The sequence below is a fragment of the Simplicispira metamorpha genome (genome assembly GCF_004341365.1).
GTDB lineage: Bacteria > Pseudomonadota > Gammaproteobacteria > Burkholderiales > Burkholderiaceae_C > Simplicispira > Simplicispira metamorpha.
In genome coordinates, this window is sequence record NZ_SLXH01000024.1 from 1 (window position 1) to 55,900 (window position 55,900).

55 protein-coding genes (1 of these 55 cut by a window edge) are annotated in these 55,900 nt (G+C 66.6%); 27 read left to right on the top strand and 28 right to left on the bottom strand.

Going from position 1 to position 55,900, the window contains the following annotated elements; translation table 11 throughout:
- The first annotated feature begins 106 nt into the window (after positions 1-106).
- Complete coding sequence (locus EV674_RS12655; RefSeq protein WP_119013739.1) at positions 107-616, top strand: hypothetical protein; 510 nt, start codon at positions 107-109, stop codon at positions 614-616.
- A gap of 15 nt (positions 617-631) precedes the next feature.
- Here EV674_RS12655 and EV674_RS12660 read toward each other — a convergent pair whose 3' ends face one another.
- Positions 632-1,453 (bottom strand): M48 family metallopeptidase, encoded by an 822-nt coding sequence (locus tag EV674_RS12660; protein WP_119013748.1) that lies wholly within the window; start codon positions 1,451-1,453, stop codon positions 632-634.
- 124 nt (positions 1,454-1,577) lie between these two features.
- Between EV674_RS12660 and EV674_RS12665 the strand changes: the two genes are divergently transcribed.
- From EV674_RS12665 to EV674_RS12675, 4 genes are all read left to right on the top strand, one after another.
- Positions 1,578-2,984: an AmpG family muropeptide MFS transporter gene (locus EV674_RS12665; protein ID WP_374761687.1), complete on the top strand. Its 1,407-nt coding sequence runs from the start codon at positions 1,578-1,580 to the stop codon at positions 2,982-2,984.
- Positions 2,985-3,170: 186 nt separating this feature from the next.
- Entirely contained in the window at positions 3,171-3,887 is a 717-nt protein-coding gene (locus tag EV674_RS12670; RefSeq protein WP_119013737.1) for a response regulator transcription factor, read from the top strand.
- Position 3,888: 1 nt separating this feature from the next.
- Positions 3,889-4,023, top strand: coding sequence for a hypothetical protein (locus EV674_RS17925; RefSeq protein WP_279389238.1), 135 nt, complete (start codon positions 3,889-3,891; stop codon positions 4,021-4,023).
- Entirely contained in the window at positions 4,010-5,269 is a 1,260-nt protein-coding gene (locus EV674_RS12675) for an ATP-binding protein (RefSeq protein ID WP_119013736.1), read from the top strand. The genes EV674_RS17925 and EV674_RS12675 overlap by 14 nt, the downstream gene beginning before the upstream one ends.
- A gap of 50 nt (positions 5,270-5,319) precedes the next feature.
- Here EV674_RS12675 and EV674_RS12680 read toward each other — a convergent pair whose 3' ends face one another.
- Complete coding sequence (locus tag EV674_RS12680; protein ID WP_165887100.1) at positions 5,320-6,180, bottom strand: LysR family transcriptional regulator; 861 nt, start codon at positions 6,178-6,180, stop codon at positions 5,320-5,322.
- Positions 6,181-6,270: 90 nt separating this feature from the next.
- On the opposite strand from EV674_RS12680, the gene EV674_RS12685 reads away from it, so the two are divergent.
- Positions 6,271-7,272: an NAD(P)H-dependent flavin oxidoreductase gene (locus EV674_RS12685; RefSeq protein ID WP_119013747.1), complete on the top strand. Its 1,002-nt coding sequence runs from the start codon at positions 6,271-6,273 to the stop codon at positions 7,270-7,272.
- A 3-nt stretch (positions 7,273-7,275) separates the two neighbouring features.
- On the opposite strand, the gene EV674_RS12690 is transcribed toward EV674_RS12685, so the two are convergent.
- From EV674_RS12690 to EV674_RS12730, 10 genes are all read right to left on the bottom strand, one after another.
- On the bottom strand, positions 7,276-8,514 hold the full coding sequence (locus tag EV674_RS12690; protein WP_241524967.1) for an O-antigen ligase family protein: 1,239 nt from the start codon (positions 8,512-8,514) through the stop codon (positions 7,276-7,278).
- Positions 8,515-8,549: 35 nt separating this feature from the next.
- A complete protein-coding gene (locus EV674_RS12695; protein WP_119013734.1) occupies positions 8,550-9,353 on the bottom strand; it encodes a glycosyltransferase family 2 protein in 804 nt (267 codons plus the stop codon).
- Entirely contained in the window at positions 9,353-9,559 is a 207-nt protein-coding gene (locus EV674_RS12700; protein ID WP_119013733.1) for a zinc-finger domain-containing protein, read from the bottom strand. The genes EV674_RS12695 and EV674_RS12700 overlap by 1 nt, the downstream gene beginning before the upstream one ends.
- Positions 9,560-9,561: 2 nt before the next feature.
- On the bottom strand, positions 9,562-10,500 hold the full coding sequence (locus EV674_RS12705; RefSeq protein WP_119013732.1) for a branched-chain amino acid transaminase: 939 nt from the start codon (positions 10,498-10,500) through the stop codon (positions 9,562-9,564).
- 40 nt (positions 10,501-10,540) lie between these two features.
- On the bottom strand, positions 10,541-10,945 hold the full coding sequence (locus EV674_RS12710) for a glycerate kinase (protein WP_119013731.1): 405 nt from the start codon (positions 10,943-10,945) through the stop codon (positions 10,541-10,543).
- Positions 10,946-11,032: 87 nt separating this feature from the next.
- Positions 11,033-12,415, bottom strand: a complete 1,383-nt coding sequence (gene radA, locus EV674_RS12715; protein WP_119013745.1) for a DNA repair protein RadA — start codon at positions 12,413-12,415, stop codon at positions 11,033-11,035.
- A 55-nt stretch (positions 12,416-12,470) separates the two neighbouring features.
- Positions 12,471-12,599 carry a hypothetical protein gene (locus EV674_RS17930; protein WP_277749425.1) on the bottom strand — a complete coding sequence of 43 codons (129 nt, stop codon included), beginning with the start codon at positions 12,597-12,599 and terminating at the stop codon, positions 12,471-12,473.
- Positions 12,600-12,661: 62 nt separating this feature from the next.
- On the bottom strand, positions 12,662-13,087 hold the full coding sequence (locus EV674_RS12720) for a barstar family protein (RefSeq protein WP_119013730.1): 426 nt from the start codon (positions 13,085-13,087) through the stop codon (positions 12,662-12,664).
- A 114-nt stretch (positions 13,088-13,201) separates the two neighbouring features.
- Positions 13,202-13,606: a guanyl-specific ribonuclease gene (locus EV674_RS12725; RefSeq protein WP_119013729.1), complete on the bottom strand. Its 405-nt coding sequence runs from the start codon at positions 13,604-13,606 to the stop codon at positions 13,202-13,204.
- Between the two features lie 164 nt (positions 13,607-13,770).
- Positions 13,771-16,089, bottom strand: a complete 2,319-nt coding sequence (locus EV674_RS12730) for an NADP-dependent malic enzyme (RefSeq protein WP_119013728.1) — start codon at positions 16,087-16,089, stop codon at positions 13,771-13,773.
- 303 nt (positions 16,090-16,392) lie between these two features.
- Between EV674_RS12730 and EV674_RS12735 the strand changes: the two genes are divergently transcribed.
- Positions 16,393-18,384 carry a sensor histidine kinase gene (locus tag EV674_RS12735; RefSeq protein ID WP_241524966.1) on the top strand — a complete coding sequence of 664 codons (1,992 nt, stop codon included), beginning with the start codon at positions 16,393-16,395 and terminating at the stop codon, positions 18,382-18,384.
- Complete coding sequence (locus EV674_RS12740) at positions 18,381-19,037, top strand: response regulator transcription factor (RefSeq protein ID WP_119013727.1); 657 nt, start codon at positions 18,381-18,383, stop codon at positions 19,035-19,037. The genes EV674_RS12735 and EV674_RS12740 overlap by 4 nt, the downstream gene beginning before the upstream one ends.
- Positions 19,038-19,233: 196 nt before the next feature.
- Here EV674_RS12740 and EV674_RS12745 read toward each other — a convergent pair whose 3' ends face one another.
- Complete coding sequence (locus EV674_RS12745) at positions 19,234-20,256, bottom strand: c-type cytochrome (RefSeq protein WP_119013726.1); 1,023 nt, start codon at positions 20,254-20,256, stop codon at positions 19,234-19,236.
- Positions 20,257-20,476: 220 nt separating this feature from the next.
- Between EV674_RS12745 and EV674_RS12750 the strand changes: the two genes are divergently transcribed.
- Entirely contained in the window at positions 20,477-20,782 is a 306-nt protein-coding gene (locus EV674_RS12750; protein WP_119013725.1) for a flagellar basal body protein, read from the top strand.
- Here the strand turns inward: EV674_RS12750 and EV674_RS12755 are convergent, their stop codons facing one another.
- The 9 genes from EV674_RS12755 to EV674_RS12795 form a co-directional block, all read right to left on the bottom strand.
- Complete coding sequence (locus EV674_RS12755) at positions 20,783-22,147, bottom strand: ABC transporter ATP-binding protein (protein ID WP_119013724.1); 1,365 nt, start codon at positions 22,145-22,147, stop codon at positions 20,783-20,785. It abuts the gene before it with no gap.
- A complete protein-coding gene (locus tag EV674_RS12760; RefSeq protein WP_119013723.1) occupies positions 22,137-22,964 on the bottom strand; it encodes an ABC transporter permease in 828 nt (275 codons plus the stop codon). Before EV674_RS12760 ends, EV674_RS12755 begins: the two co-directional genes overlap by 11 nt.
- Entirely contained in the window at positions 22,961-23,893 is a 933-nt protein-coding gene (locus tag EV674_RS12765; RefSeq protein ID WP_119013722.1) for a sulfotransferase domain-containing protein, read from the bottom strand. The genes EV674_RS12760 and EV674_RS12765 overlap by 4 nt, the downstream gene beginning before the upstream one ends.
- Positions 23,890-24,450 (bottom strand): adenylyl-sulfate kinase, encoded by a 561-nt coding sequence (locus tag EV674_RS12770; protein WP_157983692.1) that lies wholly within the window; start codon positions 24,448-24,450, stop codon positions 23,890-23,892. The genes EV674_RS12765 and EV674_RS12770 overlap by 4 nt, the downstream gene beginning before the upstream one ends.
- Positions 24,434-25,210: a phosphocholine cytidylyltransferase family protein gene (locus tag EV674_RS12775; protein ID WP_157983691.1), complete on the bottom strand. Its 777-nt coding sequence runs from the start codon at positions 25,208-25,210 to the stop codon at positions 24,434-24,436. Before EV674_RS12775 ends, EV674_RS12770 begins: the two co-directional genes overlap by 17 nt.
- Positions 25,210-25,968 carry a class I SAM-dependent methyltransferase gene (locus EV674_RS12780; protein ID WP_119013719.1) on the bottom strand — a complete coding sequence of 253 codons (759 nt, stop codon included), beginning with the start codon at positions 25,966-25,968 and terminating at the stop codon, positions 25,210-25,212. Before EV674_RS12780 ends, EV674_RS12775 begins: the two co-directional genes overlap by 1 nt.
- Positions 25,969-26,601 (bottom strand): gamma-glutamyl-gamma-aminobutyrate hydrolase family protein, encoded by a 633-nt coding sequence (locus EV674_RS12785; protein WP_119013718.1) that lies wholly within the window; start codon positions 26,599-26,601, stop codon positions 25,969-25,971.
- On the bottom strand, positions 26,589-28,898 hold the full coding sequence (locus EV674_RS12790; RefSeq protein ID WP_119013717.1) for a PEP-utilizing enzyme: 2,310 nt from the start codon (positions 28,896-28,898) through the stop codon (positions 26,589-26,591). Before EV674_RS12790 ends, EV674_RS12785 begins: the two co-directional genes overlap by 13 nt.
- Positions 28,899-29,082: 184 nt before the next feature.
- The gene (locus EV674_RS12795; RefSeq protein WP_119013716.1) at positions 29,083-29,334 is read right to left on the bottom strand and encodes a DUF2061 domain-containing protein; all 252 of its coding nucleotides are present in this window, start codon (positions 29,332-29,334) and stop codon (positions 29,083-29,085) included.
- A 47-nt stretch (positions 29,335-29,381) separates the two neighbouring features.
- On the opposite strand from EV674_RS12795, the gene EV674_RS17425 reads away from it, so the two are divergent.
- From EV674_RS17425 to EV674_RS12850, 13 genes are all read left to right on the top strand, one after another.
- The gene (locus EV674_RS17425) at positions 29,382-29,558 is read left to right on the top strand and encodes a hypothetical protein (RefSeq protein ID WP_157983690.1); all 177 of its coding nucleotides are present in this window, start codon (positions 29,382-29,384) and stop codon (positions 29,556-29,558) included.
- 12 nt (positions 29,559-29,570) lie between these two features.
- Positions 29,571-30,644: an SPFH domain-containing protein gene (locus tag EV674_RS12800; protein WP_119013715.1), complete on the top strand. Its 1,074-nt coding sequence runs from the start codon at positions 29,571-29,573 to the stop codon at positions 30,642-30,644.
- A gap of 176 nt (positions 30,645-30,820) precedes the next feature.
- Positions 30,821-32,344 carry a DUF4178 domain-containing protein gene (locus EV674_RS12805; RefSeq protein ID WP_119013714.1) on the top strand — a complete coding sequence of 508 codons (1,524 nt, stop codon included), beginning with the start codon at positions 30,821-30,823 and terminating at the stop codon, positions 32,342-32,344.
- Between the two features lie 19 nt (positions 32,345-32,363).
- Positions 32,364-32,591: a DUF350 domain-containing protein gene (locus EV674_RS12810; protein WP_119013713.1), complete on the top strand. Its 228-nt coding sequence runs from the start codon at positions 32,364-32,366 to the stop codon at positions 32,589-32,591.
- Between the two features lie 236 nt (positions 32,592-32,827).
- The gene (locus tag EV674_RS17935; protein ID WP_277749424.1) at positions 32,828-32,959 is read left to right on the top strand and encodes a hypothetical protein; all 132 of its coding nucleotides are present in this window, start codon (positions 32,828-32,830) and stop codon (positions 32,957-32,959) included.
- Complete coding sequence (locus tag EV674_RS12815) at positions 32,956-34,515, top strand: polyamine aminopropyltransferase (RefSeq protein ID WP_119013712.1); 1,560 nt, start codon at positions 32,956-32,958, stop codon at positions 34,513-34,515. The genes EV674_RS17935 and EV674_RS12815 overlap by 4 nt, the downstream gene beginning before the upstream one ends.
- Before the next feature lie 99 nt (positions 34,516-34,614).
- Entirely contained in the window at positions 34,615-38,331 is a 3,717-nt protein-coding gene (locus tag EV674_RS12820) for a PAS domain S-box protein (protein ID WP_119013711.1), read from the top strand.
- Positions 38,328-39,320, top strand: a complete 993-nt coding sequence (locus EV674_RS12825; protein WP_119013710.1) for a response regulator — start codon at positions 38,328-38,330, stop codon at positions 39,318-39,320. Before EV674_RS12820 ends, EV674_RS12825 begins: the two co-directional genes overlap by 4 nt.
- Before the next feature lie 29 nt (positions 39,321-39,349).
- On the top strand, positions 39,350-40,213 hold the full coding sequence (locus EV674_RS12830; protein ID WP_119013709.1) for a hypothetical protein: 864 nt from the start codon (positions 39,350-39,352) through the stop codon (positions 40,211-40,213).
- Between the two features lie 48 nt (positions 40,214-40,261).
- Complete coding sequence (locus tag EV674_RS12835; protein WP_119013708.1) at positions 40,262-41,965, top strand: NAD(P)-binding protein; 1,704 nt, start codon at positions 40,262-40,264, stop codon at positions 41,963-41,965.
- A gap of 80 nt (positions 41,966-42,045) precedes the next feature.
- A complete protein-coding gene (locus EV674_RS12840; protein WP_119013707.1) occupies positions 42,046-43,896 on the top strand; it encodes a DUF4153 domain-containing protein in 1,851 nt (616 codons plus the stop codon).
- A 311-nt stretch (positions 43,897-44,207) separates the two neighbouring features.
- Positions 44,208-44,810 (top strand): GNAT family N-acetyltransferase, encoded by a 603-nt coding sequence (locus EV674_RS12845; protein ID WP_193552696.1) that lies wholly within the window; start codon positions 44,208-44,210, stop codon positions 44,808-44,810.
- Between the two features lie 139 nt (positions 44,811-44,949).
- A complete protein-coding gene (locus tag EV674_RS12850; protein ID WP_119013706.1) occupies positions 44,950-45,561 on the top strand; it encodes a hypothetical protein in 612 nt (203 codons plus the stop codon).
- A 67-nt stretch (positions 45,562-45,628) separates the two neighbouring features.
- On the opposite strand, the gene EV674_RS12855 is transcribed toward EV674_RS12850, so the two are convergent.
- Positions 45,629-46,762, bottom strand: coding sequence for a DUF533 domain-containing protein (locus EV674_RS12855; protein WP_119013705.1), 1,134 nt, complete (start codon positions 46,760-46,762; stop codon positions 45,629-45,631).
- Between the two features lie 140 nt (positions 46,763-46,902).
- Between EV674_RS12855 and EV674_RS12860 the strand changes: the two genes are divergently transcribed.
- Both EV674_RS12860 and EV674_RS12865 read left to right on the top strand, forming a co-directional pair.
- Positions 46,903-47,388 (top strand): NUDIX hydrolase, encoded by a 486-nt coding sequence (locus EV674_RS12860; protein WP_119013742.1) that lies wholly within the window; start codon positions 46,903-46,905, stop codon positions 47,386-47,388.
- 76 nt (positions 47,389-47,464) lie between these two features.
- Complete coding sequence (locus EV674_RS12865; protein ID WP_119013704.1) at positions 47,465-48,169, top strand: riboflavin synthase subunit alpha; 705 nt, start codon at positions 47,465-47,467, stop codon at positions 48,167-48,169.
- Between the two features lie 24 nt (positions 48,170-48,193).
- Here the strand turns inward: EV674_RS12865 and EV674_RS12870 are convergent, their stop codons facing one another.
- The 5 genes from EV674_RS12870 to EV674_RS12890 form a co-directional block, all read right to left on the bottom strand.
- Positions 48,194-48,850: an FMN-binding negative transcriptional regulator gene (locus tag EV674_RS12870; RefSeq protein WP_119013703.1), complete on the bottom strand. Its 657-nt coding sequence runs from the start codon at positions 48,848-48,850 to the stop codon at positions 48,194-48,196.
- 74 nt (positions 48,851-48,924) lie between these two features.
- On the bottom strand, positions 48,925-49,902 hold the full coding sequence (locus EV674_RS12875) for a Bug family tripartite tricarboxylate transporter substrate binding protein (protein ID WP_119013702.1): 978 nt from the start codon (positions 49,900-49,902) through the stop codon (positions 48,925-48,927).
- A gap of 63 nt (positions 49,903-49,965) precedes the next feature.
- Positions 49,966-51,150: a tricarballylate utilization 4Fe-4S protein TcuB gene (gene tcuB, locus EV674_RS12880; RefSeq protein ID WP_119013701.1), complete on the bottom strand. Its 1,185-nt coding sequence runs from the start codon at positions 51,148-51,150 to the stop codon at positions 49,966-49,968.
- Positions 51,137-52,588, bottom strand: a complete 1,452-nt coding sequence (tcuA, locus tag EV674_RS12885) for an FAD-dependent tricarballylate dehydrogenase TcuA (RefSeq protein ID WP_119013700.1) — start codon at positions 52,586-52,588, stop codon at positions 51,137-51,139. Before tcuA ends, tcuB begins: the two co-directional genes overlap by 14 nt.
- Positions 52,589-52,692: 104 nt before the next feature.
- Positions 52,693-53,637, bottom strand: a complete 945-nt coding sequence (locus EV674_RS12890) for a LysR family transcriptional regulator (protein WP_119013699.1) — start codon at positions 53,635-53,637, stop codon at positions 52,693-52,695.
- A 356-nt stretch (positions 53,638-53,993) separates the two neighbouring features.
- Here EV674_RS12890 and EV674_RS12895 point away from each other — a divergent pair, with 356 nt between their 5' ends.
- The 3 genes from EV674_RS12895 to mnmA all read left to right on the top strand — a co-directional run.
- Positions 53,994-54,206 carry a ParD-like family protein gene (locus tag EV674_RS12895; RefSeq protein WP_119013741.1) on the top strand — a complete coding sequence of 71 codons (213 nt, stop codon included), beginning with the start codon at positions 53,994-53,996 and terminating at the stop codon, positions 54,204-54,206.
- Positions 54,203-54,970: a type I methionyl aminopeptidase gene (map, locus tag EV674_RS12900; protein ID WP_119013698.1), complete on the top strand. Its 768-nt coding sequence runs from the start codon at positions 54,203-54,205 to the stop codon at positions 54,968-54,970. The genes EV674_RS12895 and map overlap by 4 nt, the downstream gene beginning before the upstream one ends.
- Positions 54,971-55,182: 212 nt before the next feature.
- Positions 55,183-55,900, top strand: the 5' portion of a protein-coding gene (gene mnmA, locus EV674_RS12905; RefSeq protein ID WP_119013697.1) for a tRNA 2-thiouridine(34) synthase MnmA. 461 nt of this gene lie beyond the right edge of the window; only the first 718 of its 1,179 coding nucleotides appear in the window; its start codon is at positions 55,183-55,185; the stop codon falls past the right edge of the window.

The window sequence follows — 55,900 nt, forward strand, 5'->3', positions numbered from 1 at the left end:
TGATGACTTCGAATTGTGTATGGCTGATGTCGCTTGGATAGCTCTTTCTCATTTCCCGAGCTTCTCATGATCCCGGAAGACTTTGAACACGTTCTAAGGCCAGCACATGGCCAAACGACCGCTGCGCAAGACCAACCGCACCGTGCTCGTCGTGGTGGAAGGGGAGACGGAAGAAGCTTTTGTCGGCCATCTCAAAAGCCTCTACTACCGCCGAGGGATGCAACTGTCCGTCAGCATCCGCAATGCCCACGGGCATGGCCCGCAAGGGGTGATTGACAAGCTGAAGTCGGTGGCGCAGACAGCCGACTTTGACCATCGGATTGCCGTGCTGGACGCCGATATTCCGCTCACGGCGGCAGAACAACAGTGGTTACAAAGCGCACAGGTCGAAACCATCGTTTCTGTGCCCGCCATTGAGGCGACCTTGCTGGCGATTCTTGGCAAGCGCGCACCAACTGCCACCAACTTGTGCAAGAACGCGCTGCAAAAGCAGGCGCCGGGAGATACGACAGAGGCCCGCTATTACGAGAAGCACTTCCAGCTCAGTTCCCTGGAGAAGGCGCGCAGCAAGGTACAGGTTCTTGACGCATTGATAGTGGCAGTCAGTACAGAGTAGGTCAGAACCGCCCCACTACCCCCGCGCCCGCGCCGCGTCATACAAGCCCTGCACCTTGGGCACGTTCTGCTCCAGCTCGCGGATGCGCTGGGGACCACTGGGGTGGGTCGATAAAAACGCCAGCCCGCTTTTGCCGCCGCTGGCCTCGCCCATCTTGCGCCACAGGCTCACGGCGGCGGCGGGGTGGTACCCGGCGCGCGCAGCCAGCTCCAGGCCCACCAGATCGGCATCGCTCTCGTCGCTGCGGCTGAATTGCAGCGTCAAAAGTTGTCCGCCCAGGTTGGCCGCCAGGTGGCCCAGGTCGCCCAGCCCCAGCAGCTGTGCGCCCAGGCGCAGGCCCAGGTTGGTGGCCTGGGTTTTGGCGATGCGCTCGCGGGCGTGCTCGCGCAGGGCGTGGGCCATTTCGTGGCCCATGACCATGGCGGCTTCGTCATCGGTCAGGCGCAGTTTGTCGAGGATGCCGGTGTAGAACACGATCTTGCCGCCGGGCATGCAAAAGGCGTTGATCTGCGGGCTGCCAATCAGGTTGACCTCCCAGCGCCAGTCGCGCACGCGGGGGTTCCAGGGCGCAGCAAACGGCACCAGGCGCTGGGCGATGGCGCGCAGGCGCTGCAACTGCGGGTGGTTGGCAGGGGCCAGGGCCTTTTGCGCGCGGGCCTGCTCCAGCATCTGGCTGTATTGCTGGGTGGCGGCGCCCTCCAGCGTCTCGGCGGGCACCAGACGGCGCATGACCGAGGCCGCGCCCACATCCACCTGCGCCAGCGCGGGCGCAGCGGCCAGCGCACCGGCACTGAGCACAAAAGCGCGGCGCGCCGACCAGGGGCCGCGCGCGGCCATATCGGCGGCCACGGCAGAGGTGGCGCCGCCGCGCGCCAGGCAGGTGGTGGCGTCGGCGGCTGCACCAGTGGCGATCAAGGGGCGGGGGCAAAACAGGCACATGGGCCAATAATAGGCAAAAAGGATGCCTTCCATGCCAGACCATTCCGCCAGCGCAGCCTCTGCCGCCGCTGCCACGGCCACCAGCCCCCTGCCGACCTCCACCACATCCACCGCCGCCCCCCACCCCCGCCCGCCCTGGCGCCAGACGCTGCGCGTGTACCTGGAGCCCGCCAGCCTGCGCATGCTGACGCTGGGCTTTGCCGCCGGGTTGCCGCTGCTGCTGGTGCTGGGCACGCTGTCGTTCTGGCTGCGCGAGGCGGGCATTGACCGCACCACCATCGGCTACCTGAGCTGGGTGGGGCTGGCCTACGCCTTCAAGTGGGTCTGGTCGCCGCTGGTCGATCGCATGCCGCTGCCGCTGCTCACGCGCTGGCTGGGGCGGCGGCGCAGCTGGCTGCTGCTGTCGCAGCTGGCCATCATGGCGGGGCTGGCGGGCATGGCTTTCAACGACCCCCGGGTGGCGCTGGCGCCGGTGGTGTGGTGTGCGCTGGCCGTGGCGTTTGGCTCGGCCACGCAAGACATCGCGCTGGATGCGTTTCGCATCGAATCGGCCGACACCGACCACCAGGCCGCCCTGGCCGCCACCTACCAGACGGGCTACCGCCTGGCCATGATCTGGGCCGGTGCGGGCGTGCTGTGGGTGGCGGCGCGGGCCGAAGTGAGCGGCGCCAGCGGCTACCAGCACGGCGCCTGGCAAACGGCCTACCTGATCATGGCCGCCTCCATGCTGGTGGGCACGCTCACCGTGCTGCTGTCCAAAGAGCCCGTGCAGCGCCCGCTGGCGCCGTCGCGCAACCTGATGGAGTGGCTGCGCGGCGCGCTGATTGATCCGTTTGCCGACTTTTTGACGCGCTACCGCTGGCAGGCCGTGCTCATCCTGGCGCTGATTGCGGTGTACCGCATCAGCGATGTGGTGATGGGCATCATGGCCAACCCGTTTTATGTGGACATGGGCTACACCAAGGACGAAGTGGCCGCCGTCACCAAGGTGTATGGCGTGGTCATGACGCTGGTGGGCGCCTTTGTGGGCGGGGCGCTGGCCATGCGCCTGGGCGTGATGCGCGTGCTGATGCTGGGCGCCGTGCTCAGCGCGGCCAGCAACCTGCTGTTTGCCTGGCTGGGCACGCGCGGCCACGATGTGACGGGGCTGATCTTTGTCATCTCTGCCGACAACCTGGCCGGGGGCATCGCCTCAGCGGCGTTCATCGCCTATCTGTCGGGGCTGACCAATGTGCAGTACTCGGCCACGCAGTACGCGCTGTTCAGCTCCATGATGCTGCTGCTGCCCAAATGGCTGGCGGGTTTCTCCGGGCGCTTTGTCGACGCCTACGGCTACCCCGAGTTTTTTATCAGCACCGCCTTGCTGGGCCTGCCGGTGCTGGTGCTGGTGGCGGTGGTTTCCAGAATGAAATCAGCCCCTAAGCCTTGATGAGTGTGCGCTAACAGCTATGATTTTTGGAGTAAACCAGCGGCACAGTCACCGTGCCAGCGCCGCTGGTTTACCCCAGCTTTACGGCCACTTCAACGCTGCGAGATGCGCAGGTGCCACCATCGGGTCGGCACAGCACCTTCGCTGGGTGATCTTGCCCCCTTCTCTTGACCATTTGGGCCTGCCATGACCGCACAACTGCTGATGATTGAAGACGACACCCGCCTGGCGCAGATGGTGGGCGAATACCTGGGCCAGTCGGGCATGCAGGTGGCGCACTGCGGCGATGGGGGCAGCGGCCTGGCGCAGTTGCAGAGCCAGGGCGGCGCGCCGCTGCCCGATCTGGTCATCCTGGATTTGATGCTGCCCGACATGGACGGGCTGGACGTGTGCCGCCGCATCCGCGCCCTGCCCGGCCCGGCGGCGCGCGTGCCGGTGCTGATGCTCACGGCCAAGGGCGACCCCATGGACCGCATCATCGGCCTGGAACTCGGCGCCGACGACTACCTGCCCAAACCCTTTGAGCCGCGCGAGCTGCTGGCGCGCATCCGCGCCATCCTGCGCCGGCGCGAGGGCGGCCCCGCCCCGGCCGCCCAGCTGATGCGCTTTGGCACGCTGGAGATTGACCGCGACGCGCGCACCGTCACCGTGGCGGGCCAGCCCGCTGAACTAACCTCTTACCAATTCGACCTGCTGGTGGCCATGGCCGAGCGCGCGGGCCGCGTGCTCACGCGCGACCAGATCATGGAGGCCGTGCGTGGGCGCGAGCTGGAGGCCTTTGACCGCTCCATCGACGTCCACATGGGCCGCATCCGCGCCGCCATCGAGCAGGACGCCAAAAACCCGCGCCGCATCCTCACCGTGCGCGGCGTGGGCTACGTGTTTGCCAAGCAGCAGGATTGACGTGACACAACCCCCTGTGGCGCTGCGCGCCTCCGTACTGCCACCAGAGGCGGCGGCCCTTGCATGGCGGCCCTGGCGGGGGCTGCGCCAGCTGCACCTGCCCAATTTTCAGGGCGCAGGGCATGGCGATGTTTGATCTTTTCTCGCGCCGCCTGTACCTGCGCATCTGGCTGGCGGTGGTGGGCGGCGTGGCCGTGCTGACGCTGGTGGTGGGCTGGGCCTGGCGCATTGCCGCCGAACAAAACGCCCAGCAGGCGGCCACACCACCGCCGCGCGAAATCGTGCTGCGCGACGCCCAGGGCCAGCCCCTGGTGGCCGGGCTGGCCACGCGCGTGCCCGGCCCACCCGGCGAGGGGCTGGAGCTGCGCATCGAGGCCCCCGACGGCCAGACCTACCGCTTGCAAATGGCCCCGCGCCCGCCGCGCAGCGAGCGCCCCGGCGGCGGCCCGGGACACCGCGCCGATGCCGCCTTCTGGACACGCCCGCCCTTTGGTTTTGTCTGGATGCTGGGCCTGGTCGGGCTGGCCGTGGCGGTGGGCGTGTTCCCCATCATCCGGCGCCTGTTCTCGCGCCTGGAGGTGCTGCAACGCAGCGTGCAGCGCTTTGGCGAAGGCGACCTGGCCGCGCGCGTGCCCGTGCAAGGCCACGATGAAGTGGCTGACCTGTCGCGCCAGTTCAACGCAGCGGCGGCGCGCATCGAGGCGCTGGTGCAGTCGCACAAATCGCTGCTGGCCAACGCCTCGCACGAGCTGCGCTCGCCGCTGACGCGCATCCGCATGGGGCTGGAACTCATGGGCGGCGAGCAGCCCTCGGCCAACTTTCGCGCCGAAATTTTGCGCAACATTGCCGAACTCGACCAGCTGGTGGACGAGATTTTGCTGGCCAGCCGCCTGGATGCGCGCGAGGCCGATGTGGGCACCATCGAACTGGTGGACTTGGTGGGCCTGGCCGCCGAAGAATGCGCCCGCGTCGATGCCGACCTGGACGCCAGCGCCGACGCGCTGGAGGTGGCGGGTGTAGCCAAGCTCTTGCGCAGGGCGCTGCGCAACCTGCTGGAAAACGCCCGCCGCTACAGCCAGGGCGACATCACCGTGGCCCTGCGCCGCAGCGGCGCCCTGGCCGAAGTGCGCGTGTACGACCACGGTCCCGGCGTGCCCGAGGCCCTGCGCGAGCGCATTTTTGAGCCGTTTTACCGCCTGCCCGGCGCCAGCGAGCGCGCCGGTGGCGTGGGCCTGGGGCTGGCGCTGGTGCGCTCGATTGCGCAGCGCCACGGCGGCAGCGTGCACTGCGAAGACCGCGAAGGCGGCGGCGCCTGTTTTGTGCTGCGGCTGCCATTGCAGGCGGGGGCAGCGCCATTGCCGCCAGCATCCACTTCCATATAAGCCAAAACAGCCCCTGAGGCTTATGCAATAAGCGCAAGCAGCTATTATTTTTATAGCTTTTTTGCCACACCCTCTGGCGGAATCAGGCCCAGACAAGCGCGCAGCGCTGCCAGCGCTGGAGAGCAGCCATCGCTGTGGCTGACCAGCCAGGTGGTCTGGCGCGCATAGACCGGGGGCAAGTCGTGAACCACCACAGCGCTGGTATCGCACAGCGCCAGCACCGAGCGCGGCAGCAACCCGACGCCCATGCCAGCGGCCACGGAAGCCAGCAGCGCGTGGTAAGAACCAATCTCCACCACCGCGCCCCACCTTTGCGCCTGCGCCGCGCCCCAGGCCTGGGCCACGGCACGGTAGGCGCAACCGGCACTGAACGTGACCAGGGCGTGCTGGCCCCCGGCATGCAGGGGCGCCACCTGCACCAACTCTTCTTCAAAAACAGCCTGCCAGTGCAGCGTGGACGGAGGGTGCTGCGGGCCTGCCACCAGCACTGCATCGAAATCACCGCGCGCCAGCCCGTCCAGCAAGGCCGCGCTGGTGCCCGTGCGCAACACCAGTTGCAGGCGCGGGCAGCTCTGGCGCAGTTGCACCAGCGGCAGGGGCAGGCGCGCGGCAGCGGTGCTCTCCATGGCGCCCAGGCGCAGCAATCCGGCCCCGGCGCCCGGCGCCAATTCCGCGCGCAGGCGATCCATATCGCGCACCAGCGCGGCGCTGCGCTCGTACAGGTGGCGCCCCTCGGGTGTCAGGCGCAGGTGCTTGCCTGTGCGCTCGAACAACGCGCTGCCCAGCCGCTGCTCTAGCGCCGCCAACCGCGCCGACACACTCGACTGCACGCGGTGCAGGTGCCTGGCCGCCGCCGTGACACCGCCGTGATCGACCACCGCGCGAAAGGTTTGCAAATCGACAAAATCCACCAAAACCCTCCCAATCCATCGGCTACAGCGATGGAAACCATCCATCTTATGCGTTGGACACGCCCGCAGGGCACCAAGACAATGGCCTCCATGACACACCTTCAACACTCCCGTTTTTCTGCCCGTTTTGGCCTGACCACCCCGGTGGCACTGGCCCCCATGGCCCTGGCCTCCGGTGGCGCGCTGGCGGCAGCCTGCGCCCGCGCCGGTGCCCTGGGGCTGGTGGGCGGCGGCTATGGCGACCTGGCCTGGACGCAGCGCGAATACCAGCTGGCACTGCAAGCCGCCGACACTGGCCGCATCGGCTGCGGCTTCATCACCTGGAAGCTCGACGAGGATGCCTCGGCCCTCGACTGGGTGCTGGACTTGCCCGCCGCGCAGCGCCCGCGCGCGGTGATGCTCTCGTTTGGCGACCCGCGCCCCTACGGCGCACGCATTGCCGCCAGCGGCGCGGCGCTGATCTGCCAGGTGCAGTGCATGGCACAAGTACCGCAGGCGATAGAGGCCGGGGCCAGCGCCATCGTGGCGCAAGGCGCCGAAGCAGGTGGCCACGGCATGGATGCGCTCCATGGCCGCGCCACGCTCACCTTCGTGCCCGAGCTGGCCGACTGGCTGGCCGCGCACAGCCCCGACACCCTGCTGCTGGCCGCTGGCGGCATTGCCGATGGCCGCACGCTGGCGGCGGCGCTGGTGCTGGGCGCTGATGGCGTGCTGGTCGGATCGCGCCTGTGGGCCACGCAAGAGAGCCTGGCACCGGCAGGCGCCAAGGCGCTGGCCGTGCAAACCGATGGCGATGGCACGGCACGCACGGCCATTTTTGACATCCTGCGGCGCAAGAACTGGCCCGCGCCCTACGACTTCCGCGCCATCCGCAACCCGCTGCACCGACAGTGGGAGGGCCGCATCGACGCCCTGCGCGCTGCCCCCGAGGAGGCGCGCGCTGCCTACGATGCGGGCGTGGCAGCGGGTGATTTCAGCGCCGCCCACGCCACCGCAGGCGAGGCCGTGGGCCTGATCCACGATCTGCCCGGCGCCGCCGAGCTGATCGCCCGCATGGACGCGCAGGCCCGGGCACGGCTGGCGCCGCGTTGAGGCTCAGGTACGCAGGCGGCCCCGGTCTGGCGCATGGGCGCAGGGCGCGTACAGCGCCGCAAACACCAGCATCACCATGAACAAATAGAACATGTTGCCGCTGTTGTGCGCCAGAAAAGCCTGCGTCAGGCCAAAGCCCAGGTAGAGCACGGGCAGCGCCAGCCCCACCAGGCGCAGCGCCAGTGCGGTGCCTTCAGGGCGATGCAAGTCAGCCGCCAGGCGCCGCCGGGTGGGCCAGAAAATGGCCCACGGCACGGCATACAGCACCAGCAAAGCGAGCACACCGGGCAGGCCGCGCTTGGCAAACAAGTCCAGCGCTTCGTTGTGGCCGTGGTCAAACTGCAATACGAAGGGATGGGCCTGTCCTGCGGCCACGCGGCGCTGTTTTTCCAGGACATAGCCGGTGCGGCCCCAGCCCGTCCAGGGCTTGTCCCAACCCATGGCCCACGCCAGACGCCAGTGGTCCAGGCGCTGGCCTACGGATGAGCCGGCCTGACCATGGCGGGCGTAATCAAGCACCTCGGCGCGCGCGGTGCCCCAGCGCTGCGACAGCTCGGGGCCTTGCAGCACCAGCGCAGCCGCAGCGGCCAGCGCGCACAAACCAGCGGCGCGCCACAGCGTGCGCCGGTGTCCCCAGCGCCACAGCAGCGCCAGCCACAGCGGCAAACTCAGGCCCAGCGCCAGCCAGCCGCCACGCGACATGGACAGCAACGAGCCCAGCAGCCCCAGCAACAGGCCCAGAGCCAATCCAGCCACGGCCCAGCGGCGCAGTACCCCGCCCATAGCGCACAACACCAGGCCACACATCACACCCAGCGCCAGGCTGAGGTTGCCGTATTGGATGGCGTTGGTGAAACCAGCCACGCGGCCCACGCCCAGCACATCGGCCTGGTACAAGGCCAGCAACCCGCTGCCCGTGGCGCCCACCGCCAGCCCCCACCACAGCGCGCGCGCAGGGGGCGGATACACCAGCAAGTAAAACAGACAAGGTACCGCCAGCAGGTATTTGCTGGCGCGGTCAAGGTGGCGCAGGCCGTGGCCAGCGTCCACGTCCAGCGCCCACACCAGCCCCATCAGGGTGATGGCAGCGACCAGTGCCCAAGCGCCTGTACGGGCCGCACCTGCGGGGCGGCGCCACCAGGCGGGCACCGTGGCCAGGCTGCACAACAGCAGCAGCACCGCGCCCCAGGAGTAGCCCGACGGCAACCACAGCGCCAGCCCCGGCACCATGAAGGCGGCCACAGCGGTGAGCTGAGGCCAGAAAAGCGGATGGGCTTTCAACGGCCCGCCCGATCCGTGAGCGTATCGCGGTCATAAAACAACACCGCATACCGGAAAAATGCTTCCAGACCAATGAACAGGCAGTACAAAAAGCCCGCACCGCCGCACAAAAAACCCAGGCGCAGCACATACATGCGCAAGAACATCACCCCCCCGGCGAGCAAGCCGCGCAGCACGCCGCCGCGCTGGCCCTGTGCTGCGCGCTTGGCAGCGCCCAGCAGGGCGTATTGGGTCATTTTTTCAAGGCTGGTGCGCACACTGTCGCGGGCATGGTGCAACAGCGGCGTCTGCATGACACGGCGGGGGATATCGGGGTTGGCCAGCACGGCTTCTTCATGCACGACGCCCGTCCAGCCCAGAATCTGGTCACGGCGAAACAGGCGCGCGACTTTGGTGTGGGCGCGCAAATAGCGCAGCTCACGGCCATAGGCCACCATGCGCCAGCGGATTTGCCACACCGCCGTCGAACCCGAACGCACAATGGCCTGCAACTCTTGCTGGAATGCGCTCGACATCACCTCGTCGGCATCGAGAAAAAAAACGTAATCGGTGTTGGCGTAGGCCAGCTGGCGCATGCGCTGCACAGCAAAACCTTGCCAGTCGGCGTGGACAAAGACTTCGGCGCCGATGGCGCGCGCACGCTCTATGGTGTCATCGGTGCTGCCACTGTCGACCACGACCAGGCGGTCGGCAAAGGCAGCGCTGCGCAGGCACGCCTCAATGCGGCGCGCCTCGTTGTGCGTCAACACCGCCACCGTGAGCGTGGGCGATGGCACGCCAGCAGAGGCTGGCTGCGGCATCAGTGCCCGTGGTGGACATGCTCCCCCGCCTTCAGGCGGTACACCGTGCCGCAATACGGGCACTTGGCTTCACCGGTGTGCGCCACGTCCAAGTACACCTTGGGGTGGCTGCTCCAGAGCTGCATTTGCGCTTTGGGGTTGGGGCAGAACACCCCGCCTTGGCCGTTCAGGTCTTTGGCCAACAGTTCAACAACGGCTTGGGACATGGTCAGACCTTGGTGAGCCAGTGGGCGTATTTCGGGTTGCGGCCATTGACGATGTCAAAGAACGCGCTCTGGATTTTTTCGGTGATGGGGCCGCGGCTGCCGCTGCCGATTTCGATGCGGTCAAGCTCACGGATGGGCGTGACTTCAGCGGCAGTGCCGGTAAAGAAAGCCTCATCAGCGATGTACACCTCGTCGCGCGTGATGCGCTTTTGCACCACTTCCAGGCCCAGGTCTTTGGCAATGTGAAAGATGGTGTTGCGCGTAATACCGTTGAGGGCGCCTGCCGACAAATCGGGGGTGTAAATCACGCCGTTTTTGATGATGAAGATGTTCTCACCCGCACCTTCCGAGACAAAACCGGAAGCGTCCAGCAACAGGGCTTCGTCGTAGCCGTCGTCCGTGGCTTCCATATTGGCCAGGATGGAGTTGCTGTAGTTGCTCACTGCCTTGGCCTGCGTCATGGTGATGTTGACGTGGTGGCGGGTGTAGCTGCTGGTCTTGACGCGAATGCCGCGCTTCATACCTTCTTCGCCCAGGTAGGCACCCCAGGCCCAGGCGGCGCACATCACATGGATTTGGTTGCCCTTGGGCGATACGCCCAGCTTTTGGTCACCAATCCAGACCAAGGGGCGGATGTAGCCGCTTTCCAGATTGTTCTCGCGGATCACGGCTTTTTGCGCCTCGTTCACGGCTTCCTGGGTGAACGGGATTTTCATGCGCAGGATTTTGGCGCTGTTGAACAAGCGTTCGGTGTGCTCTTGCAAACGAAAAACGGCCGTGCCATTGACCGTGTTGTAGGCGCGTACGCCCTCAAAGGCACCACAGCCGTAGTGCAGGGTATGGGTCAACACATGGATCTTGGCATCGCGCCAATCGACCATCTGGCCGTCCATCCAGATTTTGCCGTCACGGTCGGCCATCGAGGGAACTACGGGGCTCATGGGTGTCCTTTGGGTAGCAGCATTCGCAGAACCCGGGATTTTACGGCGTGGCAGTGGTTTCGGGGCGCCAAAGCACCCAACTGACCAGGCGGCCATTGCGGAACTCGCAGGTGACGTGCGAGCCACCCGCATCCGTCCAGCGGTACACCTCGGGCTGCGCCTCCTGCTCGGACTGCAAGGCGCCCAGCGAACGCGTCAAGGCCACCACGTGCAACAACGTCACCCCCGTGCGCAGGCGGGCATTGAGCATCACGGCGCTGCCCACATGGCCGATGGGGCGGTCTGCGGCTTTGCGCAGCACAGCCATGGTGCGATTGAAGTGCAGCAGCAGCCACATGAGCAGGCCGCCCGCCACCACGGCCACGCCCATCCAGCCATACATCTGCTGGGCGGCAATGACCACCACCGTGCCCACAAGGGGCATCCATAAATTTCTCCAGTTCATCCCTTGATTGTCTTATGCCTGCGCGCCAGGCCGTGGTGGAAAGCACGTAGACGGCCAGCCCGCCTTACGCCCGCTGGAGCCTCCGTCTCATACCAGGCCGCGCACTACCTGCATGGCCTCTTCCACGCGCTCCACGGCGTGGATGGTCAAGCCTTCAATCGGTTTTTTGGGGGCATTGGCCTTGGGCACCACAGCCACTCTGAAACCCAGTTTGGCGGCCTCTTTCAACCGCTCCTGACCGCGCGGTGCCGGGCGCACCTCCCCGGCCAGTCCCACCTCGCCAAAGGCCAAAAAACCTTTGGGCAGGGGCTTGCCGCGCAGGCTGGAGGTGATGGCCAGCATCACCGCCAGGTCAGCGGCAGGCTCACTGATGCGCACGCCGCCCACGGCGTTGACAAACACATCCTGGTCGGCGCAGGCAACGCCCGCATGGCGGTTGAGTACGGCCAGCAGCATAGCCAAGCGGTCGCGCTCCAAGCCCACCGACAGGCGCCGGGGGCTGGGGCCACCGCCATCGACCAGCGCCTGGATCTCGACCAGCAGCGGGCGCGTGCCCTCCAGCGTCACCAGAACGCAGCTGCCGGGCACCGGCTCGCTGTGCTGGCTCAGAAAAATGGCGCTGGGGTTGGCCACCCCCTTGAGGCCTTTTTCCGTCATGGCAAACACGCCAATCTCGTTGACGGCGCCAAAGCGGTTCTTGATGGCGCGCACCAACCTGAAGCTGCTGTGCGTGTCGCCCTCAAAGTAGAGCACCGTATCGACCATGTGCTCCAGCACGCGCGGCCCAGCCAGCGCACCCTCCTTGGTCACATGCCCCACCAGCACGATGGCCACGCCCGTGGCCTTGGCTGTGCGTGTGAGGTGGGCCGCACACTCGCGCACCTGCGCCACCGAGCCTGGCGCAGAGGTGAGCTGCTCGGAATACACCGTCTGGATGGAGTCAATCACCGCCACGGCGGGCTGCGTGGCCTCGATGGTGGCGAGGATCTTCTCGAGCTGGATTTCGGCCAGCACATTCACCTGGCTGCCCTCTAGCCCCAGACGGCGCGAGCGCAGGGCCACCTGCGCGCCGCTTTCCTCGCCAGTGACGTACAGCGTGGGCAGCCCCGCGCGCTGGTAGGCATCCAGGGCCTGGAGCAGCAGGGTGGATTTGCCAATGCCCGGATCGCCGCCAATGAGCACCACGCCGCCTTCGACGATGCCGCCGCCCAGCACGCGGTCGAGCTCATCGAGGCCGCTGGGCGTGCGAGCGATGTCGGTGGCCTCAATGGCCGACAGTGGCGTGACCGGCTGCGCCGCTGCCAGCCCGGCATGGCGGGCGCCGCTGTAGCGGTTTTTGCCGGGCGCATCGGACTCGGCCACCGACTCAATCAGGGTGTTCCAAGCGCCGCAGTGCGGGCATTTGCCCAGCCAGCGGGGGCTGGTGCCGCCGCACTCGGTGCAGGTATGGATGGTTTTTTCTTTGGCCATGCAAAACGGCTGCCCACACGCCAGCGCAGGCAGCCGCAAGCAGGCAGAAAGAGGGTCAGGCCGCTGCCAGCCAGTACCCGGAGTTGAAAGGACTGCTCATGCGCAGCGCCAGGGGAGACACATCGACCAGCTTGTCTGTGGGCATGGGCTCGGCAGACTGCGCTTCGATTTCAATGCCCAGCACAGGGGCTGGTGCCTCGGTAGCCTCATTGGCCCGTTCCGCTTGGCTGACGGATGCAGAACGGGCTACAGAAAAGAATAGAAACAGCGGAATGCAATCTTGCGGTCACCCCAGTAATCGGCGGCATCACGGAAGATGTCCAGCAGCTGTTCGCGCGCTTCCTTGTCGAACTTGGCGGTGGCCGGAATTTGCTCCAGCACCACCACAAAGCCAGGCTGCGGGCCGGACTTGTGCAGCGGGTCGGTCATGCAGTCGTACAGGGCGTCAAAGTTCTTGCCAAAGTGCGGCGGAAACGTGAACTGCTGTGCAATCAGATCCAGCACATCCTGTTTGGTCTGTGCATGGGCGAGGTTGGCGTAAAGGAAATGGTGCCCCAGGGCGACGGCCGCATCTTGCAGGTCTTGCACGCGAAAAGCGCGAATGGACTGCACGATATTGGCGCGCACGCCGCGCAAAGGGGGGTCTTGATCCTTACGAAGTGGCATATCCATCTCCGCTTCTCTTTCTTAAAGTCCAAAAACTGGGGGCACCCCGGCGAACCGCGTACGGCTGTGTCCTGGATGAATCAAAAGGGGAAGGCAACAGACCGCTCCGTGCGGCACGGGTCATTGCACGATTTCGCGAAAACTGGAGTAGTGGTCACTGGTGTAGTAGCAAGCATCGGGAACCTGGGGCTTGCCGCCGCACACAATGCGCCTGGCCCCGCGATTGCGAGCGCCGGGCGTCCGAACGGTGTATTCCCTGTAGTAGCCGCGTTTCTTGGCTGGCAGTATTTTTTCGCGGTTGCCGAAGACGGAGCCGTCTTTGTCGTAGGGAAATGGCCCACCCTCATGGATCAGGGCGTAGGTTTTGCGCCCCTGAACGGGCAAATCGGCCAGCGCAATGGTGCTGATCACCTCGGTGTCGGGGGTGGTACGCGCCAGCCCCACCATGGGTGTAAACACCAGCGCAGCACCCAGAACGCCCGCAAATCCCGCTTCGCACACCCGCTTGGCTATGGCCTTCAGCATTGAATACACCTTTCGGAAACTACGGGTTTACCCGAAATTTCAAGGCGCTAGTGTGACGCAAACCCCCCTGAAAAGCAAGGGCCTGCCCAATATTTAGGCAGGCCCTGGGGGCACATATGGCAGGGGCGGGCGCGCCAGTGGCGCCCCCCCTGAGTACAGCCGCTTCAGCGTTGCACGTTGGCGTCGGCCACGGTAAGCGCCGTCATGTTGACGATGCGGCGCACAGTGGCGCTGGGGGTCAGGATGTGTACCGGCTGCGCTGCACCCAGCAGCACCGGGCCAATGGCAATGTTGCCGCCTGCCGCCGTCTTCAGCAGGTTATAGGAGATGTTGGCCGCGTCGATATTGGGCAGCACCAGCAAGTTGGCATCGCCCAGCAGGCTGCTGTGGGGCATGAGGCGCTCGCGGGCCTTGCCGTCCAGGGCCACATCGCCGTGCATCTCGCCATCGACCTCCAGCCAGGGCGCCTGCACTTGCAACAGCGCCAGGGTCTGGCGCATCTTGACGGCGCTGGGCTGGTTGCTGGAACCAAAGTTGGAGTGGCTCAGCAGCGCCACCTTGGGTTTGATACCAAAGCGCACCATTTCTTCGGCAGCCATGACGGTGATCTCGGCCAGCTGCTCTGCAGTGGGGTCGTAGTTGACGTGCGTGTCCACCAGAAACACCTGGCGGTCGGGCAGCAGCAGGCCGTTCATGCAGGCATAGGTGGCCACGCCCGCACGCTTGCCAATCACCTGGTCGATGTAGTTCAGGTGCATGGGGTTGGTGCCCCAGGTGCCGCAGATCAGGCCATCCACATCGCCGTGGTGCAGCAGCATGGCGCCGATGAGCGACAGGCGCCGGCGCATCTCGATCTTGGCAATGGGTGCGGTGATGCCCTTGCGCTCGGTCAGGCGGTGGTAGGTTTGCCAGAACTCGCGGTAGCGGTGGTCGTTTTCGACGTTGACCACGTCGTAATCCTGGCCCTCTTTCAGGCGCAGGCCAAACTTCTCGATGCGCTCGGCAATCACCGGTGGGCGGCCAATCAGCGTGGGGCGGGCAATGCCCTCATCGACCACGATTTGCGCCGCGCGCAACACGCGCTCTTCTTCGCCCTCGGCGTAGGCCACGCGCTTTTTCGTGGCGGCCTTGGCGGCGGCAAAAATCGGCTTCATCGTCGTGCCCGAGGCGTAGACGAAGGTTTGCAGGTGGTCGCTGTAGGCGTCCATGTCGGCAATGGGGCGCAGGGCGACACCGCTGGCCGCAGCCGCCTGGGCCACGGCAGGCGCAATCTTCATCATCAGGCGCGGGTCAAACGGCTTGGGGATGAGGTACTCGGGGCCAAACGCCAGGGGTTCGCCCACGTAGGCTGCGGCCACCACTTCGCTTTGCTCGGCCTGGGCCAGCTCGGCAATGGCGTGGACGGCGGCAATCTCCATCTCCATGGTGATGGTGGTGGCACCGCAATCGAGTGCACCGCGGAAGATGTACGGAAAGCACAGGACGTTGTTGACCTGGTTGGGGTAGTCCGAGCGGCCCGTGGCCATGATGGCGTCATCGCGCACGGCCTTGACATCCTCGGGCTGGATTTCAGGATTGGGGTTGGCCAGGGCAAAAATCAGCGGGCGCGCGGCCATCTTGGCCACCATGTCTTTTTTCAGGACGCCACCGGCGGACAAGCCCAGAAACACGTCAGCGCCCTCAATGACTTCGCTCAGGGTGCGTTGCTCGGTTTTTTGGGCAAAGACGATCTTGTCCTCGTCCATCAGCTCGGTGCGGCCCTCATAGACCACGCCAGCCAGGTCGGTGACCCAGATGTTCTCGCGCGGAATGCCCAGCTTGACCAGCAGCCCCAGGCACGCCAGCGCAGCCGCACCGGCGCCAGAAGTAACCAGCTTGATCTGCTTGGGGTCTTTGCCCGCCACCTTCAGGCCGTTGATGATGGCGGCGCCCACCACGATGGCAGTGCCATGCTGGTCGTCGTGGAAGACCGGAATCTTCATGCGTTCGCGCAGCTTGCGCTCGACGTAAAAGCAGTCGGGGGCCTTGATGTCTTCGAGGTTGATGCCGCCAAAGGTGGGCTCCAGCGCGGCAATGATCTCGACCAGCTTTTCGGGGTCTTTCTCGTTGATCTCGATATCGAACACGTCGATGCCCGAGAACTTCTTGAACAGCACGCCCTTGCCCTCCATCACTGGCTTGCTGGCCAGCGCGCCGATGTCGCCCAGGCCCAGCACAGCGGTGCCGTTGGTGACCACGCCCACCAGGTTGCCCCGGCTGGTGTATTTGAACGCGGCATTGGGGTCTTTGACGATTTCCTCGCAAGGGGCCGCGACACCGGGGGAGTAAGCGAGCGCCAGATCGTGCTGGTTGACCATTTGCTTGGTCGCAGCGATGGCGATTTTGCCGGGCTTGGGGAACTCGTGGTACTCCAGCGCAGCGCGGCGCAGCTGGGCTTTTTTGTCGGGGGTATTGGGGGTTGTGGCCTTGGGGGCGTCAGGCATCAGGCATCTCCAGCAAGTGGTGGAGCGACGGTGCGCTGGCCTTGTGCCAAGGTGGCACCGTTGGCTCCCGTGAGGGGAAGGCGATTGTAGGCGCGGCCCCAAAGCACACGCACGCTGGCAGGGCAAAAACCACCGTGCGGCGGTGCTGCCATGGCGCTGTCATACCACGGTGCCAGGGCGCCGTGGATGCCTGGCCGGGCCACAAAAAAGCTATTTTTTTGATAGCTACTTGCGCTTATTCCGCAAGCCCTAGAGGCACTTTTGATTCATCAAAAAGCACGGTGCGCTGCCTACAATGGCACCATGCACCGCCTTCTGCGCCTTCCCGGCACCCGCGCCGTGCCGCGCTGGCGAGCCGTGCGCAGCCTGGTCGCCAGCGTGCTGCTGGCCTTGCCGATGCTGACAGACGCCACGCCTGCACTTGCGCCTGCCGCCACCGCCCCGCACCCGCGCATCGGCGTGCTGTCGGTGCTGGACGACGAAGACACCCAGCGCCAGTGGCAACCGCTGGCCGACCGGCTGGCGCAGGCACTGCCGGGCTGGCAGGTGCAGCTGCAAGCGCTGAACGCCGCCGCGCTGGAAGCCGCCGTGGCACAGCGCCAGCTCGATTTTGTGGTCACCAACCCGGGGCACTACGTGGTGCTGGAGGCGCGCCACGGCGCCACCCGCATCGCCACGCAAACCGCCGAATCGGGCAGCGACCCGGCGCACGCCGTGGGCGCCGCCGTGGTGGTGCGCGCGGGTGCGCCGCTGCCGAACACGCTGGCCGACCTGCGCGGCCAGCGGGTGGCCGCCGTGCAGGGGCAAGCGTTTGGTGGCTACCAGCTGGTGACCGCCGAATGGCTGCGCCACGGACTGGACGCCGAGGCCGGCGCCGTGCAGCGCGTGTTCACGGGTTTTCCGATGCAGCGCGTGGCCGACGCGGTGCTGTCGGGCCAGGCCGATGCGGGCATTTTGCGCACCTGCGTGCTGGAGCAGTTGGAGCGCGCAGGCCGCGTGCCCCCCGGCGCGCTGGTGGTGGTGGGTGCGCGGCCCGATGCACCGCCGGGCTGCCAATCCTCCACCCCGCTGTACCCCGGCTGGGCTTTTGCCGCGCTGGCCCACACCCCGCACGAACAGGCCCGCAGCGTGCTGCTGGCGCTCTTGGGCTTGCCCGCCGATGCCCAGGGCAGCCGCTGGTCGGTGCCCGCCGACTACCAGCGCGTCCACGACGTGCTGCGCAACTTGCAAGTCGAGCCCTATGCCTTTTTGCGCGACACCGGCCCACAGGCCCTGCTGGGGCGCTACTGGCCAGCGCTGGCCGGTGCGCTGGCGCTGGTGCTGCTGGGGGCGGCCTACATGCTGCACGTCGAACTGCTGGTGCGACGGCGCACCTTTGAGCTCACCCGCAGCCTGCGCGAGCGTGAACAGTTGGCGCAGCAACTGGCCCAGGGCCAGGAGGCCATGGACCACCTGGCGCGCCTGTCGGTGCTGGGCGAGCTGTCGGCCACGCTGGCGCATGAACTCAGCCACCCGCTGGCCACCATCGCCAACTACGCCGCCAGCGTGCAGCGGCGCGCTGCGCGGGGCGACCTGGCCCCCGCCGCACTGGCCCAGGCGCTGCAAGACATCGCCCAGGAAACCGAGCGCGCCACCCGCGTCATTGCCAGCGTGCGGGCGCTGGCGCGCAAGCGCACCGCCGTGCGCACCCACAGCGACCCGGCCACGCTGGTCAGCGAAGCGGTGGCCCTGTTTGGCAGCCTGCTGGGACAGGCACCGCCGATTACCGTCATACACGAGAGCGCCGCGCAGGGCCTGCGCGTGTGGTGCGATCCGCAGCAAATCCAGCAGGTGCTGCTGAACCTGCTGAAGAACGCTCTCGACGCCCACCGCGCCGCCGGTCGCGACAATGCCGCCATGGTTATTTCCATCCAGCACCTGCCCCACCACCTGGCGATTGCCGTGCGCGACCACGGCGCGCCCCTGAGCGAAGCCGAGCGCGCCCGGCTGTTCGAGCCCTTCTACACCACGCGCGCCCACGGCCTGGGCCTGGGGCTGGCCATCTGCCGGGGCATTGCCGAAGCCCACGGCGGCGCACTGCTCGCCCGTCCTGCCGACGCCAGCGACATCACGGGCGCAGACACAGGCACCAGCCACACTGGCATGGTGTTTGCGCTGCACCTGCCGCTGGCGCCTGCGGCCAACGCCCCACCCGCACCGGGGCTCACATCCATCTGCGCTGCCACGCAGGCACGCACAGCCCAACCAGCGCCAGCCCCCACGCCAGCGCCCGCTACGCCCACAGCCCCGCCATGAGCACGCCCCCGCCAGTCGTCCACATCGTGGACGACGATGCCGCCTTTCTGCGCTCGACGCTGTTCATGGTCGAAGGATTGGGCTTTGCCGCCCAGGGCTACGCGCTGGCCGAAGATTTTCTGGCTGCGCTGCCCGCCCCTGCGCCCCAGGGCTGCTGCCTGCTGCTGGACATCCGCATGCCGCGCATGAGCGGGTTGGAGCTGCAACAGCGCCTGGCCGCCGCCGGGCACGACTACCCCACCGTGTTCATGACAGGCCATGGCGACATCGACCAGGCCGTGCAGGCGCTGCGCGGCGGTGCGCTGAACTTTCTGCAAAAACCGTTCCGGGAGCAGGCGCTGCTGGACGCCCTGAACCACGCTGTGGCCGTGGGCCTGGCCACGCAGCGCCAGCACGCGCGCCGCGCCCAGGCGCAAGCGCTGCTGGCGCGCCTGTCACCGCGCGAACGCGATGTGGCGCGGCAATTGGCGCTGGGCCTGAGCAACAAAGAAGTGGCGCGCCAGCTCAGCATCAGCGACCACACCGTCCACGTCCACCGCCAGCGCATCACCGAAAAAACCGGCAGCGGCCACGCCGCCGACCTGGCCCGCCTGATCCTGCGCGCCGACCCACAGGCGCTGGACGAGGGCAGCGCGCCACCGCCTGCCATGTAGCTACCAAAGTAATAGCTGTTGGCGCTCACCCCGCAAGGGCTAGCGGCCTAAAACACTGAATAAACTGAATCCCAAACCCCACCCGCCTTGCCCCATCCACCCGTCGGGCGGGGCCGCCAGTGCAGGGCGGCGCAGCCCGGTAGAGCGGTGCGCCCAGCGGGCACCCCACGGGCACCCGCCCAGGCGCCGCAGACACTCAGCGGGCGCTCTTGCCAGCAGCAGCACGCTCGGCGGCTGCACCGGCCTTGAGCTGCTCCATCATTTCTTTTTGCTTGGCCACCAGCGGCGGGTAGGGGCCAAAGCGGTGCTGGTCAGCGCTGGCGCCCAGCAGGTAGGGCGGAAAGGCCGAATCGACCGGCTTGTTCCAGCGCGCCGGAAAATCCGCTTCCAGGTTGGCCTTGATCGGGCGCGGCTTGGACAGCATGAACGCGGCCACGTCATAGGCCTCGTCGTCGCTCAATTGCGGCGCGTCGTGCGAGCTACCCAGCGGCATGTTGTGCTTGACGAAGCGCGTGGCCATGATCAGGCGGTTCATGCCCGCACCGTTGTTGAAGCTGTCGGGGCCCCACAGCGGCGGAAAGGTGTAGCCCTGCGCATCGCCCACCTTGCCCACGCGCATGCCCTGGCCGTCTGCGCCGTGGCACACCGAGCATTTGGCCTCATAGACCTTGCCACCGGCCACCGTATCGGCACGGCGGTTGGGCATCTTGCTTTGCACCATGCCCGCGCCCTGCACCTCGGCGCCCACCGGAATGCCCTGCGACAGGAACGAGATGTAGGTCACAAACGCCTTCATTTCGCGCGAGTCCAGCGCCAGGGGCTTGCCACTCATGCTGCGCTCCATGCAGCCGTTGACGCGCTCTTCGACGGTGCTGATGTCGTCCTCGCGCCCCCGGTATTGCGGGAAGGTGGCCGACACGCCGCTCCAGGGCATGGCAAACGGTTTGGTGGCGTTTTGCTGGTGGCACGAGGCGCAGGCCAGGTTGTTGCCCGCCAGGCGGCGGCGCACGTCTTGCACCTCGGGGCCGATGTGGGCAAAAGTGCGCACGGTGAGCTCGTGGCCGTACTGCACCAGCTCGCGATAAGGGCCGGCGGGCAGCTTCTCGATCTCGGGCACAGCACGGCCCACCAGGTTGACGGGTGCGGGGGCCTGGGCCACAGCGGCGCCAGCGCACAGCAGCGCCATGCTGCTGGCCAGAAAGTGGTGTGTGAAGTTCATGGTTTTTCTCTCTCCATCCGGTGATGGGCCATGCTACGAACCACACCCACCCAGGGCAAGCGCCTTTTTCGGGGACGGGGGTAGCCGTTTCGGGCTATTGCACCGGGCGTGGTGCGGACTCAGGCGCTGCGCCCAGCCTGGCGCGGGCAGACAAACGGGCAGGGCAGGCGGATAATCCAAGCGCCCGCCCACAACCCCGTGGGGGCAGGAGTTTTCACACATGGCATTGATCTCTTCCATCGCCCAATCTGGCTTGCAGGCCGCCCAGCAAAGGCTGGGCGCCTCCGCGCACAACGTGGCCAATATGAACACCCCGGGTTTTCGCCGCGAGAGCGTGGCCCAGGAGGCCGCGCCCGGCAATGCGGGCGTGGCCACCACCGGCGTGCAGCGCGCGGGCACCGAGGGCGTGGCGCTGGAGCGCGAAGCCGTCGAACAGCTGTCGGCCACCTACGCTTTTGCGGCCAACCTGCAAACCATCAAGGTCGGCAACCAGATGCTGGGCACTTTGCTGGATACCACAGCCTGATCACTTCAAGGCAGACGCCTGTAGCGCAATGCCGCGCATGGGAATGCCGATCAACCCACTGGACACGTTGGACGCCACCGACTGGAATTGCATGGCCTCGTGCAGCCAGTGGTGCATCACGTTGTCGTCCTGGGTGCCGTCTGCCACGGCCACCACCACGGTGTAGTCTCCACTGGGCAGGCGGGGCATCTCGAAGGTGAAGCATGCGGTGATGAGCTCACCCGCTTGGGCCCGCACCGGGTGCTCCATGAAGCTGATCCAGGTGTTGTCACCAAACAGCGCCTGGCCGGTGCGGTCTTTCACCATGAAACCCACAATGGGCGATTGCAGCGGTGCGTGGCACAGGGCCTGCACCTCCAGCCGGACAGATTCTCCGCCCACCACCCAGGAAAACGCTGCACCATCCGGCGCCAGCAATTGCACGGCACGGATGGTGCAGCCGCGCTGGCCCACACCTTCCTGGTGGGGATCAAAATCCCAGACACGGATGTCGTTGCGCAGGGTGCTGGCATTCCATACATCCTGGCGCGCATCGCGCAACGAGCGCGCATCCGGCGCCGCAGCGGTGGCCGGTGCAGGCGGCGCCAGGGGGCGCACCGCCCCGTCGCTGGACAACAAAGCATCCAGGTAGGCCTGGCACACCGCCTTGGTCGCACCATCCTGGCGTATCTGGCCCGCATCCAGCCACACCACGCGCGAACACAGCGCCATGACCGCTTCCATATCGTGGCTGACAAAAATCACCGTGCCCGACTTCATGAACTGGCGCAGGTAGCGCATGCATTTCTGGGTGAAGAAAGCATCGCCCACGGACAGCGCCTCGTCGATGACCAGAATGTCTGCATCCACATGGGCGATCACGGCAAACGCCAGGCGCATGGCCATGCCACTCGAATAGCTCTTGAGCGGCTGCTCCATAAAGTCGCCAATATCGGCAAAAGCGGCGATGGCATCGAACCGGGCCAGGGTCTGCTCGCGCGACAAGCCGAGCACTGCCGCGTTCAAAAAGACGTTCTCACGCCCGGAAAACTCGGGGTTGAAGCCCGAGCCCAGTTCCAGCAACGCAGCCACCCGCCCTGTTACTTGGATGTGGCCCCGGCTGGGTTGCAGGGTGCCGCACAGCAGCTGCAGCAGGGTGGATTTGCCCGAACCATTGCGCCCGATGATGCCCACGGTTTCGCCTTGGGCAATGCGCACAGAGACATCCTGCAAGGCGTGGAACTCCCGGTACCGGGTAGCCTGGCGCAACCCGAGTTTGCGGCACCAGAAACTGCTGAACATCTGCCACAGACGGTCTATCGGTCGCGCGTACAAGGGGTAGGCTTTGCCCACCTGGCTCACCTCCACCACCACGTCAGAGGACATCGGCAAACCCCCGCTTGGTCAGCTGAAACCAGACATACCCCGCCCACGCTGCCAGCAGGGCCAGTGCGGTGTATATGCCCAGCCCCGTCCAGTCCGGCATTTGCCCTGCCAGCAGCACCGCCCGGGACTGCTCAATGATGAAGGTCAGCGGGTTCAGGCCCAGCCACTGCCGGAAGGGCGCGGGCACGGCCTCCTGGGCATAAAAAACCGGTGACAAAAACATCAGCACCGTGGTGAATGGCCCCACCACGGCAGCAATATCCCGCATGAACACCCCCAGCGCTGCGATAAACCACGCCGCCCCCAGCGCCACCAGCACCAGCGGCGCCATCACCACTGGCAGCCACAGCGCCGATACCGGCAAACCGCCCGTCAGCCACCACTGGGCAGCCACCAGCACCAGCACACTGACCAGCCACTGGAAAACGCCCACGCAGACCGTGACGGCAGGCAAAACCTCCAGCGGAAACACGACACGTTTCACATAATTCTGGTGGGCCAAAATCAGCCCCGGAGCGCGTTGGATGACCTCGGCAAAAAAGCCATGCACACACAAGCCAATGAAAATGACCAGCGCAAAGTGCGTTGTCGATTGCGGCAACGCCCCCCAGCGGCTGGGAAACACCACCGAGAACACGAAGGTGTACACCAGCAACATCAGCAGCGGTGTCAGCAACGACCAGGCCAAGCCCAACACCGAGCCCCGGTAACGCTGGGCAATATCGCGCCACACCAGCTGGCGCAACAAATCACGGTGTTGCCACAGCGACCGCACCAGGCAGACAGGCGACAGTGCCCGGGTGCTGCTGCCGGTCATGTGCTGGCCCGCCTTGCCGCATTGATGGGTTGCAAGGCAGATGTCCACGCACCGCGCTGCTGCGGACCGTCGGCGCCACGCCAGGCCAGGAACTCCACCAGGTTGCAAACCGGTGCAGGCGCGCCCGTCTCCTGTAACGGGGCATAGCCCAAAAAATGGAGTAGCGGCAACCACTCAGTCCCCATGGCGCGGTACCAGCTGCGGGGCCAGGTGCCCTCCCACTCCAGCACCGCCCCCCTGCGGTTGAACTGGCGGGACTGGGCATCGTCCAGGGCCAGCGCCTGTTCGATGGCTTGCAGGCGGGACACATCCGAGGCGGCACAAGCCTGCTGCAAAGCCTCGGTGCATGCATCAACACCGATCCAGCGCACCACGGTGGCCAGACTTTCTACCGGCCGTTTTTTCCAGTCTTCAAAGCGCAGTACCAGCACCTGTTCGGGGCAGGCCTGCGCCACGGCTTGCCAGGCCCGCAGGTGCAGCCAGAGCATGTCCACCACAGAAACCGGCCCGCCCAGAAAAGGGCTGCGCAAAAACTCCGGCAGATCAATGGCAGGGCTGAGTCCCTCGTTGCGCTGGTGGCGCCGCCACTCGGAATACAGGGCATCGCGCGGATCGCGCACCATCCAAACGGTGCGTTGGTTCGGTGCCAGCTGCCAGGGGAAAGCGTGGGTAAAGCGGGGACGCACCCCCTGCACGAAATGGAACTCACGCCCTGGCCACAGACTGGCCAAAGTCTGGCGCCAGGGCCCATGCATGGCGGCATAGCGCGAAACCCCATCGCCCACGTCCTGCCACTCTGCTGCGGTCTCAAAACCCCACAGGTGGGGCAGTGGCACCTGCAACTCCAGCAAGGCATTGGCCAGCCAGGCAGCGCCGCAGGGAAACTGGGGAGACACCACATCCACGGTGTACGCGCACGCCTCGGTCATGTGCCCCTCCGCTGTGGTGCGCGCAGGTCTTGCCACAGCTGGAGCACACGCTCGCAATGCACCGCCATCTGGGCCTGCTCGAACGACTGCTGTAACACCAGCTCGGGCTGCACCGGGAATTCGGGTGCAATGTCCACACCCACCACCGGAGAGCCGGCACCGGCATACAGCTGCGGCTTGCGCTGCCGGAGCACGGCCAGATCGGCCAGAAGCACCACCTCGGCGTAGGGCGCAGGGCCAGCGCGGCTCCACGATTGCACGGCATGCAGCAGCGAAATGGTGGCAACCACCACCGGCACCCCCTGCATGGCGGCCAGCCGGGCCAGGCGGGCCATGCGCCAGGCCCGCATCTGGCGCAGGGGCGCATCGTGCAGGCAGGCCTGCTCTGGCGGCTCCAGGGCGTTGCGCACCCCATCACCATCCAGAAGCAAAGGGTGCTCCCCCTGCCCGCGCAGGGCCGCCACCACCGCGCGGGCCAAAGTGGTTTTCCCCACCCCCGACAAGCCAGTGATCCAAAGTATGGGGGCCGACCCCGGCGCGTCAGACACGAAAGTCATGGGAGAACTCCGGCGCCAGCAAGGCACGCTCCACAGCCGCCACGTCGTTCTGCGAATCGATCTCGACCCAGCCACCCGGCACATCGACTGCGTGCAACGTGCCACCGCCCGTGACAAAAGCCGACAACAAGCCTGTCATGTCCAGGCGATCTACCGCTGCCTCACCACGGTCAGCGGCGATGTGGTGGATGCGCTGCTGCAGCTGCCCCCACCCCTGTGGCGTCAGGCGCAACAGCCCCATGAACTGCGCCTGGACTTCTTCCAGGCTGCGGGGCCGTTGGCCTATGGACAGAATGCGGCGCCCATCCCGCACGAGCGTTTCCGCATCCTCCAGCGGATTGGCGAATCGGCGGCTCCACAGCGCCAGCCAGCAGGTATCCACGGGCACAACCACATCGTTTGGCGATTCCCCCAAAGCAGCCGACAGCGCCCGGGCCCCATAAGCACCATCCCCATAGACCACCAGGGTGGGAGCCTGCTGCAACCAATCAGCGGCCAGCATGAGCGAGCGCACCATATTCGTCTGCGCCCAGCGGGGATGCACGCGCAACACATCACACCACGGCTGCAAGGCGGTGGCCTGCCAGCCGCCAATGACCAACACTTTGGTGATGCCGCTGGCCTTCAAGGCCTGCAACGTCCATTCCAGAATGGGGCGCCCTGCCAAGGGGTGCAGGCATTTGGGCTGGTCGTCCGTAAAGTGGCCCATGCGACTGCCGCGCCCTGCGGCCAGCACCACGGCTTGTTGGGGGCGGTTCATCACAGGGGCTTGCGTTGTGCGGTCCATAAGCGAGTGAAATAAGGAATACGCAACGCAGAAGATGTGGCCACCAGGCTGCGAATGTCTTGGAGGATGTAGGGCAGCCGGGTACCGGCCTGCCGTTGCAACGTGGCATGCGACTTCCAGGCCATCATCCAGTCGTCTGCATCCACCTCGACCACAAACCGCTGCTCGGCAGCGTCGATGTGGGAGAAGGCGCCGTGGCCCATTACCGAGTCTTGCGGAGAGACGCGGCGCTGCCCATAGTCGTAGCCGGGAAGATGGTGGCGAATCAGGGCTTCCACCTCGCGCTGCAAGGGATCATCGAGGTCGCGGTGGTTCCACAGTGCCAGCCAGTACCCACCGGGGGCCAAGACCCTGGCGCACTCATCCAGTGCCTGCTGTGCAGGCAGCACGTTGAAGGATGAGCCGTAAGCCACCAGACGCACCGCACCGGCAGCCAGGGGCAAGGCTTCACCACGGCAGGCCAGCCATTGCGCACGCCGCAGCGCCGGTTTGGCCAATGCCACCGTCCGCATGCTGGTATTGGGCTCGCTGGCCAGCACTTGCAGGCCGTGGCCACACAGCAGCCCGGTCAGTTTGCCGGTGCCCGCACCCACTTCCAGCGCCCACGCTCCGGGCGGCAAACCCAGGCGCTGCAAAGTCTGCTCGACCAACCCTGCGTGGTAATCAGCACGCAAGTCGTAAGTGGAGGCCAGGCGGGTGTAGTCCCAGTCCAAAGCATCAGCAGCCGTCATTCATTCCTCACAAGTTGGGATGTTGTTTTCTATCCAGCACCACATGGCATCGACATCGCCCTGGGGGCGCTCGGGGTGCCACATCATGCCCAGCCAAGGCAAGTGCATGTGCTGCATTGCTTCCACATGGCCGTCCGGTGCGTGGGCCAGCGCCGTCCAGCCCGGCATCAGCCCGGACGGCACCCAGTGGTGCCAGGAGTTCAGCGGGACAGGCTCGTGCACACCACAACGCACGGTGTGCAGCGCAGCGACGTGCCCCGGCTGCCGAACCAGGCGGCCACCCGCCGCCACATGCAGCAACTGCATGCCCCTACAGACCCCGACGACCGGCAGGTGCGCACTGCGCGCATAAGCCAGCAAGGCGTGCTCTACCGCATCACGCAGCGGTGAAGTGCCTACGTCTTCTCCGCCGCTGAATAACAGCAAATCGATACCCCACTCCTGCACATGGCGCACGGCACGGGACGGGTCGGCAAAATTCGGCACCGCCAGAAAGCGGCATCGGGGCCAGCGTTCGCAAAACCAGTCAGACCAAGCGGCATCCAGGGCATCGCGCGCCGGATGGTGGGCGCTGGCGGGTATGCGCCGCTGGGTAATACCGATGCGCAGAGCCTGCCGAATCACTCGAACCATACGCTTTGGGTGCCAGGATCAATGGTGGCCGAGGCAGCCGACAGCGCCCGCGCATACACCGCAGAACCACAGCCAATGGCTGCGGCCAGGCCAAACTCGGCGCACCGGATGGCCATGTGTGAATTGGCACCACCCCACTGCGTCATCAAGCCCACAATGCCGTGGTCAAACAGCCAGTCAAAACCGGGGTCGGCCTGGCTGACGAGCACGATGGCACCGTGCAGTGCGGCGCGGGGCCGGGGCTGCTGGTCGTTCAGGACGATCAATGGGCCGCGCGCCACACGGGTGCCGACAAAGTTGGGCAACGCGCCCAGGCTGTCTGCCACATACCGATCCTGCTGCGCCCGCAGCACCGGGCCGGTGATCAAGCCCGCTTGCCACTGGTGCTCGGCCTTGGCCTGCTCTGCGCAGCGTGCCCAATGCAGCGCACGGGCAGCAGGGGCCATGGCACGGCCCTGGCGCCACTGGGCCAGCGTGAGCCATGACATCTGCTCTCTGTCCAGCCCCACTGCCACAGCCTGCACAGCGATGGCCTCCAACGCCGCCGACAGGTGCCGACTGAACACAAACTTGCCCCACTCACGGGAACTGGCCGCCAGCTGCACCCAGTGCACCCACGGCCCGGCGCCAAACGGCAAGCCCACCTCCGCAGCCAGGGCTTCCAACGCCCGCACTTCCTGCGGTACCAGGGAAAACGCCTGCGCCCTGTGCGCTGCCCCGTGCGCGCTGGCTTCCCGGTGGGCATCGGCAGACCACGTAGGCTGGGTGATATCGAAAGTGCCTGGACGCAAATGGCCGACCGCTACTGCGGGGTGGGCCGCATGGGTGGGCGAACTGCGTGCAGCAGCACGCAACGCCAACGCCCGGTCGGGCGACAGTGCGCCCCGCTGCACGGCAGAGCGCAGTTGGGCCTCTGCGGCAAACGCTATCCGCGCAATGGCAGCAAACGCTGCGGTGCCATGTCGGCAACGCTGTAGCAGGCGGGAGGCGGTCTGCCCCGCCAGTTCGTCACGCTCCAGGGCCGCAATGCCCGCGTTCAGTGACGCCAGCGGTGCGGACGGACGCATGTCCATCACGCGTGCGGTCAGCACCCCCAGGGCGGCCTCCCACTGTGCTGCGGCCTGCGGCGATAGCCCCGGCACGGCCACGTGGCCCAGGGTGCCGGGTGGTGCGAAATCCCGCACCGTGCGAAAAACCTGAAACTCCACCTTGTCGTGCAACGCTGGCTCCCTGTCCAGCCAAGACAACCAGTGGTTGACGAGCACCTGCCGGGTGCTGGGTGGCAACCGGGCTGGCAGCAGCGAATTGGCACTGCGGCGCACATCGACAAAAGGCCGACCCTGCAAGACCTGTAGCAGTCCCACGTTCTTCTGCGGGACGGGTGCATAGCCCAGTCCGGCACGGGCCTGCCACCAGACACCGTCGGCAATCAAGGCCTGGAACAGTGACAGCGCCAGCGGCCGGGGGTGGGCACCAATCAGCTCGGCAGGATTCCAGTCGGACATCAGCGACAACACCGTGCGGTCTCCGGCCACCTGCGCCAACGCATCCGCCTGCTGGAGAAACTCCAGGGAGGGCAAGCGGACAGGCAAACGCACGCTCTGGGCTGCGGGCCAGTGGCGCGCAGTGGCCAATGGCCGCACCTGCAACAGTTGCGCCTGCAACGCATCCGATCCAGAAGCGGTCAACGCAAACTCCATCTCCAGGGGCACAGGCCCGACGAGGCCCTCGACCTCGCTGAGCAGCGCCAAAGCGGCACGCTCTGCGCCACCCAGCGCCGGCATGGCCACGGACAGACTGTCGCGTGCCACCGCCACTTGCCGACCCGTAGCACGGCCCCCCGTCACCGCAGCCGTGTCATCGTGTGCCAACTCAATGCAGTACCAGGGCGCGCCGTCGGCAATCCGGTGCGAAGAGGCCACCCCCACAAAGCGAGGCGCAGACACCATCTGCTGCACAAGAAGGTGGTCTTGCGGGTGGCCGGGCATGCTCTGCGCAACGCGATCCATGGCCTGCGCCAAACCATCGGGCGCCACATTCAGCACCGTGCAAAACTCGCCAGCCCGGCTGGCGTGCATCTGATCTTCCACCTGGGCATCGCTGCGCACTGCCACCAATTGGCCAGAAAACAGGCGATGGCAGCGTACCAACACCTCATCAGGCTGCGCGTGCCATTGCGCCACAGACACCCTGAGGAACACAGGAACCTGCGCAGACCGAATCCGGGTGCTTAACCAATGCAGAGAAGCGCCTTTGCCTACAGGACAAGGCGGCGCGGGTGCGCAAGATGAATCCATGCTGAATGAAATACGATGAAACGCTGGCTGTGCCCAGTTTGCCTACGCCAGACACAACCCGAAAGACTGCGGGGCATGGCTGTCCGCCACGCCTGAAGCCGTTGACCCGGCTGAGGGCCACTATCGCACACCAGCCAGCGCTGGAACGCACTCTGCCCCAGCGTCGCATCCACGCCAGGCTGCGTTACGTTGCGGTCAACGGCGCGTCTTGCACCGCGTGCTTGCGCTGCGCCCAGCGCACCCAGGCTTTTTCATGGAAGAAAAACGCCACCGCCTGCACCGTCGGCTCCAGCAGGCTCAGCGTCAGCGAGGCCCACAGGTTGCCGGTCACGGCGTAGGCCACCAGCGCAGCCACGCAGACGTGGATCACGTAGTAGCTGGCCGTTTTCATCAACATGGTCTGGTTTTGCGCGGCGAGGTGGCGGATGCGGGACATGGCAGGCTCCTGAAGTTGCACGGATGGCCTGAAGCAGGCATGGGCAAATGCTAGTCATTCTCAACGCCATGCGCCAATCGATCCTGCCTAACAGCGCCATAGCCAGCGCCCGGCGCGGGCGCGCCAGCGCCCTGTCCAGCACACCGCCCACGCTGCACGGAAGCGCCCTTGGAGCGCGCGCACCGGGCGCTATGATGGCCGCTCCTATCCACCCTCAGCGCTGACCGGGAGCACGCATGGCCCTCTTTGATTTCATCAAGAAACAGTTCATTGACATCCTGCAATGGACGGAAGATGCCAACGGCACGCTGGTGTGGCGCTTTCCGATGGCGGAGATGGAAATCCAGAACGGCGCCTCGCTGGTGGTGCGCGAATCGCAAATCGCCGTGTTCGTCAACGAGGGCCAGGTGGCCGACGTGTTCGGCCCCGGCACCTACAAGCTGACCACGCAGACGCTGCCGGTGCTGACCTACCTGAAGAACTGGGACAAGCTGTTCGAGTCGCCCTTCAAAAGCGATGTGTACTTTTTCAGCACACGCCAGCAGATCGACCAGAAATGGGGCACGCCCCAGCCCATCACCATCCGCGACAAAGACTTTGGCGCCGTGCGCCTGCGCGCCTTTGGCAACTACGCTTACCGCATCACCGACGCCAAGCTGTTCCACACCGAAATCTCGGGCACGCGCGCGCAGTACACCGTGGCCGAGCTCGATGGCCAATTGCGCGGCCTGGTGCTGCAAAACATCAGCAACGCCATTGCGGGCAGCGGCCTGCCGTTTCTGGATTTGGCGGCCAACCAGGTCATGTTTGCCGATGCGCTGGCCAAAGAGCTGCAACCGGCATTTGCCAAGCTGGGCCTGCAACTCGAAGCCCTGACGGTGCAAAACCTGTCGCTGCCCGAAGAGCTGCAAAAAATCCTCGACCAGAAAATCGGCATGGGCATGGTCGGCAACGACATGGGCAAGTTCATGCAGTACCAGACGGCGCAGGCCATTCCGCAGTTTGCCGCTGCGGCCGGGCAGGCGGGCAGCGGCGGCAGCATCGCTGGCGACGCCATGGGCCTGGGCGCAGGCATGGCCATGGGCCAGTTGCTGGCGCAAAACCTGCAATCGGGCCTGGGTGGCATGCACGCGCAAGCGCAGCCCGCCGCCGCAGCAGCCACCCCGGCAGCACCCGCTGCCCCGGTGGGCATCTCGCCCGACGAGGTCATGTCCACCCTGGAAAAGCTGGCCGACCTCAAAGCCAAAGGCATCCTGACGCAGGAAGAGTTCGACAGCAAAAAAGCCGAGCTGCTGAAAAAACTGGTCTGACCGCAGCGCGCTGCGCCCCCGCCCACCCCTGCCCGCCAGCGCCTTGGTCGTTGCCATTGCCAGCACCCAGAACGCTATTTTTTTAATAGCTGCTTGCGCTTAACTGGCGGGCGCTAGAGGCCAAAAAGACTTCTAAACCTCGCCCACCCTGGCCGCGCAGCCCGCTTCAGCCCCCGATGGCCACCGATCCCACCCCGCCACCGCCGCCCACGCCCACCCAGCGCTTTTACCGTGCGCCCTGCCCCGGCTGTGGCGCGCCGGTGGAATTCAAAAGCGCGCAATCCACCCACGCCGTCTGCGGCTACTGCCAGAGCACCGTGGTGCGCAACGGCGACGTGCTCTCGCGCATCGGCAAGATGGCCGAGCTGTTCGACGACCACAGCCCGCTGCAACTCATGGCCAGCGGGCGCATCACGCTCGACGGCCAGGAGCAATCCTTCACGCTGATCGGGCGCCTGCAATACAAAACCGAGGCCGGCGTCTGGACGGAATGGGCCGCCTTTTTGCCCGACGGCAGCATCGCCAGCCTGGGCGAGGACAACGGCAGCTACGTCTTCACCCGCCCCAGCCCGGCCGGGCGCGATCTGCCCGAAGCGGCGCGCTTTCGCGTCGGCATGACCACCGCCGTCAACGGCCAGCCCTACAGCGTGGCCTTCAGCGGCCAGGCACAGTTGATTGCCGCCCAGGGCGAACTGCCGCAACTGCCACCGCTGGGCCAGCCGTTTGACCTGGTGGAGCTGCGCAGCAGCGGCGGCGAGGTGCTCAGCATCACCTACACCCAAGACCCGCCGCACGTCGAGCGCGGGCGCGCCGTGCTGCTGGAAGACCTGCACTTGCAGGGCCTGAAAGACGAGTCCGCCAAGGACGAGAAGGGCCGCCAGTTCAACTGCCCGCACTGCGGCGCGCCGGTGCAGGTGCAGCTGTCCAGCACCAAGAGCGTGACCTGCGGCTCCTGCGCCAGCATCATCAGCCTGGAGGGCGGCGTGGGCGGCGAACTGCGCTCTGCCGAGCAGGACGAGCCCGTGCGCCCCGTCATTGCGCTGGGCAGCAAAGGCCAGTTGCAGGGCGTGCACTGGCAGGTGGTGGGGTTTCAGCACCGCATGGGCGCAGAGCCCGGCGACGACGAGCACTTTGGCTGGAGCGAATACCTGCTCTACAACCAAAAGCGCGGCTTTGCGTTTCTGGTGGATTCGGAAGAGGGCTGGAGCCTGGTGCGCCCCACCACCGGTGCGCCCGCACTGGCCAAGAACGGACGCAGCGCCACCTACCTGGGCAAAACCTACGAGCTCAAATACAGCTACGAGGCCGAAACCACCTACGTGCTGGGCGAGTTTTACTGGCCCGTGGTGCGCGGCCAGAAAACCTTCAACCGCGACTTTGCCAGTGCCAAGGGGCTGCTCAGCATGGAGCAAGGCGCCAACGAGATCACCTGGTCGGCGGGCGACAAAATGGCCAGCACCGCCGTGGCCAAAGCCTTCGGGCTGACCGACCAGCAAGACCTGCTGCAACGCGACGACCCCGGCCCCTTCGTGGCCAGCAAAGGCGTGGGCTGTGCCACGCTCATCATCATTGCCGTCGTCCTGCTGATTCTGGTGCTGCTGATAAGCCGGTGCTCGGACTCCTCGGGCGGCTCGGGCGGCAGCTACCGCAGCTCGGGCGGCTCGTTCGGGGGCTTCTCGACGGGCGGCGGGCACAAATAAATTCACTCAAGGAGCAAACATGATCGGCATCGAATGGCTCAAACCGGCCGCATTTCTCGGCTCTATCCTCTACGCCATGATTGGCGTCATCATCTTCTGGGTGTGCTTTGTCATCGTGGACAAAATCACCCCCTACGACCTGTGGCGCGAAATCGTCGAAAAGCAGAACAAGGCCCTGGGCATGGTGGTGGCTGCCATGTGCTTGGGCATCAGCATCATCGTGGCAGCGGCGATCCATGGGGGGTGAGGTGCTGCGGCGCTCTGAGCGCATCAGCCCCCAGCTTTCACACAAGGAGCCGGGTTGCGCCGGACAGGGCTGGTGAAGGGGCGCATCCAGAACATTGGGGGACACACCAAAGCTGCGCTGTGGGCACTGGCTCCCAATAGCCCCCCATCCAAGTGATTTTTTCCCAATGGATTTGTGAAAGACATTGATATATCAATGAGTTCCATTGGGATCAATCCCTCCACTGTTCACAATCCATGACTACCCTCAGCCTCAAGTCCCAACCGCAAGCCGCCCTCGACACTCTGGCCAGTGTTGCCCGCGCTGCGCTCACGGCGGCCTGTGGCAAGACGCGGCCAGTGTGTGTGCTGGACGCCGTATTGCAATGAGCCCCGACGCCCTGCCAACCCCGCACCCCACGGCCCCCACCGGCCCCCGCCCCATCGACGTGGCGCTGCTCATCAGCGTGTTTGTGGTGGCCGCTTGCGGGCTGCTGTATGAGCTGGCGGCGGGGGCGCTGGCGTCGTACCTGCTGGGCGACTCGGTGTTGCAGTTCTCCACCATCATCGGCACCTACCTGTTTGCCATGGGGGTGGGCTCGTGGCTGTCGCGCTACTTTGAGCGGCAGTTGCCCGCCCACTTTTTGCGCATCGAATTGCTCGTAGCGCTCGTGGGCGGGGCGCTTCCAGCTATTCTTTTCATAGCAAACGCATACATACCCGGCGCCTTCCGGCTGCTGCTCTACGGCATGGTGCTGGTGGTGGGCACGCTCGTCGGCCTGGAGATTCCGCTGGTCATGCGCATCCTGCGGCGCAACGTGGCGCTGAAGGATTTGGTCTCGCAGGTGCTGACGTTTGATTATTTGGGCGCGCTGGCGGTGTCGCTGGCGTTTCCGCTGCTGCTGGTGCCGCACCTGGGGCTGATCCGCACGGGGCTGGTGTTTGGCCTGCTCAATGCCAGCGTGGCGGCGTGGGCGGTGTGGCTGTTTCGCCATGAGCTGCGGCGCCTGCGTGCGCATGTGGCGGCGTGTGCGCTGGTGATCGGGGCGCTGCTGGCCGCGCTGTGGGGCGCCGAGCACATCACCACCTTTGCCGAAGACAAGTTCTACCAAGATCGTATCGTCTTCAGCAGCGCCTCTCCCTACCAGCGCATCGTGGTTACGCATGGCAAGGCGGGGCACCGTTTGTTTTTGAACGGCAATTTGCAGTTTTCCCAGCGCGACGAGTACCGCTACCACGAGGCGCTGGTACACCCGGCCATGGCCGCCCACGGCGCGCCGAAAAAGGTGGCCGTGCTGGGCGGCGGCGACGGCATGGCGGTGCGCGAGGTGCTGAAATACCCCAGCGTCGAATCGGTCACGCTGGTCGAACTCGATCCGGCCATGACGCAGCTGTTTGCCCAGCACCCGACGCTGGCGCGGCTCAATGCCGGGGCGCTGCAAAACCCCAAGGTCACGGTGGTCAACACCGACGCCTTCCAGTGGCTGCAAGACACGGGCGACACCTTTGACGTGATCGTGGTGGACTTTCCTGACCCGACCAACTTTGCCATCGGCAAGCTCTACACCAACAGCTTTTATGCGCTGCTCGACCAGCGCCTGGCCGCCAGCGGTTACGCCGTGGTGCAGACCACCTCGCCGCTGGTGGCCCGGCAGAGTTTCTGGACGGTGGTCACGAGCATTGAATCGGTGGGCCTGCGCACCACGCCCTACCACGCCCATGTGCCCAGCTTTGGCGAGTGGGGCTTTGTCATTGCCAGCCGCAGGCCCTGGCGGCTGCCGCAGGCGCTGCCCGAAGGCTTGCAGTTCTTGAGCGTGCAGGGCTTGCCGCTGCTGCTGGACTTTCCGCTGGACATGGCCCGCGTATCGACGGAAGTTCACCGCCTGTCCAACCAGGTGCTGGTGACCACCTACGAGCGCGAGTGGGGCCAGGCGCTGGGCCATTGACCAGGGGGTGGCCCCTGGCTCTGCCGGGTCGGCCCGCAGGCGTGCCACGCCCATCGTTGAAAATGTCCCTACACAACACGTTGCGTTGCAGCGCTTTTCATGCTTGATATGTTCTTTTCCAGCGGGATCGCCCGTCCCGCGCTGCTGTGGCAGCAGCACGACCCGCGCCTGGTGGCCTTGTCGGTGGTGTTGGCCATTCTGGCGTCCATGATGGCGCTGCACATGGCCGCGCTGGCGCGGCGGGCATCAGGCGCCCTGTACCGGCACCTGGCGCTGCTGACCGGCGCCATTGCCCTGGGCGGCGGCATCTGGGCCATGCACTTCATCGGCATGCTGGCGTTTGCGCTGTGCGCGCGCGGGCGCTTTGATCCGTGGATGACGCTGGTGTCGTTCGTGCCCGGGCTGGCGGCGTCGTGGGTGGCGCTGCACTTGCTGATGCGCCGCACGGTGGGGCCCTGGGTGCTGCTGGGCGGCGGCGTGCTGGTGGGCGGCGGCATTGGCGCCATGCACTACATCGGCATGGCCGCCTCCGAGCTGGCACCGATGATGCGCTACGACCCCGTGGGCTTTGCCACCTCCATCGTGGTGGCCGTGCTGCTGGCCACGCTGGCGCTGTGGGTGCGCTTTGGCCTGCAACGGCACATGCGCTGGCGGCCCTGGTGGGCCAGCGCACTGGCCGGTAGCGTGATGGGGCTGGCCATTGCCGGCATGCACTACATGGGCATGGACGCGCTGCGCTTTGTCGGGCCGATGGACATGGACTATTTTGATGGCAGCACCGAGCACCGCACGCTGGCCCTGGCCGTGACAGCAGTCACGGTGTTTGCCGGGGCCCTGGTGCTGGCCATCAACGTGGGGCTGCGCTACCGCCAGCTGCTGCTCGAAGCCCAGCGCAACGAGTCACGCCTGCGCGCGGTGATGGACACCGCCCTGGATGGCATCGTGATGATTGACGCCCAGGGGCTGGTGCAGTCGTACAACGCGGCGGCGCAGCGCATTCTGGGCTGGTCGGCAGACGAGGTGCTGGGGCGCAACGTGAACATGCTCATGCCCGAGCCGCACCAGTCCGCACACGACGGCTACCTGAACCACCACCTGGGCACGGGCGAGGAGCGCATCATCGGCACCGGGCGCGAGGTCGAGGTGCGGCGCAAAGACGGCACGCTGGTGCCCGTACACCTGGCCGTGGGCCGGGTGCAATGGCCCGGCAAGCCGGTGTTTGTCGGCTTTCTGACCGACATCCGCCAGCGCCTCGACATGGAAACGTCGCTGCGCCGCAGCGAAGAGCAGTTTCGCTCGCTCATCGGCAACATCCCGGGCGTGACGTTCCGCTGCCGGCTGGACCAGGACTGGTCGATGCTGTTTGTCAGCGACTCGGTAGAGCAGCTCACGGGCTGGACGGCCCCCGACTTCCTGGCCCAGCGCACCTCGTTTGCGCAGCTCACCCACCCCGACGATGTACCGCGCCTGTGGCACGAGATCACGCAAGCGGCGCAGCAGCAACGCGCCTACCAGATCGAATACCGCCTGCGCCACCGCGACGGACGCACGCGCTGGGTGTCTGAAACCGGGCGCAGCGTGTCCGATGGAAACGGCCAGGTGCAGTGGATAGACGGCGTGATCGTGGACACCACCGACTTCAAGGCCCGCAGTGCCGAGTTTGAAGGCACGGTCCACGCCATCAACCGCGCGCTGGCCGTGGCCGAGTACGACCTGCAAGGCCGGTTGCTCTACGCCAACCAGAACTTCTTGCAGCTCATGGGCTACACGCTGGACGAGGTGCTGGGCCAAAGCCACCGCATGTTCTGCCCACCCGAGTATGTGCAAGACCCCGCCTACGCCCAGTTGTGGGAGCGCCTGGGGCGCGGCGAACTCGACGCGGGCGAGTACCTGCGCCTGGGCAAGGACGGGCACGAGGTGTGGATACAGGCCACCTACAACCCGATTTTTGATGCGGACTGCAAGCCATTCAAGATCGTCAAATTTGCCACCGACCTGAGCCAGCGCCGCGCCATGGAACAAGAGCTGCGCAGCGCCAAAGAGCGCGCCGAACTGGCAGCGGCCGCACGCAGCATGTTCCTGGCCAACATGAGCCATGAAATCCGCACGCCCATGAACGCCATCATCGGCTTCACCGAGGCACTGCTGGACTCGCCGCTGGACAGCACCCAGCGCCGCCACCTGGGCACCGTACACCATGCCGCGCGCTCCATGCTGCGCCTGCTCAACGACATTCTGGACACCGCCAAGCTGGAAAAAGGCGCCGTGGAGCTGGAGGCAGAAGACTTCTCGCTGCGCACGCTGTGCGAGCAGATTCTGGCCTCGCTGCGCATCACCGCCACCAAGAAAGGACTGGCGCTGGTGCTGGAGTACCCGCCATCCGAGCCCGACTACTTTTGCGGCGATGCACTGCGCTTGCAGCAGATTCTGGTCAACCTGCTGGGCAACGCCATCAAGTTCACCGAAACCGGCACCGTCACGCTGCGCGTGGCCTACGCCCAAGACCAGCTGGCGCTGGAGGTGCAGGACACCGGCATCGGCATCGCCCCCGAACAGCTGGCGCGCATCTTCGACCCCTTTGCGCAGGCCGATGCCTCCACCACGCGCCGCTTTGGCGGCACGGGCCTGGGCACCACCATCTCGCGCCAGCTCACCGAGCTGATGCAAGGCCACATCGCGGTGCAAAGCACGCCGGGCGTGGGCAGCACCTTCAGCGTGCGGCTGCCGCTGCCGCTGGGCCAGGCCGTGCAGGCGCCAGCGCACCCACAGGTGGGCACCCTGCCGCCCCTGCGGGTGCTGGCCGTGGATGACGTGGCCAACAACCTGGAGCTGCTGCAACTGACGCTGGCACGCGGCAACCACCAGATCACGCTGGCGCACGGCGGCGAGGAGGCGGTAGCGCAATTCGTGCGCGCCCCGTTTGACCTGGTGCTGATGGACTTGCAAATGCCCGGCATGGACGGGCTGGAGGCCACACGCCGCATCCGCTCCTTTGAGCAAGACCGGCAGCGCAAGCCCGTGCCCATCATTGCCCTGTCGGCCAGCGTGCTGGAGCAAGACCGCCGCGACGCCCTGGCCGCTGGCATGGACGGCTTTGCTGGCAAGCCGCTGGAGCCCGCACGCCTGCACGCCGAGATGGCCCGGGTGCTGGACATCCGCCTCGATGCCACACCGGCGCCCACCCTGGCCCTGCCCACAGCGCACAGCGCCGAGGCCGCCATCGACTGGGAACGCGGCGTGCGCCTGTGGACGCGGCTGGATTTGCTGTGCAACGCCATTGAGCGCTTTTTGCACGACAGCCAGAGCGTGCCCGCAGCGCTGCAACAGTACCTGCAAGCAGGCGATTGGGAGGGCCTGCGGGCCGCCGCGCACCGCCTGCGCGGCGCCGCCGGCAACCTGGCCCTGGACCCGCTGCACACCCTGGCCACGCAACTGGAAGACGCCGCCCGCACCGGCCACGCCGACACCATCGCCCCCCTGGTCGATGCCCTGCCCGCCGTGCTGGGCAGCACCCAGCAAGCGGCGCAGGCCTGCCGCATCTGCGGCGCCCCCCCGGCCGCACAGGCACCCGTCCACCTGCCCGTGGCAGCGCAGCCACTGGCGCAGGCCCACCAGGCGCTGGAGCAACTGGCGCAGGCCCTGCAACGGGGCGAATTGCCCGAAGCCCCGCTGCAAGCCCTGGCCGAACTGCTTCCCGCCCTGGCCCTGGAGCCTTTGCAGCAGGCCATCGATGCCTTTGATTTCAACCAGGCACAACGCTGCCTGCACACCCTGCGGGCACAGTTGGCGCCCGCCCCCGAGGAAGCCGCCCCATGACCCCCACCGAAGACCACCGCCCGCGCCTGCTGCTGGTGGACGACGAGCCCACCAACCTCCAGGTGCTGCGCCACATCCTGCAATCCGACTACCGGCTGCTGTTTGCCACCGACGGCCAGCGCGCCATCGAAATCGCCCAGCAGCAGCGCCCCGACCTGGTGCTGCTGGACATCATGATGCCCCGGATGGACGGCTACGCCGTGTGCCACGCGCTCAAGCAGGATGCGCGCACAGCGCCCATCCCGGTGCTGTTCATCAGCGCACTGACCGACCACGACGACGAGGCCCGGGGCCTGGACGCCGGGGCCGTGGACTACATCACCAAGCCCGTCAGCGCCGCTGTGGTGCGCGCGCGCGTGCGCATCCACCTGTCGCTGGTGCGCCTGGACGAGCTGCGCGAAACGCGCCTGCAAATCGTGCAGCGCCTGGGGCGCGCTGCCGAGTACAAAGACAACGAAACCGGCATGCACGTCATCCGCATGAGCCACTTTGCCCACCGCCTGGCACTGGCGGCAGGCTGCAGCCCGGCCTGGGCCGAAGACCTGCTCAACGCCGCGCCCATGCACGACGTGGGCAAGATCGGCATCCCCGACGCCATCTTGCGCAAGCCCGGAAAACTCGATGCCCAGGAGTGGGAAGTGATGCGCCGCCACCCCGCCATGGGCGCAGAAATCATCGGCCAGCACCCCGGCGGACTGCTGCAAATGGCCCACGCCATCGCCCTGCAACACCACGAAAAATGGGACGGCAGCGGCTACCCGCACGGCCTGGCGGGCGAGGCCATCTCGCTGGAGGCGCGCCTGGTGGCCATTGCCGACGTGTTCGACGCCCTCACCGCCGAGCGCCCCTACAAAAAAGCCTGGCCCGTGGCCGACGCCGTAGCCCACATCCAGGCCCAGGCAGGCCAGCACTTTGACCCGGCCCTGGTCATGCTGCTGGAGCCGCTGCTGCCCGAGCTGCTGGAAATCCGGGCACGCTGGGCCGACTGAGTCGCCATTGCGGCAAGAGAGCAAGCACAGTGCCAACCACCAACGCCAACCAACATCCCCATCGCCGCCGCGCCTGGCTGGCGGGCGCCGTGCTGGCTGCCTGCCTGGGCGGGTGCGGTGATCCGTATGCGCACAAATTGCCCGCCGATGGGCGCCTGGGCGCAGGCGAAGCAGAAAAAATCGCCCGGGCACTCACCGGCCCCGACCAGGAGCGCTTCCAGCGCTGGGCACACAGAATGCTGCGCCAGGAGCACTACGGCGGCGAGCCCTCGGCGGGCACCGTCCAGCACGCCCTGCGCAACCAGACCGAGTTTGAACTGCAACAGCAGCAAGCCCAGGCCGAAGCAGCCGCCCGCCAGGCCCAGGCCGAGGAACAAGCCCGGCAGCAAGCGCAGGCCCAGCGCGAACAGCAGGCCGCGCTGGAGCAGTTGCACAGCAGCCGCGCCGCCGTCCATGCACGGCTGCTGCAACACATCTCGGCACGCACGCTGCACCACGAGTTCAAGCCCGTCGTCAGCGCCCAGGGCGAGGTCTTTGCGCACCAGTGGGTGATTTCCGTGGCGCTGGGCAACCCGTCGGCCAAGCGCCTGGTCAGCGCATCGGGCTGGCTGCAAATGGCCGACACCCAAGGCCGCGCGCTGGGCGCCCTCCCCCTGCACATCGACACCCCGGTGTTGCCAGGCAAATCCCTGGAGCACACCGCCGTCATCGACCACCAGCGCAACCACCCCCTGCACGCGGCCATGGCCCAGGCCGACGCCTTGCAGGTGCAATGGGTGCTGGAGTCGGTCGCCTTTGCCGACGGCACGGTGCTGAGCGCCAGCAGCCTGCCTGCACCGCCTGCACTGCCCGGCGCCAGCGCCGCAGCCAGTGCCACCCCAGCCCCGCCATAAGGCGACCTCGCCCCCTGCCGCACCGGCACCGAACACATCCCAACCGACATGCACCGCCGCCAGTTCTTGGCCCGCACCACCGCCAGCGCCGCCAGCGCCACCAGCGCCCTGCTGGCCGCCTGCGACAGCGCGCCGCCCGCCCTCAGCGGCGGCTTTGCCGGGGTGGACATGGCGCGCGGCCACGCCCTGCGCGACCTGCTGGCCAGCGGCCGCCTGCCCGAGCCCGCGCGCATCCACCGCACCCAGGTGGTGATTGCCGGGGGCGGCGTGGCCGGGCTGGCCGCCGCGCGCTCGCTGCGCCTGGCGGGGGTGGAGGACTTTGCCCTGCTGGAGCTGGAAGACAGCGCCGGGGGCAACAGCCGGGGCACCCAGGTGCAAGGCCTGGCCTGCCCGCTGGGCGCGCACTACCTGCCCCTGCCCGGCCCCGACGCCACCGAGGTGCAAGACCTGCTTGAAGAACTGGGCCTGCGCCAGCGCGTGGCCGGGCGCTGGCAGTACGACGAGCGCCACCTGTGCCACAGCCCGCAGGAGCGCTTTTTCTTTCACGGCGAATGGCAAGAAGGCCTGCTGCCCGTGCAGGGCGTGGGCAGCGCCACGCTGGCGCAGTACCAGCGCTTTGCCGATGCCGTACAGGCGCACAGCCAGCAGGCGCGCTTTGCCATGCCCGCGCTCAAAACATGGAAGCCAAATCAGTCCCTAGCGCCCGCCCACCAAGCGCTGGACGCTATTACTTTTGAAGCATGGCTGGCCCAGCAAGGACTGCATGATCCGCACCTGCGCTGGTATTTGGACTACTGCTGCCGCGACGACTACGGCGCAGGCTGCGCGCGCGTATCGGCCTGGGCGGGCATCCACTACTTTGCCAGCCGCCACGGTTTTCAGGCGCCGGGCAGCGCCGCCGCAGCCGAGCGCGACAGCGGCGTGCTGACCTGGCCCGAGGGCAACGGCTGGATCACCCAGCGCCTGGCCGCGCCGCTGCGCCAGGGCGGCCAGCTGCACACCGCCACCAGCGTGCTGCGCATTGCCGAGCACGCGCGCGGCGTGCAGGTCGATGCCTTCGACCACGCCACGCAGACCGTGCAGCGCTGGCAGGCGCAGCGCTGCATCGTGGCGCTGCCGGTGTTCATGGCGGCGCGGGTGGTACAGGCGCCGCCCGCTTTTGTGCAACAGGCCGCACAGCGCCTGCACTGGGCGCCGTGGCTGGTGGCCAACATCCACCTGAGCCACCCGCTGCAAGACCGCCCCGGCGCCGCCCCCGCCTGGGACAACGTGCTGTACCAGGACGCCACCCCCGGCGGCCTGGGCTACGTCGATGCCAGCCACCAGCGGCTCGACGCCCGTGCCGCCGGGGCCGCACCCACCGTGCTCACCTATTACCAGGCGCTGGGCGAGCTGCCCGGCGCCCGCGCGGCCCTGGCCCAGCAGCCCTGGACGCACTGGGCCGATGCCATCGTGCACGCCCTGTCGGCGCCGCACCCGGATTTGCGCGCGCGCGCCACGCACATCGCCATCACCCGCCACGGCCACGCCATGGCCACGCCGGTGCCGGGCACGCAGCAGTTTTTAAGCCAAATTGCCCTGCAACGCCCGCCAGATAAGCGATACCAGCTATCAAATGGAGAGCAAATGGCCGTACTGCCCAGCCCCGCCACGGCGCGCCTGGCGTTTGCGCACGCCGACTGGTCGGGCTACTCGGTGTTCGAAGAAGCCTTCACGCGCGGCCACCACGCAGCGCTGGCGCACGCGCGCTGATGCCGCCGCGCCCGCCCACCGCCACCCCCATATCCACCCCCATATCCACCTCCACTTCCCCCCACCGACGCCACCACCCCATGCACACCCCACCGCCCACCTCCGATGGCCTCCCTCCCTCTGACGACGCCGCGCCCGGGCCGGGTCTGCCGCCGGGCACCCGCCGCTGCATCGTGCTGCTGGGGCTGCTGCAAGGCGCGCTGTGGTACGGGGCGCACCAGGCCCATTCCCGGGGCTGGGGGCCTTGGGCACAGCTGGGCGTGTATGGCGCGTGGGTGGCATGGGTGCTGGCCCTGCCTACGGTGGTGGCACTGAGTGTGGTGCACCTGCGCGATGCGCTGTTCTGGCGCGGCACCGGGGCCTTAGCGGCGCTGGTGCTGGCCCTGGCGGCCTGGGCGGGCTGGAACGCCACCGGGGCGCCGGGCACGGCGTCCAGCGTCTGGGCGCCTTTGGGGCTGGCGCTGGGCCTGCTGCTGTTGGTGGCCCTGCCGTGGTGGCAGTGCCGATTGCAGCACCGGCGCTGGCATGCGCCCTACCCCGATCTGTTTGCATACGCCTGGCACAACGCGCTGGCACTGGCGCTGGCAGCCTTGTTCACCGGGCTGTGCTGGGGCGTGCTGGGGCTGTGGGCGGGGCTGTTCACGCTGGTCAAGGTGCCGCTGTTTGCCGACCTGTTTGCACAGCCCTCCTTCATCGCGCTGGCCAGCGGCACCATGGCGGGCGTGGGCGTGCTGATAGGCCGCACCCAGCAGCGCGCCGTGCAAACCGCCCGCCAAAGCCTGCTGGCGCTGTGCCAAGCCCTGTTGCCGCTGCTGGCGGTGGCCGTGGTGCTGTTTGTGCTGAGCCTGCCGTTCACCGGCCTGCAACCGCTGTGGCAAACGCGCAAAGCGGCCGCCGTGCTGCTGGGCGTGCTGGCGCTGCAAGTGGTGTTCGTCAACGCGGTGTACCAAGATGGCCGCCACGCCAGGGCCGCCACCCGCAGCAGCGGCCCCTACCCACCGCTGCTGCGCCGTCTGGTGGAGGCCAGCTTGCTGTCCATGCCGGTGCTGGCCGGGCTGGCACTGACGGCGCTGGGCCTGCGCATCAACCAATACGGCTGGACGACCGACCGCCTGTGGGCACTGTGGCTGGCACTGGTGCTGAGCGCCTACGCTGGCGGCTACGCACTGGCCGTGCTGCGCCCGCGCAGCGCCTGGCTGGAGCGGCTGGAGCCGGTCAACCGCTACACCTCCTGGTTGGTGATGGCGCTGGCGGTGCTGGTACACACGCCGCTGCTGGACCCGTTCCGCATCGCCGCGCACAGCCAGACCGAACGCCTGCGCGCCGCATCCGCCCCCGCCCCGGAGGCCGATCTGGTGGCGCTGCGCTTTGACCATGGCCGCCACGGCCACGCCGCCTTGCAATCGTTGCAGGACGCGCCCGCGTACCAGAGCGCCCCAGCCCAGCGCCTGCTGCAAGGCGTGCTGGCACGGCCCCAGCGCTGGCAGCACCAGCCCAGCACCGAGGCGCTGCGCAGCGGCGCCGTCACCACCGCCGCCCAGGCCCAGCGCCTGATTACGCCCGCCAGCGGCCACCCGCTGCCCGATGCCGACTGGTGGCAAGCCCTGCTGGCACAGCACCTGCGCGGCATGGAATGCCTGCAAAGCGGCGCCGATTGCGTGGTGCTGCAAGCCGACCTGGACGGCGACGGCCAGCCCGAGCAGGTGCTGTGCGAGCTATCGGCCCGCTGGGGCACGCCCTGCACGCTCTCCACCCGCCAGGACGGGCGCTGGCAACACGCCGGGCAAGTGGACTGGCAAACCCGCAGCACCGACACGCAGGCACTGCACCAACACCTGCGCGCAGGCCAGTTGCAGGCACAGCAGCCACGCTGGCAAGAGCTGCAAGTGCAGGGGCAGCGTGGCCGCATCCGTGCCGACCCAAGCGACTGAGCCCGCAGGCCAGCGCAGCGCACCGTCACGCAGGCGTCATGGTGGGTGGGCAAGCTACGCGGCTTGTGTTGTCTTGTTTGAACTTTGAGCTTGCCATGACCCGCCCTTGCCCCCAGCACCTGCACCGCGTCACCACCTTGCTGCGCGTCACCGCCCACGCCTGGGCCTTGCCCGCCCGCACGGCCCATCCTGCCGCCGCACAGCGCCCTGCCTGAGCACCTCCCCTCCCGCGCGGCCACGGCCACGCCTGTCCAGCAGGCCGCACGGGTGCGGCCCCGGCGGGGGCGCCGGTGTACTACCATCGCGCCCCCATGCACCCTTCTGATCTGGCTGACGGCCCCGCGCAGGCCACCCCGACAACGCCGCCCGGCGCCCCCCTGAACCTGCCCGGCGCCCAGCTGCGCGCCCTGGCCCCCGCTGATCTGCCCGGCTTGCTGGCCGTGCAGCGCGCCTGCTACGGCGAGGACTTTGTGGAAAGCGCCGACGTGTTCACACGGCGCCTGGCCAGCCCGGCCAACTGCTCACTGGTGCTGGTGCAGGCGGGCCAGGTCTGCGCCTACCTGGCGGCCTACCATTCCGTGCGCGGCAAGGTCACGCCCCTGCACGGCGACTTTGAGGCCACGCCCCACCCCGACACCCTGTACCTGCACGACATGGCCGTGCTGCCCGCTCTGGCCGGGCGCGGGCTGGCCAGGGTGCTGCTGCAATCGCTGTGGCAACACGCCAACGCGCAGGGGTTGCAGCACGCGGCGCTGGTGTCGGTGCAAGGCTCGCAGGGTTACTGGGAGCGCCACGGTTTTGCCCTGTGCAGCCCACACGGCGACGCCCAGCGCCAGCACCTGGCTAGCTATGGCACAGCGGCGGTGTACATGCGCAAACCGCTGGCAGTGCCCGCAGCCGGGCCGCAGCCCTGAGCCCCCCCTCCAAGGCCATTAAGCTGGCCTTCATGCAGGCTTTCTAGAGTGGCACTGGCCCGCCGCGCTGCACCCCAGTGCGCCGGGCTACCGTGCCCTGCCAAGGGTTTGTACAGCCCCCTGAGAAAGCCATCTGAATATGTCCCAACACAGCCAGGACTTCTACCAATTCCAATTCGACGCCAGCTTGTCGCGCGTGCTCCAGCTGGTGGAGGTGGACGGCCGCAAGACCAAGATCGAAAAAATCACCGGCAACACCTTCGATATCGACACCAACGCCAGCGGTGCCGTCACCCAAGTGGTGCGCACCGAGGTATCGCGCCAAGGCACCACCGAAGTCAGCATCTACAGCGATGCCAACGGCGATCAGCGCTTTGACAAGACTTTCGAGATCGAGGTGGCAGGCGCCAGCGCCCGCCAGCTGGAACAGCACCGCTTCACCTTCGACAACGCCGGCAACGTCACCGCCGAGATGGAGCGCAAGGGCAACGGCACCTGGAAAACCGAGCGCATCGACGCCAACGAACACTTCAGCCAGATCCAGCTCGATGGCGTGAACTACCTCGTCAAAACCGAGCAAGAGCGCGACGGCATCGAATTCACGCTGCTGCGCGATGACAACGGCGACGGCATCTGGACGCAGATTGCCGAGGGCGAAACCACCGGCCTGCACATCGACAGCGCCACCGGCACCATCGACCTGGTGGGCATCCAGGCTTACCTGGCCAGCGCCGACACCATCGTCGGCTGACCGGCCACGGCAGCGGGCCTGGGCGCCCGCACCGCACACGCCCCGGCAGTGCCGGGGCGTTTTTGCGTCAAAGCCCCCGGCCTTTGACCAGCGCCATGATCTGGCCCGCATCCAGCGTGCTGGCCTTTTGCTGGATTTGCGGCAGGTACTGCGTCTGCATGTCGCGCGCCGGGCCCAGCAGGCCCTGGTAGGTGGAGCGCAGCACATCGGTGTTCATGCGCCGCCCGCCCGCGTAGTAGCGCTTGGCCAGCTGCCCCAGCGCGTAGGTGGTGGCAAACGAAAACGCCATGCCCGTGGCCGCGCCCCCCACCTTGCCCATGGTTTTGCCCAGCGCCTTGCCCATCAGGCCGCCCAGCAGCTTGCGGCCAAACTGCTCGATGTACTGCGAGGTCAGGCCCACACCCGCAGCGGCAATGAACTCCTTGATGTGGCCGGTGTCCAGCTCCACGCCGTGCGCCTTGCCAATGCCATAGACCATCTTGATTTGCAGCGGAATGATGGCCATCGAGGCCCAGGACTGCGGCAGCAGCTCCAGCGCGCCGTTCAGGATGGCGTAGTTCAGGATGCTTTTGTCCAGCGCCGCCTCGTCGGGGCCGGGAATGGTGATGACCGGGGCCGCAGGCACAGACGCTGCCGGGGGCGGCACCGACGCCGCAGCGGGCGCAGGCGCGCGGGTGGCCGCTGCGGTCACGGCGGCGCCCAGGACGGCACCCACACCGGCTGCGGCGGCAGCCGCTGGTGCGCCCCACTGGGCAAACAGCCCGGCCCCTGGTGCCGGTGCTGCTGCCACAGCAGGGGCCGGGGCTACCGATGCCGCGCTGGTGTAGGCCGCCAGCGCATCGGCCTGGGCCTCAAAGGCCTGCACAGCGCCATCCTGCAAGCCCAATTGGCGGCGCAGGTCGTGCAGAAAACGCCGCTCCACTTCGCTTTGGCTGCCATCGGCGTCGCACACGCACACGGCCATCTCATAGGCCAGCTGTGCGTGGGCCGGGTCGGTCAGCTGGCGCACCGCATCGGCCAGCGACACGCGCTGGAGCAGCACGTCCTGGTACAGGCTGGCCAGCGGGTGGGCGCCCTGTGCGTCCGAAAGCGACTCGGCCATGCGCCGGATGGCCTCGCGCTCGCTGTCGGCCTTGTGGCCATCGGCAAAACCGGCATACAAGGCAATGGTGAGCAAGGCGCGCTGTTGGTCTGCATTCATGGGAAGGGGTTTCCTGTTCAGAAAAGACGGGGACAAAGTGTGGCATGGCACCCACCATAGATACCCGGCAGGGCCTGTGGGTTCCCGCGCGCGGCGGCCCGCAGGGGCCAGCGTCACGGTGGCTGGTGATAATGCGCGCCATGCCAAACCGCTGGAAACCCAACGTCACCGTGGCCGCCATCATTGAGCGCGATGGCCGCTTTTTGCTGGTCGAGGAAACCACCACCGACGGGCTCAAACTCAACAACCCGGCGGGCCACCTCGACCCCGGCGAATCGCCCGCGCAGGCCTGTGCCCGCGAGGTGCGCGAGGAAACCGCGCACGAGTTCACGCCCACAGCGCTGGTGGGCGTGTACCTCAACCGCTTCACCAAAACGCGCACCGGCGACGACCTGACCTACCTGCGCTTTGCCTTCACGGGCCAGCTGGGCACGCACCACGCCTGGCAGGCGCTGGACGCGGGCATCGTGCGCACCGTGTGGATGACCGCCGACGAAATCCGCGCCTGCCCCGAGCGCCACCGCAGCCCGCTGCTGCTGCAATGCCTGAACGACTACCTGGCGGGCCAGCGCGCCCCGCTGGAGCTGGTGCATACCGACGTGAGCGTGATGCAGACCGGGCGGTAACGGCGCCCCTGCGCGCGCCGGGCCGGGTGGCAAAATTGCCAACCCTTCTTCAGCCCCCCTTACCGGAGCCCGCGCCATGTTCACAGGCATCGTCCAAGCCACCGCCACCATCGCCGCCATCGAGGACCGCGCCGGGCTGCGCACCTTCACGCTGGATTTCCCCGAGGGCTTTTGCCAGGATCTGGCCATTGGCGCCAGTGTGGCCACCGACGGCGTGTGCCTGACGGTGACGGAAATCCTCTCGCCCACGCAAGCCACGTTCGATGTGATGCTGCAAAGCCTGAACATCACCACGCTGGGCCGCTACGCCGCAGGCCAGCGCGTGAACGTGGAGCGCGCCGCCAAAGACGGCGCCGAGATTGGCGGCCACCCGCTGTCGGGCCACATCGACTTCACCGGCCAGCTCATCGAGCGGCGCGTGCTCGACAACAACCTGGTCTGGCGCGTGGCCGTACCGGCAGACTTTCGCAAATACGTGTTTGCCAAGGGCTACATCGCCATCCACGGCGCCAGCCTCACGGTGTCCGAGGTGAACCGCACCGAGGGCTGGTTCGAGGTCTGGCTGATTCCCGAAACCCGCCGCGCCACGGTGTTTGAGGACAAGCAGGTGGGCGATGCGCTGAACATCGAAATCGAGCGCAGCACCCAGGTGGTGGTGGACACCGTGCGCGAAGCCGTCCACGAGAGCCTGGGTCGCCTGCGGCCCGTGCTGGAGGCATTGCTCAAAGAAAAAGGCTTGTCGCTGGACGACTTCATGCCGACACCAGGGGCGGGGCGCTGAAAGGGCGCGCTGCCCCAGCCAGCGTTACGGGGTGGCCGGGTTTGCCAGGCGCATGCAGGCGGCCAGCTGCGTTTGCTGGCCCTTGTCCAGCCAGTCTGCCGCGCCCTCGCGGTCTTCTGCCGAGCGGTTCTGCCCCAGCTTGAATTTGCCTTCCAGGCGAACGATCTCCACCTCCAGCCCCACGATGGCTGACAGCATCTGCTGGAGGTAGGCAGGCTCTGCATCCCCCATCTTCCAGGCACCGGCAGGGTGGGGGGCCATGGCCTGGGCTTGCTGCTCGTGCGTGCGCGTCAGGCGGCCCACCACACCACGCACAAACTTTTCGTCATCGCGCAGCGCCACCCGGCCATGCACATGCACCACCCGGTAATTCCAGGTGGGCACCTGGCGGTGGGTGGCGTGTTTGCTGGGATACCAGTTGGGCGAGATATAGCCCTGCTCGGCCCGGAACACCACCAGCACATCGCCACCCTGCTGCAACTGCTGGCACAGCGGATTGGCCCGCGCCATATGCCCGATCAGCCGGTCTGTGCCCTCAGGCCCTTGTTGCAGCTCCCACGGAATGTGGTTGGCGTCCAGGCCATCGGGCCCGTGGGTGACCAACATGCCCAAAGGGGCGTGCCGGATCAGGTCGTAAAGCGCCGCCTGGTCGGTGACGGCGAAATGGGCAGGGTTGTACATGGCGAACCAAACGGGGTGGTGGTGGAATGCTTGCGCAGCATAGTCCAGCGGGCGCCTGCCCCCCTGCCATCGACTCAATCCGCCGTGAGCTTGCGCTCCTTGATGATGGTGGCCCACTGGGTGGACTCTTTCTTCATGAAGGCGGTGAGTTCGGCCCGCGTGGTGGGCTGCGGCGTCAGGCCGTGCTTGTTCAACGCATCTTTCACGCCCGGGTCGTTGAGCACCTTGACGATTTCCTTGTTCCAGCGGTCCAGCAGTGGCGCGGGCGTTTTGCCGGGGGCCACAAAGGCGTACCAGTTCAGCGCCTCAAACCCCGGAAAACCCGATTCGGCCACGGTGGGGATGTTGGGCATGTACGCCGGGCGCGTCAGGCCGGTGGTGGCCAGCGGAATCAGCGTGCCCGCTTCCACATGCGGCAGGGCCGTGGGCGGCGCAGCAAAGTACGAGGTGATGCGCCCGCCCAGCAGGTCTTGCAGTGCCGGGGCACCGCCCTTGTAGGGCACGTGGGTCATGTCCACGCCCGCGCGCTGGTTGAACAGTTCGCCCGCCAGGTGCGAGGCCGAACCGGCGCCGGTAGAGGCAAAGTCCACGCTGCCGGGCTTCTTTTTCGAGAGCTGAATGAACTCGGCCAGCGTCTTGGCGCCTGCGCCTTTGTGTACGACCAGCACGTTGGGGAAGTTGACGCCGCCCGACACCGCCGCCAGGTCTTTGAACGGGTCGTAGGGCAGCTTCATCAGGTGCGGGGCAATGGTCAACGGGCCAACCGAACCAAACAGCAGCACCGAGCCATCAGCCGCCGCGTTGGCCACGAACTGGTGGGCGATGTTGCCGCCCGCACCGCCCTTGTTGTCCACCACCACCGACTGGCCAATGTTCTCGCCCAGCTTTTTGGCGATCAGGCGCGCTGCCGCATCGGCTGCACCGCCCGCCGCAAAACCGACCACCAGCGTGACGGGTTTTTTCGGGGGAAAGTCCTGGGCGCTGGCGGCGCCCGCCAGCAGCAAGGTGGATGCAGCCAGCGCGGTGGCGCGCAGCAACAGGCGTTTGTTCATGGGGGGTCTCCTCGTGGGGTGATGGATGGTGGGAAAAAGAAAAAACGTGCTTTCTGCGGGCACTCAATCCGCGCCCAGGCCAATCGGGTTGGGCTGGCGCTTTTCCACGGCATGGCGGAGCAGCGAGGCGGTGCGGAACACGCCGTGGGCAAACTTGCCGTAGGGCAGCGTGGCAAACAGCGCCATCACCGCGCCCAGGTGCAGGCACAGCAGCAGCGCCAGGGCGGGTGTGCCCCGGCCCAGCCACAGCGCCAGACCGCTGGCCGACACCAGAAACAGCAGGGCGATAAAGCCCAGGTCCATGGGTTTTTGTGCGGCATCGCCGTGCAGGGCGTGGCGGGTGCGGTTCAGGTGCCACAGCCCTGCCGTGCCCAGCACCAGCATCACACCGCCCACGGCGCCCAAGAGCTTGGGCAGGCTGGGCAGGTCGTAGGGCGCGGCCCAGCCGAACACGTAGTGGTACACCGTGCCCACGCTGGTGGCGGCAAAGCACAGCAAGAAGCCGTAGAAGGTCAGGTGGTGGGCGCGGCGGCGCTTGAGGGTGTAGGCGTCGTCCTCGTTGTGGCAGCCGTCGCCGTGGCCGCCGTCCAGGTACTTCAGGCGCAGCACGGCATCGGTGGCCTCGGCAGCGGCGGGCGCGCTCACGTCCACGCCGCTGGTGGCGGGTTTGATGTTCTTCCAGAAGCCGCGCACGCCCATGCCCAGCGCCAGCACCACAAACAAAAACACCGGCGCAAACAGGCCCACCAGCAGGTTGTGCGGGAACAAACTGTAGAAGTTGCCGCCCAGGTCAGCCCCCCACAGCGCACCCACGCCACCGCCTTGCAGCACAGCGCCCAGCACCAGAAACAGCGTGAGCGCCGCCACCAGCGCCAGCGACAGCGTCAGCCCCTGGCGCTGGTAGAGCTGGCCCAGCGCAGGCGGCCAGGCGTAGTCGGCATAGGTCTGGCCGCGCACCTGGGCCATGGACTGCGGGATGTTGACGGCAAACTCGTGCGGCGGCGCGTACTGGCAGGCGTGCAGGCAGGCGCCGCAGTTGTGGCACAGGTTGGCCAAAAAATGGATGTCGGCCTTGCCAAACTCCAGCCGCCGCGTCATGGCCGGGAACACGGCACAAAAGCCCTCGCAGTAGCGGCAGGCGTTGCAGATTTGCAGCTGGCGGGCCACCTCGGTTTCGGGGGCGGACAGCACGATGTCGCCATTGGCCAGCGCCCGGGCGTCGCGCGTCAGGGCTTCAAGCGTTTGCATTGTTTGCTCCTTTTTTTGTAGCTAATGGCGCTTTCTGCGCAAGGGCTGGAGGCTGTTTTGATGCCCAAGCGGCATTGGTGCCCGCAATGCGGCCAAACGCGGTGCCAATGCTCATGCCCACGCCCGCCGTGTAGCCCTTGCCCAGCACGTTGCCGGCCATCATTTCGCCGGCCACAAACAGGTTGCTGCTGGGCACGTTGTTGAAGCGCACGGCCGCCGTGTCGTCGGTGTGCAGGCCCAGGTAGGTGAAGGTGACGCCGGGCTTGAGCGCGTAGCCGTAGAACGGCCCCGTGTCGATGGGCCGCGCCCAGTGCGTCTTGGCGGGCGTGACGCCTTCGGTATGGCAATCGTCCAGCGCGGTGTGGTCGAACGTGCCCACGCGGCAGGCGGCGTTGTAGGCGTTCAGCGAGCGCATGAAGGTGTCCACGGGCAGGCCCAGCTTTTGGGCCAGCTCGGGCAGCGTGTCGGCTTTGACGCCCGGAAACACCGGTGGCATGAAGCGGCCAATGGCCTTGGCGTCGATGATCGAATAGCCAATCTGCCCCGGCTGCTGCGCCACCAGGCGGCCCCAGATGGCATAGCGCTTGGGCCAGAAATCTTCGCCCTCGTCGTAAAAGCGTTCGCCGTCGCGGTTCACCACCACGCCCAGCGACACGCAGTCAATGCGCGTGCAGATGCCGCCGTCGTAGAGCGGCGCGCGCGCGTCGATGGCCACCATGTGCGCCTGCGTGGGGTCGCCGATGCGGTCGGCGCCGTGGTCATCGAGCAAGTGTTTGAGCAGTACGCCCTTGTTGTAGGCCGTGCCCCGGATCAAAAAGTTGTCGGCGGGCCACTCGCCGCGCTCGTTCTGGCCCCAGGCCTCGCGCAGCCATTCGCGGTTGGACTCAAAGCCGCCCGCCGCCAGCACGCAGGCTTTGGCGGTGATGCGCTCGCCGTTGCAGTGCGCGGCCACAAAGCGGCCCTGCTCCATCTCGATGCGCTCCACGGGCGACTCGTAGCGGATTTGCACACCCAGCTTCTCTGCGCTGCGGTAATAGGCATTGACCAGCGCCTTGCCCCCGCCCATGAAAAAAGCGTTGGTGCGCGCCACGTGCAGCGCCCCCGACAGCGGCGGCTGAAAATGCACGCCATGGCTGCGCATCCAGTCGCGGCAATGGCTGGAGGCACGGATGGTCAGGCGCGCCAGGTGCTCGTTGGTCAGGCCGCCGGTCACTTTGAGCAGGTCTTGCCAGTATTCCTCTTCGGGGTAGGCATCGACCAGCACGTCTTGCGGCGCATCGTGCATGCAGCGCAGGTTGCGCGTGTGGCCGGAGTTACCGCCGCGCCAGGCACGCGGCGCCGCTTCCAGCAGCAGTACGCTGGCACCGGCCTCGCGGGCCATCAGCGCGGCGCACAGGGCGGCGTTACCGCCACCAATCACCAGTACATCGGGGCTCATGGGCTGTTCTTTTCATCATTCAGAGGGGTAGCAGAATGTAGAAAGAACGCCGCCGCTTGCGCAGGGGGCCTGCGGGCATGGCCCCATCACGGATCGTGATGGGTTTAGTGTGCGGCGGTAGCCAGCCTGGCGCCAATCCACTGGCCCGACTGCACCAGTTCACGCACGCAGTCGGCCAGCACCACGCGCGCGGCCAGGGCGGCGGGCGAGAGTTCATCGTCCGACAGACTGCACAGCGCGGCGGGCCGGTAGGCCGGGGCATCGGCGATCTCGGCCATGGCAAAGCGCTGCGCGGCGTCGGGGTAGCGGCCCACGGCAGCCCAGGGCTGGATGGTGCTGCCCAGGCCCATGTCCACCGCGTCCATCAACAGCGCCAGCGAGTCGATTTCCATGGCCATGCGCGGCGCCACGCGCGCCTGGGCAAAGGCCGCATCCAGGCGGCTGCGCAGGCCGTGCGGGCCGGTGGGCAGGATCAGCGGCTCATCGCCCAGCTGTGCCAGCGCCACCTTGCCCGTGAGTGCGGGCGCCTGCGCCGGGTGGCGGGCCGAGCGGATCAAGAACAGGCGCTCTTCCAGCAGCGGCAGCACGCTCCAGCGGCGCGCGGGCTGGGTGTCGAACAGCACAGCCAGATCGAGCTGGCGCGCGTTGAGCATGTTGGACAGGTGGCCCGACAAGCTGCCCACCATGTGCAGGCGCACGTCGGGGTAGCGCTGGTGCATGGCGCGCATCAGCGGCACGCCCAGCACCGAGGCCGTGGTGGGCGACAGGCCCACGCTCACCGTGCCCGTCAGCCGCGCCTGCTGCGCCGCGCGCGCGGCCTGGTCGGCGTGGCGCAGCGCCAACTGCGCCTCGCGGAAAAACGCCAGCCCCGCCTCGGTGGGCACCGCGCCCTTGGCCGTGCGTTGCAGCAGCCGGGTGGACAGCTCGCCCTCCAGGCGGCTGATCTGCTGGCTCAGGGCCGACTGCACCATGCCCAAATCCAGCGCTGCCCGGCCCATGGAGCCGAGTTCGACGATGCGGACAAAGTAGCGGAGTTGGCGCAGTTCCATGGGGGGCGATGGTCGCACAATAGGCCAGGCGATTCATGGCCCTTGGCGCAGGGGTCAGGTTCCCTGGAGAATTCGCCAGCGGTTTGGAGGGGGGAAACCTGGGTTGAATTTGACTGGAGCGGCTCACTCTGCCATGGGGGTTGCAGCTATCGACCCAAAGCGACCCTCATCCGCCTCGGCGCGGACGCCTGCTTGCAGCTCCAGAGCGGGCGGTCCATGGCGCGCTCGATCCGCATGCGTCACCTCACCTTTTGTAGCTGAAATTCGCAAACCTGCGTCTCGAAGGTCGCGAAGCGCTTGCCCTGCCAGATGGTTTGAATATATGATTCGTAAATGTTTCATATATGGAGAGCGACGTGGGCATCGTGAATATCGACGACGAATTGCACGATCAGATACGCAAGGCAAGCACCGTCTCATGCCGGTCGATCAACTCGCAAACAGCCTTCTGGATCAAGGTTGGCATGTTGTGCGAAATGAATCCGACGCTGAGTTTCAATGAGATAGCCACCCGTGAACTGAAAGGCGCAGGCGTCGCGCCGCAAGCCGTCAAGGTGGCTTCGACGTGACCAAGCGCCCTGAAGAAATCGCCTTGATGGCGCAGGCGGGCCAGTTACTGGCGGACGTTTTTGGCTATCTGGATCAAATGAACCTGATCGGCATGTCTACCCTGCAGGTCAACGATCTGATCGATGGCTTCATCGTCAACGAACTCCAGGCACGTCCGGCAAGCAAAGGGCAGTACGGGTACGCCTACGCGCTCAACGCTTCACGCAACCGTGTTGTTTGCCACGGTGTTCCGTCCGCGACAGATATCCTGCACAGCGGGGACATCGTTAATTTCGACATCACGCTGGAAAAAAATGGCTACATCGCCGATTCCAGCAAGACCTATTTGGTGGGAGAGGTGTCTCCACTGGCCAAACGGCTCGTACAAGTGACTTACGAAGCGATGTGGAAAGGGATCAAGGCGGTTCGCCCCGGCGCCCGACTTGGCGATGTAGGCCACGCCATTGAGCGGCACGCACGCAGAAACGGTTATTCGGTCGTCAGGGAATATTGCGGACATGGCATCGGGCGTGAAATGCACGAGGAGCCGCAAGTGCTGCATTGGGGAAAGCCGCAAACGGGTTTGTTGTTGCAGGAAGGCATGGTGTTCACCATTGAGCCCATGATCAACCAGGGACGACCTTCTGTTCGAACCGACGAAGATGGCTGGACGGTCGTCACGCGCGACGGGCGACTGTCGGCACAGTTTGAACACACCGTGGCCGTGACCCGGAATGGCGTACAGGTCTTGACGTTGCGTTCCGAGGAAAGGGTGCCCAGTTGATGGTTTGACGGCCGTGGGCCGAGCGTTTGAGAAAAGAGTCCACTCAATGGCAAAACGCTGAATGTCAACGGACATTCACTCAGCGATCGTGAAGGATCGACATTGGCCGATAGCCGCCGCCCCCAACCCCCACCATGCGTATGCCCCACAGGCCGCTACCCGTCCTGCGCCCCCTCCCCAGTCGTTCAGCGCATAAAAATACAATCGGGCCAATGACTGCCCATACCAAACAGCGCGTTGTCGTAGGCCTCTCGGGCGGAGTGGACTCTGCCGTCACGGCCTACCTTCTCAAACAGCAAGGCCACGAGGTGGTCGGCATCTTCATGAAAAACTGGGAAGACGATGACGACAGCGAATACTGCTCGTCCAACATCGACTTCGTGGACGCCGCCGCCGTGGCCGATGTGATCGGCATCGAAATTGAGCACGTCAACTTTGCCGCCGAGTACAAAGACCGCGTGTTCGCCGAGTTCCTGCGCGAGTACCAGGCCGGGCGCACGCCCAACCCCGATGTGCTGTGCAACGCCGAGATCAAGTTCAAGGCGTTCCTCGACCACGCCATGCGCCTGGGCGCCGAAAAAATCGCCACCGGGCACTACGCGCGCGTGCGCCAGAACACGGCCACCGGCCTGTTCGAGCTGCTCAAAGGGCTGGACCCGACCAAAGACCAGAGCTACTTTCTGCACCGCCTGACGCAGGCGCAGCTGGCCAAAACGCTGTTCCCCGTGGGCGAGCTGCACAAGACCGAGGTGCGCCGCATCGCCGCCGAGATTGGCCTGCCCAACGCCAAGAAGAAAGATTCGACGGGCATTTGCTTTATCGGCGAGCGGCCCTTCCGGGAGTTTCTGAACCGTTACATCGCCCACGCGCCCGGGCCGATTCAGGACGACAAGGGCCGCACGCTGGGGCGCCATGTGGGCCTGAGCTTTT

Excerpts from the sequence above, each read along its gene's own strand:
- EV674_RS12735 (WP_241524966.1), top strand. The coding sequence starts at position 16,393 with ATGCACCGCCTTCTGCGCCTTCCCGGCACCCGCGCCGTGCCGCGCTGG.
- EV674_RS12835 (WP_119013708.1), top strand. The coding sequence starts at position 40,262 with ATGCACCGCCGCCAGTTCTTGGCCCGCACCACCGCCAGCGCCGCCAGC.
- EV674_RS12740 (WP_119013727.1), top strand. The coding sequence starts at position 18,381 with ATGAGCACGCCCCCGCCAGTCGTCCACATCGTGGACGACGATGCCGCC.
- EV674_RS12670 (WP_119013737.1), top strand. The coding sequence starts at position 3,171 with ATGACCGCACAACTGCTGATGATTGAAGACGACACCCGCCTGGCGCAG.
- EV674_RS12800 (WP_119013715.1), top strand. The coding sequence starts at position 29,571 with ATGGCCCTCTTTGATTTCATCAAGAAACAGTTCATTGACATCCTGCAA.
- EV674_RS12840 (WP_119013707.1), top strand. The coding sequence starts at position 42,046 with ATGCACACCCCACCGCCCACCTCCGATGGCCTCCCTCCCTCTGACGAC.
- EV674_RS12705 (WP_119013732.1), bottom strand. The coding sequence starts at position 10,500 with ATGAGCCCCGTAGTTCCCTCGATGGCCGACCGTGACGGCAAAATCTGG.
- EV674_RS17935 (WP_277749424.1), top strand. The coding sequence starts at position 32,828 with ATGACTACCCTCAGCCTCAAGTCCCAACCGCAAGCCGCCCTCGACACT.
- EV674_RS12660 (WP_119013748.1), bottom strand. The coding sequence starts at position 1,453 with ATGGCCGCGCGCGGCCCCTGGTCGGCGCGCCGCGCTTTTGTGCTCAGT.
- EV674_RS12845 (WP_193552696.1), top strand. The coding sequence starts at position 44,208 with ATGCACCCTTCTGATCTGGCTGACGGCCCCGCGCAGGCCACCCCGACA.
- EV674_RS12890 (WP_119013699.1), bottom strand. The coding sequence starts at position 53,637 with ATGGAACTGCGCCAACTCCGCTACTTTGTCCGCATCGTCGAACTCGGC.
- EV674_RS12755 (WP_119013724.1), bottom strand. The coding sequence starts at position 22,147 with ATGTCCTCTGACGTGGTGGTGGAGGTGAGCCAGGTGGGCAAAGCCTAC.
- EV674_RS12870 (WP_119013703.1), bottom strand. The coding sequence starts at position 48,850 with ATGTACAACCCTGCCCATTTCGCCGTCACCGACCAGGCGGCGCTTTAC.
- EV674_RS12825 (WP_119013710.1), top strand. The coding sequence starts at position 38,328 with ATGACCCCCACCGAAGACCACCGCCCGCGCCTGCTGCTGGTGGACGAC.
- EV674_RS12775 (WP_157983691.1), bottom strand. The coding sequence starts at position 25,210 with ATGAACCGCCCCCAACAAGCCGTGGTGCTGGCCGCAGGGCGCGGCAGT.
- EV674_RS12805 (WP_119013714.1), top strand. The coding sequence starts at position 30,821 with ATGGCCACCGATCCCACCCCGCCACCGCCGCCCACGCCCACCCAGCGC.
- EV674_RS12710 (WP_119013731.1), bottom strand. The coding sequence starts at position 10,945 with ATGAACTGGAGAAATTTATGGATGCCCCTTGTGGGCACGGTGGTGGTC.
- tcuA (WP_119013700.1), bottom strand. The coding sequence starts at position 52,588 with ATGAGCCCCGATGTACTGGTGATTGGTGGCGGTAACGCCGCCCTGTGC.
- EV674_RS12875 (WP_119013702.1), bottom strand. The coding sequence starts at position 49,902 with ATGAACAAACGCCTGTTGCTGCGCGCCACCGCGCTGGCTGCATCCACC.
- EV674_RS12720 (WP_119013730.1), bottom strand. The coding sequence starts at position 13,087 with ATGGATATGCCACTTCGTAAGGATCAAGACCCCCCTTTGCGCGGCGTG.
- EV674_RS17425 (WP_157983690.1), top strand. The coding sequence starts at position 29,382 with ATGCTAGTCATTCTCAACGCCATGCGCCAATCGATCCTGCCTAACAGC.
- EV674_RS12765 (WP_119013722.1), bottom strand. The coding sequence starts at position 23,893 with ATGACCGAGGCGTGCGCGTACACCGTGGATGTGGTGTCTCCCCAGTTT.
- EV674_RS12730 (WP_119013728.1), bottom strand. The coding sequence starts at position 16,089 with ATGCCTGACGCCCCCAAGGCCACAACCCCCAATACCCCCGACAAAAAA.
- EV674_RS12820 (WP_119013711.1), top strand. The coding sequence starts at position 34,615 with ATGCTTGATATGTTCTTTTCCAGCGGGATCGCCCGTCCCGCGCTGCTG.
- EV674_RS12695 (WP_119013734.1), bottom strand. The coding sequence starts at position 9,353 with ATGCCGCAGCCAGCCTCTGCTGGCGTGCCATCGCCCACGCTCACGGTG.
- tcuB (WP_119013701.1), bottom strand. The coding sequence starts at position 51,150 with ATGCAAACGCTTGAAGCCCTGACGCGCGACGCCCGGGCGCTGGCCAAT.
- EV674_RS12815 (WP_119013712.1), top strand. The coding sequence starts at position 32,956 with ATGAGCCCCGACGCCCTGCCAACCCCGCACCCCACGGCCCCCACCGGC.
- EV674_RS12795 (WP_119013716.1), bottom strand. The coding sequence starts at position 29,334 with ATGTCCCGCATCCGCCACCTCGCCGCGCAAAACCAGACCATGTTGATG.
- EV674_RS12865 (WP_119013704.1), top strand. The coding sequence starts at position 47,465 with ATGTTCACAGGCATCGTCCAAGCCACCGCCACCATCGCCGCCATCGAG.
- EV674_RS12665 (WP_374761687.1), top strand. The coding sequence starts at position 1,578 with ATGCCTTCCATGCCAGACCATTCCGCCAGCGCAGCCTCTGCCGCCGCT.
- EV674_RS12790 (WP_119013717.1), bottom strand. The coding sequence starts at position 28,898 with ATGGATTCATCTTGCGCACCCGCGCCGCCTTGTCCTGTAGGCAAAGGC.
- EV674_RS12700 (WP_119013733.1), bottom strand. The coding sequence starts at position 9,559 with ATGTCCCAAGCCGTTGTTGAACTGTTGGCCAAAGACCTGAACGGCCAA.
- EV674_RS12655 (WP_119013739.1), top strand. The coding sequence starts at position 107 with ATGGCCAAACGACCGCTGCGCAAGACCAACCGCACCGTGCTCGTCGTG.
- EV674_RS12685 (WP_119013747.1), top strand. The coding sequence starts at position 6,271 with ATGACACACCTTCAACACTCCCGTTTTTCTGCCCGTTTTGGCCTGACC.
- EV674_RS12745 (WP_119013726.1), bottom strand. The coding sequence starts at position 20,256 with ATGAACTTCACACACCACTTTCTGGCCAGCAGCATGGCGCTGCTGTGC.
- EV674_RS12770 (WP_157983692.1), bottom strand. The coding sequence starts at position 24,450 with ATGACTTTCGTGTCTGACGCGCCGGGGTCGGCCCCCATACTTTGGATC.
- EV674_RS12810 (WP_119013713.1), top strand. The coding sequence starts at position 32,364 with ATGATCGGCATCGAATGGCTCAAACCGGCCGCATTTCTCGGCTCTATC.
- EV674_RS12785 (WP_119013718.1), bottom strand. The coding sequence starts at position 26,601 with ATGGTTCGAGTGATTCGGCAGGCTCTGCGCATCGGTATTACCCAGCGG.
- EV674_RS12855 (WP_119013705.1), bottom strand. The coding sequence starts at position 46,762 with ATGAATGCAGACCAACAGCGCGCCTTGCTCACCATTGCCTTGTATGCC.
- EV674_RS12725 (WP_119013729.1), bottom strand. The coding sequence starts at position 13,606 with ATGCTGAAGGCCATAGCCAAGCGGGTGTGCGAAGCGGGATTTGCGGGC.
- radA (WP_119013745.1), bottom strand. The coding sequence starts at position 12,415 with ATGGCCAAAGAAAAAACCATCCATACCTGCACCGAGTGCGGCGGCACC.
- EV674_RS12780 (WP_119013719.1), bottom strand. The coding sequence starts at position 25,968 with ATGACGGCTGCTGATGCTTTGGACTGGGACTACACCCGCCTGGCCTCC.
- EV674_RS12760 (WP_119013723.1), bottom strand. The coding sequence starts at position 22,964 with ATGACCGGCAGCAGCACCCGGGCACTGTCGCCTGTCTGCCTGGTGCGG.
- EV674_RS12860 (WP_119013742.1), top strand. The coding sequence starts at position 46,903 with ATGCCAAACCGCTGGAAACCCAACGTCACCGTGGCCGCCATCATTGAG.
- EV674_RS12675 (WP_119013736.1), top strand. The coding sequence starts at position 4,010 with ATGGCGATGTTTGATCTTTTCTCGCGCCGCCTGTACCTGCGCATCTGG.
- EV674_RS12750 (WP_119013725.1), top strand. The coding sequence starts at position 20,477 with ATGGCATTGATCTCTTCCATCGCCCAATCTGGCTTGCAGGCCGCCCAG.
- EV674_RS12850 (WP_119013706.1), top strand. The coding sequence starts at position 44,950 with ATGTCCCAACACAGCCAGGACTTCTACCAATTCCAATTCGACGCCAGC.